The sequence below is a fragment of the Neisseria basseii genome (assembly GCF_962707005.1).
Classification (GTDB): Bacteria; Pseudomonadota; Gammaproteobacteria; order Burkholderiales; family Neisseriaceae; genus Neisseria; species Neisseria bergeri.
Window position 1 is genome coordinate 55,376 of record NZ_CAUIXH010000005.1, and the last position, 54,145, is coordinate 109,520.

Annotated in this window: 62 protein-coding genes, 1 tRNA gene, 4 pseudogenes and 1 CRISPR repeat array (2 of these 68 cut by a window edge); of the genes and pseudogenes, 30 read left to right on the forward strand and 37 right to left on the reverse strand. The window is 52.5% G+C overall.

Features of this window, described 5'->3' with window-relative positions; all coding sequences use genetic code 11:
• Positions 1-56, forward strand: the final stretch of a protein-coding gene (gene mafI, locus Q9I99_RS04135) for a protein MafI (RefSeq protein ID WP_002214231.1). 364 nt of this gene lie to the left of the window's left edge; the window shows 56 of its 420 coding nt (coding positions 365-420); the start codon falls outside the window, past its left edge; its stop codon occupies positions 54-56.
• 179 nt (positions 57-235) lie between these two features.
• On the opposite strand, the gene Q9I99_RS04140 is transcribed toward mafI, so the two are convergent.
• From Q9I99_RS04140 to nspA, 5 genes are all read right to left on the reverse strand, one after another.
• A complete protein-coding gene (locus Q9I99_RS04140; protein ID WP_301668351.1) occupies positions 236-361 on the reverse strand; it encodes a hypothetical protein in 126 nt (41 codons plus the stop codon).
• Between the two features lie 3 nt (positions 362-364).
• The gene (locus Q9I99_RS04145) at positions 365-1,822 is read right to left on the reverse strand and encodes a TrkH family potassium uptake protein (RefSeq protein WP_301668350.1); all 1,458 of its coding nucleotides are present in this window, start codon (positions 1,820-1,822) and stop codon (positions 365-367) included.
• A 14-nt stretch (positions 1,823-1,836) separates the two neighbouring features.
• On the reverse strand, positions 1,837-2,667 hold the full coding sequence (locus Q9I99_RS04150; protein ID WP_301668349.1) for a symmetrical bis(5'-nucleosyl)-tetraphosphatase: 831 nt from the start codon (positions 2,665-2,667) through the stop codon (positions 1,837-1,839).
• Between the two features lie 76 nt (positions 2,668-2,743).
• Positions 2,744-3,133, reverse strand: coding sequence for a RidA family protein (locus tag Q9I99_RS04155; RefSeq protein ID WP_301668348.1), 390 nt, complete (start codon positions 3,131-3,133; stop codon positions 2,744-2,746).
• Between the two features lie 146 nt (positions 3,134-3,279).
• Positions 3,280-3,804 (reverse strand): outer membrane beta-barrel protein NspA, encoded by a 525-nt coding sequence (gene nspA, locus Q9I99_RS04160; protein ID WP_118791930.1) that lies wholly within the window; start codon positions 3,802-3,804, stop codon positions 3,280-3,282.
• 82 nt (positions 3,805-3,886) lie between these two features.
• On the opposite strand from nspA, the gene Q9I99_RS04165 reads away from it, so the two are divergent.
• Positions 3,887-4,258: a hypothetical protein gene (locus Q9I99_RS04165; protein ID WP_304666188.1), complete on the forward strand. Its 372-nt coding sequence runs from the start codon at positions 3,887-3,889 to the stop codon at positions 4,256-4,258.
• Here Q9I99_RS04165 and hemW read toward each other — a convergent pair.
• The 4 genes from hemW to ampD form a co-directional block, all read right to left on the reverse strand.
• Positions 4,253-5,428, reverse strand: a complete 1,176-nt coding sequence (hemW, locus tag Q9I99_RS04170) for a radical SAM family heme chaperone HemW (protein ID WP_301668346.1) — start codon at positions 5,426-5,428, stop codon at positions 4,253-4,255. The two genes, Q9I99_RS04165 and hemW, sit on opposite strands and share 6 nt — an antisense overlap.
• Positions 5,429-5,484: 56 nt before the next feature.
• A complete protein-coding gene (gene ligA, locus Q9I99_RS04175; RefSeq protein WP_301668345.1) occupies positions 5,485-7,968 on the reverse strand; it encodes an NAD-dependent DNA ligase LigA in 2,484 nt (827 codons plus the stop codon).
• Between the two features lie 109 nt (positions 7,969-8,077).
• Complete coding sequence (locus tag Q9I99_RS04180; protein WP_301668344.1) at positions 8,078-9,364, reverse strand: cell division protein ZipA C-terminal FtsZ-binding domain-containing protein; 1,287 nt, start codon at positions 9,362-9,364, stop codon at positions 8,078-8,080.
• Positions 9,365-9,558: 194 nt separating this feature from the next.
• Complete coding sequence (gene ampD / locus Q9I99_RS04185) at positions 9,559-10,131, reverse strand: 1,6-anhydro-N-acetylmuramyl-L-alanine amidase AmpD (RefSeq protein WP_301668343.1); 573 nt, start codon at positions 10,129-10,131, stop codon at positions 9,559-9,561.
• An 84-nt stretch (positions 10,132-10,215) separates the two neighbouring features.
• Here ampD and mltG point away from each other — a divergent pair, with 84 nt between their 5' ends.
• The 14 genes from mltG to accD all read left to right on the forward strand — a co-directional run bounded on the left by mltG (position 10,216) and on the right by accD (position 21,140).
• Entirely contained in the window at positions 10,216-11,211 is a 996-nt protein-coding gene (gene mltG, locus Q9I99_RS04190) for an endolytic transglycosylase MltG (RefSeq protein WP_301668342.1), read from the forward strand.
• A gap of 59 nt (positions 11,212-11,270) precedes the next feature.
• On the forward strand, positions 11,271-11,891 hold the full coding sequence (tmk, locus tag Q9I99_RS04195; RefSeq protein ID WP_301668341.1) for a dTMP kinase: 621 nt from the start codon (positions 11,271-11,273) through the stop codon (positions 11,889-11,891).
• Positions 11,892-12,112: 221 nt separating this feature from the next.
• Positions 12,113-13,393, forward strand: a complete 1,281-nt coding sequence (locus Q9I99_RS04200; RefSeq protein ID WP_301668340.1) for a malic enzyme-like NAD(P)-binding protein — start codon at positions 12,113-12,115, stop codon at positions 13,391-13,393.
• A gap of 16 nt (positions 13,394-13,409) precedes the next feature.
• Positions 13,410-13,754 carry a hypothetical protein gene (locus Q9I99_RS04205; protein WP_301668339.1) on the forward strand — a complete coding sequence of 115 codons (345 nt, stop codon included), beginning with the start codon at positions 13,410-13,412 and terminating at the stop codon, positions 13,752-13,754.
• A gap of 38 nt (positions 13,755-13,792) precedes the next feature.
• Complete coding sequence (gene lpxK, locus Q9I99_RS04210; RefSeq protein WP_301668338.1) at positions 13,793-14,830, forward strand: tetraacyldisaccharide 4'-kinase; 1,038 nt, start codon at positions 13,793-13,795, stop codon at positions 14,828-14,830.
• A 56-nt stretch (positions 14,831-14,886) separates the two neighbouring features.
• Positions 14,887-15,414, forward strand: a complete 528-nt coding sequence (locus Q9I99_RS04215; protein WP_301668337.1) for a hypothetical protein — start codon at positions 14,887-14,889, stop codon at positions 15,412-15,414.
• A 111-nt stretch (positions 15,415-15,525) separates the two neighbouring features.
• Positions 15,526-16,101, forward strand: coding sequence for a DUF2059 domain-containing protein (locus tag Q9I99_RS04220; RefSeq protein WP_301668336.1), 576 nt, complete (start codon positions 15,526-15,528; stop codon positions 16,099-16,101).
• A gap of 221 nt (positions 16,102-16,322) precedes the next feature.
• Complete coding sequence (locus Q9I99_RS04225) at positions 16,323-16,505, forward strand: Trm112 family protein (protein WP_002221286.1); 183 nt, start codon at positions 16,323-16,325, stop codon at positions 16,503-16,505.
• Positions 16,502-17,263, forward strand: coding sequence for a 3-deoxy-manno-octulosonate cytidylyltransferase (kdsB, locus tag Q9I99_RS04230; protein ID WP_301668335.1), 762 nt, complete (start codon positions 16,502-16,504; stop codon positions 17,261-17,263). Before Q9I99_RS04225 ends, kdsB begins: the two co-directional genes overlap by 4 nt.
• Positions 17,264-17,285: 22 nt before the next feature.
• The gene (locus tag Q9I99_RS04235) at positions 17,286-17,801 is read left to right on the forward strand and encodes a 3-deoxy-manno-octulosonate cytidylyltransferase (protein ID WP_301668334.1); all 516 of its coding nucleotides are present in this window, start codon (positions 17,286-17,288) and stop codon (positions 17,799-17,801) included.
• A 156-nt stretch (positions 17,802-17,957) separates the two neighbouring features.
• A tRNA-Ser gene (locus tag Q9I99_RS04240) sits at positions 17,958-18,050 on the forward strand.
• A 493-nt stretch (positions 18,051-18,543) separates the two neighbouring features.
• The gene (locus Q9I99_RS04245) at positions 18,544-19,047 is read left to right on the forward strand and encodes a c-type cytochrome (RefSeq protein ID WP_301668333.1); all 504 of its coding nucleotides are present in this window, start codon (positions 18,544-18,546) and stop codon (positions 19,045-19,047) included.
• A gap of 397 nt (positions 19,048-19,444) precedes the next feature.
• On the forward strand, positions 19,445-20,230 hold the full coding sequence (gene trpA / locus Q9I99_RS04250; RefSeq protein WP_301668332.1) for a tryptophan synthase subunit alpha: 786 nt from the start codon (positions 19,445-19,447) through the stop codon (positions 20,228-20,230).
• Between the two features lie 37 nt (positions 20,231-20,267).
• Complete coding sequence (accD, locus tag Q9I99_RS04255) at positions 20,268-21,140, forward strand: acetyl-CoA carboxylase, carboxyltransferase subunit beta (protein ID WP_301668331.1); 873 nt, start codon at positions 20,268-20,270, stop codon at positions 21,138-21,140.
• 59 nt (positions 21,141-21,199) lie between these two features.
• On the opposite strand, the gene Q9I99_RS04260 is transcribed toward accD, so the two are convergent.
• Complete coding sequence (locus Q9I99_RS04260; protein WP_301668330.1) at positions 21,200-21,811, reverse strand: CNP1-like family protein; 612 nt, start codon at positions 21,809-21,811, stop codon at positions 21,200-21,202.
• 108 nt (positions 21,812-21,919) lie between these two features.
• Between Q9I99_RS04260 and Q9I99_RS04265 the strand changes: the two genes are divergently transcribed.
• From Q9I99_RS04265 to Q9I99_RS04280, 4 genes are read left to right on the forward strand one after another with little or no spacing between them, the layout of a single operon-like run.
• The gene (locus Q9I99_RS04265) at positions 21,920-22,144 is read left to right on the forward strand and encodes a sulfurtransferase TusA family protein (protein ID WP_002238886.1); all 225 of its coding nucleotides are present in this window, start codon (positions 21,920-21,922) and stop codon (positions 22,142-22,144) included.
• Between the two features lie 12 nt (positions 22,145-22,156).
• The gene (locus Q9I99_RS04270; RefSeq protein ID WP_439652319.1) at positions 22,157-22,750 is read left to right on the forward strand and encodes an NMCC_0638 family (lipo)protein; all 594 of its coding nucleotides are present in this window, start codon (positions 22,157-22,159) and stop codon (positions 22,748-22,750) included.
• Between the two features lie 60 nt (positions 22,751-22,810).
• Positions 22,811-23,845 carry a dihydroorotase gene (pyrC, locus tag Q9I99_RS04275; RefSeq protein WP_301668328.1) on the forward strand — a complete coding sequence of 345 codons (1,035 nt, stop codon included), beginning with the start codon at positions 22,811-22,813 and terminating at the stop codon, positions 23,843-23,845.
• A gap of 18 nt (positions 23,846-23,863) precedes the next feature.
• Positions 23,864-24,346: an immunity protein RhsI2 family protein gene (locus Q9I99_RS04280; protein WP_003714722.1), complete on the forward strand. Its 483-nt coding sequence runs from the start codon at positions 23,864-23,866 to the stop codon at positions 24,344-24,346.
• Positions 24,347-24,491: 145 nt separating this feature from the next.
• Here Q9I99_RS04280 and nusB read toward each other — a convergent pair whose 3' ends face one another.
• The 3 genes from nusB to Q9I99_RS04295 form a co-directional block, all read right to left on the reverse strand.
• On the reverse strand, positions 24,492-24,917 hold the full coding sequence (gene nusB / locus Q9I99_RS04285) for a transcription antitermination factor NusB (RefSeq protein WP_002221275.1): 426 nt from the start codon (positions 24,915-24,917) through the stop codon (positions 24,492-24,494).
• Between the two features lie 77 nt (positions 24,918-24,994).
• The gene (gene ribH, locus Q9I99_RS04290; protein WP_002222781.1) at positions 24,995-25,471 is read right to left on the reverse strand and encodes a 6,7-dimethyl-8-ribityllumazine synthase; all 477 of its coding nucleotides are present in this window, start codon (positions 25,469-25,471) and stop codon (positions 24,995-24,997) included.
• A 47-nt stretch (positions 25,472-25,518) separates the two neighbouring features.
• A complete protein-coding gene (locus tag Q9I99_RS04295) occupies positions 25,519-25,842 on the reverse strand; it encodes a DUF2185 domain-containing protein (RefSeq protein ID WP_301668327.1) in 324 nt (107 codons plus the stop codon).
• Positions 25,843-26,008: 166 nt separating this feature from the next.
• Between Q9I99_RS04295 and rnc the strand changes: the two genes are divergently transcribed.
• From rnc to Q9I99_RS04310, 3 genes are all read left to right on the forward strand, one after another.
• Positions 26,009-26,728, forward strand: a complete 720-nt coding sequence (gene rnc / locus Q9I99_RS04300; RefSeq protein ID WP_301668326.1) for a ribonuclease III — start codon at positions 26,009-26,011, stop codon at positions 26,726-26,728.
• A gap of 46 nt (positions 26,729-26,774) precedes the next feature.
• Positions 26,775-27,698 carry a GTPase Era gene (gene era / locus Q9I99_RS04305; protein ID WP_002244050.1) on the forward strand — a complete coding sequence of 308 codons (924 nt, stop codon included), beginning with the start codon at positions 26,775-26,777 and terminating at the stop codon, positions 27,696-27,698.
• Positions 27,699-27,814: 116 nt separating this feature from the next.
• Complete coding sequence (locus tag Q9I99_RS04310) at positions 27,815-28,165, forward strand: hypothetical protein (protein WP_301668401.1); 351 nt, start codon at positions 27,815-27,817, stop codon at positions 28,163-28,165.
• Here Q9I99_RS04310 and Q9I99_RS04315 read toward each other — a convergent pair.
• Positions 28,150-28,554: pseudogene (locus Q9I99_RS04315) on the reverse strand (heme anaerobic degradation radical SAM methyltransferase ChuW/HutW); the annotation flags it as partial. The gene Q9I99_RS04310 and the pseudogene Q9I99_RS04315 overlap by 16 nt on opposite strands.
• Positions 28,555-28,991: 437 nt before the next feature.
• Here Q9I99_RS04315 and cas1c point away from each other — a divergent pair.
• From cas1c to Q9I99_RS04340, 5 genes are all read left to right on the forward strand, one after another.
• Positions 28,992-30,005: a type I-C CRISPR-associated endonuclease Cas1c gene (gene cas1c / locus Q9I99_RS04320; RefSeq protein ID WP_301668325.1), complete on the forward strand. Its 1,014-nt coding sequence runs from the start codon at positions 28,992-28,994 to the stop codon at positions 30,003-30,005.
• A gap of 54 nt (positions 30,006-30,059) precedes the next feature.
• Entirely contained in the window at positions 30,060-30,353 is a 294-nt protein-coding gene (gene cas2 / locus Q9I99_RS04325; protein WP_196428457.1) for a CRISPR-associated endonuclease Cas2, read from the forward strand.
• Positions 30,354-30,542: 189 nt separating this feature from the next.
• Positions 30,543-33,352: direct repeats of the CRISPR family, unit length 32 nt; unit sequence TCAGCCGCCTTCAGGCGGCTGTGTGTTGAAAC.
• Between the two features lie 235 nt (positions 33,353-33,587).
• A complete protein-coding gene (locus tag Q9I99_RS04330) occupies positions 33,588-35,831 on the forward strand; it encodes a transferrin-binding protein-like solute binding protein (protein ID WP_301668324.1) in 2,244 nt (747 codons plus the stop codon).
• Complete coding sequence (locus Q9I99_RS04335) at positions 35,828-38,662, forward strand: lactoferrin/transferrin family TonB-dependent receptor (protein ID WP_301668323.1); 2,835 nt, start codon at positions 35,828-35,830, stop codon at positions 38,660-38,662. The genes Q9I99_RS04330 and Q9I99_RS04335 overlap by 4 nt, the downstream gene beginning before the upstream one ends.
• 5 nt (positions 38,663-38,667) lie before the next feature.
• Positions 38,668-38,793, forward strand: a complete 126-nt coding sequence (locus Q9I99_RS04340) for a hypothetical protein (RefSeq protein WP_301668322.1) — start codon at positions 38,668-38,670, stop codon at positions 38,791-38,793.
• 924 nt (positions 38,794-39,717) lie between these two features.
• Here the strand turns inward: Q9I99_RS04340 and Q9I99_RS04345 are convergent.
• The 12 genes and pseudogenes from Q9I99_RS04345 to Q9I99_RS04400 all read right to left on the reverse strand — a co-directional run.
• Positions 39,718-40,344, reverse strand: a complete 627-nt coding sequence (locus tag Q9I99_RS04345; protein WP_301668321.1) for a phosphoribosylanthranilate isomerase — start codon at positions 40,342-40,344, stop codon at positions 39,718-39,720.
• Positions 40,345-40,402: 58 nt separating this feature from the next.
• Complete coding sequence (gene greB, locus Q9I99_RS04350; RefSeq protein ID WP_002258501.1) at positions 40,403-40,894, reverse strand: transcription elongation factor GreB; 492 nt, start codon at positions 40,892-40,894, stop codon at positions 40,403-40,405.
• A 99-nt stretch (positions 40,895-40,993) separates the two neighbouring features.
• On the reverse strand, positions 40,994-42,538 hold the full coding sequence (gene purF, locus Q9I99_RS04355) for an amidophosphoribosyltransferase (protein WP_301668320.1): 1,545 nt from the start codon (positions 42,536-42,538) through the stop codon (positions 40,994-40,996).
• Between the two features lie 39 nt (positions 42,539-42,577).
• Positions 42,578-42,739, reverse strand: coding sequence for a hypothetical protein (locus tag Q9I99_RS04360; RefSeq protein WP_301668319.1), 162 nt, complete (start codon positions 42,737-42,739; stop codon positions 42,578-42,580).
• 143 nt (positions 42,740-42,882) lie between these two features.
• Entirely contained in the window at positions 42,883-43,053 is a 171-nt protein-coding gene (locus Q9I99_RS04365) for a phage virion morphogenesis protein (protein ID WP_301668318.1), read from the reverse strand.
• A gap of 119 nt (positions 43,054-43,172) precedes the next feature.
• Positions 43,173-43,334: a hypothetical protein gene (locus Q9I99_RS04370; RefSeq protein ID WP_301668317.1), complete on the reverse strand. Its 162-nt coding sequence runs from the start codon at positions 43,332-43,334 to the stop codon at positions 43,173-43,175.
• Between the two features lie 388 nt (positions 43,335-43,722).
• Positions 43,723-44,400, reverse strand: coding sequence for a hypothetical protein (locus Q9I99_RS04375; RefSeq protein ID WP_301668316.1), 678 nt, complete (start codon positions 44,398-44,400; stop codon positions 43,723-43,725).
• Between the two features lie 17 nt (positions 44,401-44,417).
• Positions 44,418-44,999, reverse strand: coding sequence for a phage protease (locus Q9I99_RS04380; protein ID WP_301668315.1), 582 nt, complete (start codon positions 44,997-44,999; stop codon positions 44,418-44,420).
• Positions 44,989-45,303: a Mor transcription activator family protein gene (locus Q9I99_RS04385; protein WP_301668314.1), complete on the reverse strand. Its 315-nt coding sequence runs from the start codon at positions 45,301-45,303 to the stop codon at positions 44,989-44,991. Before Q9I99_RS04385 ends, Q9I99_RS04380 begins: the two co-directional genes overlap by 11 nt.
• A gap of 2 nt (positions 45,304-45,305) precedes the next feature.
• Positions 45,306-45,635: pseudogene (locus tag Q9I99_RS04390) on the reverse strand (host-nuclease inhibitor Gam family protein); the annotation flags it as partial.
• 131 nt (positions 45,636-45,766) lie between these two features.
• Positions 45,767-45,988 carry a helix-turn-helix transcriptional regulator gene (locus tag Q9I99_RS04395; protein WP_204812197.1) on the reverse strand — a complete coding sequence of 74 codons (222 nt, stop codon included), beginning with the start codon at positions 45,986-45,988 and terminating at the stop codon, positions 45,767-45,769.
• 189 nt (positions 45,989-46,177) lie between these two features.
• Positions 46,178-46,564: pseudogene (locus Q9I99_RS04400) on the reverse strand (tyrosine-type recombinase/integrase); the annotation flags it as partial.
• A 325-nt stretch (positions 46,565-46,889) separates the two neighbouring features.
• Here Q9I99_RS04400 and Q9I99_RS04405 point away from each other — a divergent pair.
• Positions 46,890-47,159: a DNA adenine methylase gene (locus Q9I99_RS04405; protein WP_301668400.1), complete on the forward strand. Its 270-nt coding sequence runs from the start codon at positions 46,890-46,892 to the stop codon at positions 47,157-47,159.
• A gap of 120 nt (positions 47,160-47,279) precedes the next feature.
• Here Q9I99_RS04405 and Q9I99_RS04410 read toward each other — a convergent pair whose 3' ends face one another.
• A complete protein-coding gene (locus Q9I99_RS04410) occupies positions 47,280-47,411 on the reverse strand; it encodes a hypothetical protein (protein WP_301668313.1) in 132 nt (43 codons plus the stop codon).
• Positions 47,412-47,497: 86 nt separating this feature from the next.
• Here Q9I99_RS04410 and Q9I99_RS04415 point away from each other — a divergent pair, with 86 nt between their 5' ends.
• Positions 47,498-47,734, forward strand: coding sequence for a CppA family protein (locus Q9I99_RS04415; protein ID WP_301668312.1), 237 nt, complete (start codon positions 47,498-47,500; stop codon positions 47,732-47,734).
• A 135-nt stretch (positions 47,735-47,869) separates the two neighbouring features.
• Here Q9I99_RS04415 and Q9I99_RS04420 read toward each other — a convergent pair whose 3' ends face one another.
• The 10 genes and pseudogenes from Q9I99_RS04420 to rsmA form a co-directional block, all read right to left on the reverse strand.
• On the reverse strand, positions 47,870-48,028 hold the full coding sequence (locus tag Q9I99_RS04420) for a hypothetical protein (protein WP_003708978.1): 159 nt from the start codon (positions 48,026-48,028) through the stop codon (positions 47,870-47,872).
• A 354-nt stretch (positions 48,029-48,382) separates the two neighbouring features.
• The gene (locus Q9I99_RS04425; RefSeq protein WP_301668311.1) at positions 48,383-48,880 is read right to left on the reverse strand and encodes a CvpA family protein; all 498 of its coding nucleotides are present in this window, start codon (positions 48,878-48,880) and stop codon (positions 48,383-48,385) included.
• Positions 48,873-49,916: a cell division protein FtsN gene (gene ftsN, locus Q9I99_RS04430; RefSeq protein WP_301668310.1), complete on the reverse strand. Its 1,044-nt coding sequence runs from the start codon at positions 49,914-49,916 to the stop codon at positions 48,873-48,875. Before ftsN ends, Q9I99_RS04425 begins: the two co-directional genes overlap by 8 nt.
• A 12-nt stretch (positions 49,917-49,928) precedes the next feature.
• Positions 49,929-51,203: a bifunctional tetrahydrofolate synthase/dihydrofolate synthase gene (gene folC, locus Q9I99_RS04435; RefSeq protein ID WP_301668309.1), complete on the reverse strand. Its 1,275-nt coding sequence runs from the start codon at positions 51,201-51,203 to the stop codon at positions 49,929-49,931.
• Positions 51,204-51,233: 30 nt separating this feature from the next.
• On the reverse strand, positions 51,234-51,674 hold the full coding sequence (locus tag Q9I99_RS04440; protein WP_301668308.1) for a protein YgfX: 441 nt from the start codon (positions 51,672-51,674) through the stop codon (positions 51,234-51,236).
• Positions 51,675-51,678: 4 nt separating this feature from the next.
• Positions 51,679-52,038, reverse strand: a complete 360-nt coding sequence (locus tag Q9I99_RS04445) for a hypothetical protein (protein ID WP_301668307.1) — start codon at positions 52,036-52,038, stop codon at positions 51,679-51,681.
• 72 nt (positions 52,039-52,110) lie between these two features.
• Positions 52,111-52,839 (reverse strand): amino acid ABC transporter ATP-binding protein, encoded by a 729-nt coding sequence (locus tag Q9I99_RS04450; RefSeq protein WP_301668306.1) that lies wholly within the window; start codon positions 52,837-52,839, stop codon positions 52,111-52,113.
• Positions 52,840-52,880: 41 nt separating this feature from the next.
• The gene (locus Q9I99_RS04455; protein ID WP_301668305.1) at positions 52,881-53,336 is read right to left on the reverse strand and encodes a hypothetical protein; all 456 of its coding nucleotides are present in this window, start codon (positions 53,334-53,336) and stop codon (positions 52,881-52,883) included.
• Between the two features lie 110 nt (positions 53,337-53,446).
• Positions 53,447-53,967: pseudogene (locus Q9I99_RS11430) on the reverse strand (nucleotidyltransferase family protein).
• Positions 53,968-53,982: 15 nt separating this feature from the next.
• Positions 53,983-54,145: the 3' portion of a 16S rRNA (adenine(1518)-N(6)/adenine(1519)-N(6))-dimethyltransferase RsmA gene (gene rsmA, locus Q9I99_RS04470; RefSeq protein WP_301668304.1), read on the reverse strand. The gene runs 617 nt beyond the window's last position; only the last 163 of its 780 coding nucleotides appear in the window; its start codon lies beyond the right edge, outside the window — the gene reads right to left on this strand; it ends in the stop codon at positions 53,983-53,985.

Sequence of the window (54,145 nt, forward strand, 5' to 3'; positions counted from 1 at the left end):
TTTTGCAATTGCCTAAAAGTATTCATTCGGTGGTGGAGACTGTGATTGAGGAATAAGCATAATTAGCTTATAGTAAATATAATAAAAAAAAATATCTTTCTTTAAGAAATTATTGTTTGTAACAATTTCTTGGAGGGTTGCCGCACCAGATATACAGGCTACGGAAATAAAAAAAATCTTAGGAATTAACATTCTTTTTTGAAATTTTTTTGCAATATACATTGCTTTTTCTTTGTCATCTAATTTTCTCATATCTCTTACTTCTTCCATTCCAAATCCAAATATCCCATTTCAACATACCACTTATTTCTACATGTACAAACTTTCTTGAAATGCCGTCTGAAAAGTTTTCAGACGGCATTTTTTATTTCTTCCAGTAGGCGGGAGTGAAGAGGATGAAGACGGTGAAGATTTCCAGCCTGCCCAAGAGCATGGCGGTAACGCAAATCCATTTCTGTATTACGTCCAAACCGGCGTAATTGCCGGCGGGCCCGACTTCGCCCAGTCCGGGGCCGGAATTGGTAATGCAGGCGATGACGGCGGTAAAGGCGGTGGTAAATTCCATACCGCTCGCCATCAGCAGGAAGCTGAAGAGGACGACGGTCATAAAGTAGATGAAGATGAAGGACATAACGGTCAGCGCGAGGCGGTCGGGTATGGCCTTGCCGCTGATTTTGACGGTGCGGACGGCTTTGGGGTGCAGCAGCACCATCATTTCGCGCAGGCTGAATTTGAACAGGACGAGGGCGCGTATGGTTTTGATGCCGCCGCCGGTCGAGCCGGAGCTGGCGAGGATGTTGGCGAGGAAAAACATCCACAGGGAAATCAGGAGCGGCCATTGTGCGAAGTCGGTGTTGGACAGCCCGTTTGCCAAGCCGATGGAGACGAAGTTGAAGGCGGTGTAGCGCAGGGATTCGGTAAAACCGGCGTAATGGCCGGTGTGCCACAGGTACAGGGCAGCGGCAAGGATGCTGCCGGAGAGCAGCAGCAGCATTGTCCGGCATTCTTCGTCTTTCCAATAGGTTTTGAGGCTGCGGCTGTTGAGGGCGGCGAAATGGCTGGCAAAATTGATGCCGCCGAAAATGGTGAAAACGATGATGACTGCTTCGATGAGGGGGGAGTTGTAATAACCGATGCTGGCATCGTGGGTGGAAAACCCGCCCAGCGAGAGGGTCGCCATTGCGTGACAGACGGCATCGAACCAGCCCATTCCGGCAAAATGCAGGCAGGTTGCCGCGAGGATAGTGATCAGGGTATAGCCGAACCAGAGTTTTTTCGCCACTTGGGAAATGCGCGGCGACATTTTGCTTTCTTTGTCAATGCCGGGGATTTCGGCTTTGAATAATTGCGTGCCGCCTACGCCGAGCATAGGCAGGATGGCGACGGCAAGGACGATGATGCCCATCCCGCCCAGCCAGTTGAGCATATGCCGCCAAAAGTTGACGGAGGGGGCGAGTCCGTCGACGTGGGCGATGACGGTCGCGCCGGTGGTGGTCAGTCCCGACATCGATTCAAAAAATGCGTCGGTAAAGCCCATATTCGGGAAATACAGGTACATCGGCATCGCAGCCATAGCGGCAAACGCCAGCCACAACATCAGGACGAGGGTGAAGCCGTCGCGCGGGCGCAGTTCGCGCCTGAACCGGAGGGTGGCGAACCGGACGATGCACGAGCCGGAAAGGGTAACGGTCGCGGTGGTGGCGAAGGCGGTGTACGCGCCGTCCGAAAAGGCGTAGGAGAGGGCGGCGGGTATCAGCAGGATAAAGGAAAACAGCATACCCAGTCGGGAGAGGACGTGGGCGATGGGCAGGATTTTGTGCATAGTGGGGCGGTCCGTTATTTTGCGAAGCTTTTCCAGTCTATGCCGCCGGCGGCTTGGACTTGGGTAATTTCTTCCGTTTCGAGGTTGACGGCGGTCAGCTGCCCGCCCCACAGCGCGCCGGTGTCCAGCGAGATGACGTTGTCGGCATTCGTGTAGCCCAGCGAGGACCAGTGTCCGAAGATGATGGTGTGGTCGAGGTTTTGCCGGTCGGGGGCTTTGAACCACGGGCGCAGGTAAAGCGGCATTTTTTTCACTGTGGATTTGTAGTCGAAATCCAGTTCGTTTTTAAAGGTCAGGGCGCGCATCCGCGTGAATGCGTTGACGATGAAGCGCAGGCGGGCATAGCCTTCCAAACCTTCGTCCCACGCGGCCGGTTTGTTGCCGTACATTTTGGAGAAGAATTTGACGTATTTTTTGCCGCGCAGTTCGGCTTCGGCTTCTCCGGCGAGCGATTCGGCTTTGGCGATGCGCCATTGTGGCAGGATGCCGGCGTGTACCATCACGCGGCTGCCCTCGCGTATCAAAAGCGGTTGTGCGCGCAGCCAGTCGAGCATTTTTCTGCCGTCGGGGTGTTTGAGTATGGGTTCGATTGTGTCGCTGCGTTTGGGTGCGCCTTCGCCGCAGCCGACGGCGAGCAGGTGCAGGTCGTGGTTGCCGAGGACGATTTGCACGCTGTTTTCGTGCCGGATGCAGAATTGCAGCGTTTCGAGGGATTTCGGGCCGCGGTTGACGATATCACCCGTCAGCCAGAGGGTGTCCGTGCCGTGGTTGAAACCGATTTTGCCGAGCAGCGCGGTCAGTTCGTCGAAACAGCCTTGGATGTCGCCGATTGCGTAATGTGCCATTGCGGGTGTTGTGAAGTGGGAAAGTGTTGCGGTTCGGACGGCACGGTTGGAAATCTTATGCCGTCCGAACGTGGAATTATGCGTTCAAAACGAGGACGGCTTCGGCTTCAACCTGCACGCCTTTGGGCAGCGAGGCAACGCCGATGGCGGCGCGGGCGGGGAACGGCTCGGCGATAAATTCCGCCATCACTTCGTTGAAAACGGCGAAGTTAGCAAGGTCGGTCAGGTAGGCGTTGAGTTTGACGATGTCGGCCAGCGTGCCGCCTGCGGCCTCAGCAACGGCTTGCAGATTTTTAAAGACCTGGCGCGCTTCGGCGCGGAAATCGCCGTTGCCGACGACGGTCATCGTGGCGGGATCGAGGGGGATTTGACCGCTCATGTAAACGGTGTCGCCCGCGCGCACGGCTTGGCTGTACGCGCCGATGGAGGCGGGGGCTTTGTCGGTATGGATGACGGTTTTGGACATTTCGGATTCCTTAAAAAATAGGGCGGCAGAAGCCGCAGCGTTCGGGATTATCGTACAAAACCGTCTGCTTGTGTAGTTTCAGACGGCATGGATGTTGAAAACAAAAACCGCCGAAAGGCTCGGCGGTTTGCGGAATAAGGCGTATATCAGAATTTGACGCGCACGCCGGCGGACAGTTCGCTGGAGCGGACGTTTTTGACAGTGTTGACTTTGCCGACGTAGTTGTAGCGGTAGCCGGCATCCAAATCGACATTCGGGGTAACGGCATAGCTTACGCCCGCCAATACGCCGAGACCGGTGGAGGTTTGGCTGAAGCTGTCGCTGCCGCCCAAGTCGACGGAGGCGCGGTTGAGGCTCAAGCGCGCGCCGAGATACGGTTTGACGGGCGATTGGGTGTCGAAGTCGTAAATGGCGGACGCGCCGATGCTGTAAAGTTTGACATCGGTGGATGCGGCTTTATAGTTTTTGTAGCGCGTGTAATCGACGGCGAAGCGGAGGTCGTTGATGCGGTAGCCTGCGGAGATGCGCGGGCTGAAGCCTTTGGCAGAACCTAAAGAGCTTGAGGCTTTGGCATGTGCGGCATCGGCTTGGACGTAAAAGCCGGATGCGCCTTCTGCCAGTGCGGCGGCCGGGAGGGCGAGGGCAATCAGTGCGGCAAGTGCTTTTTTCATATTTTGGTTCCTTTATGGTTAGGGAGAAAAATTGTTAAGAATCCGTTAAAGAATCCTGCCGTATTATACTGAAATTTTCTTTTTGCATCGTAATATTTTCAATGCCTCAAGATATGCGGCGGCATCCGGCTGCTCTGCCGACGGCAAAGCCGTTAACCCGCGCGTTGCCTTTAAATGGTGGCGGCGGCATCACGCGGTGGACGGGTGGAACTTGCAAACGGTTTGGAAAAAACCGCAAAGGCGCGGCGGCGGTATCTGTCGGATTGTTGCAGGCGCAGGCGTACGGTTTTTTGTGTGCGGCGTTGCCTTAAGCGTCGGACATTTCCGACGGCGGTTGTGCCGTCTGAAACGCCCGGCGGGGGATGCGGCTGTGTTTCCCATCGATAAGCATATTTGCCGGCCGCGTTCGGGGCGGGTTTTGCCCGGGCGGCCGCCGATTTGTTTGCGCTTATAAAAAACACTGCAACAAATCGTTTAAAAACAAGTGTCCTTTTTCGGTCGGGCGGAATACGGCGGGGTCGGTTTCCAGCAGCCCTTTTTGTCTTGCCGTTTCGATTTGCGCCATGATTTTGGCGGCGGGTACGCCTGTGCGCTCCTGCAACATTGCGGCGGGTACGCCGTCGGTCAGGCGCAGGGCGTTCATCATAAACTCGAACGGCAAATCTTCGGCGGCGACGGTTTTGCGTTCGACGGCTTCTCCCGGCCGGTTTTGCATCAGGGCGAGGTAGTCGTTGGGATGGCGGCGGCGGACGGTGCGCTCGATGCGGTCTGGGTAGGAGATTTTGCCGTGCGCGCCCGCGCCTATGCCTAAATAATCGCCGAACTGCCAGTAGTTCAAATTGTGGCGGCACTGCATGGCGGGTTTCGCAAAAGCCGATGTTTCGTAGTGGATAAAACCCACGCCTTCCAGCGCGCCGTGTACCGCGTCTTCGATGTCGAGGGCGGCTTCGTCTTGCGGCAAACCTTTCGGCGGCGTATGACCGAACGGCGTGTTCGGCTCCATCGTCAGATGATACGCGCTGATGTGGGTCGCGCCCGTAGCGATAGCGGTTTGAACGTCATCCAATGCCGTCTGAACGGTTTGGTTCGGCAGGGCATACATCAAGTCGATATTGACTTTATCAAATAATTTCAGGGCAGTAGCTATGGCGGTTAAGGCTTCTTTGCCGTTGTGGACGCGCCCCAGCCTTGAGAGCATATCGTCGTTGAAACTCTGTACGCCAATAGAAAGCCGCGTGATGCCTGCGTCTTTAAATCCTTGAAACTTCTCGATTTCAAACGTACCCGGATTGGCTTCCAACGTAATTTCCGCTTCCGGCTGCAAGCGCAACAGCGAACGCACGCCGCTTAACAAACGGTCAATCGATTCCGCCTGAAACAGGCTGGGTGTACCGCCGCCAAAAAATATCGTTTCCACCGGCCTGCCCCAAATATTGGGCAATTCGAGCTGCAAGTCGGTCAGCAGCGCGTCGATATAGGCGGCTTCGGGCAATCCGTTTTTCAGGCTGTGGGAATTGAAGTCGCAATACGGGCATTTTTTGATGCACCACGGGATGTGGATATAGAGCGACAGGGGCGGCAGGGCGGTGAGTCGGGTGCGGTTTGGAAAGGAAATGGTGTGCATGGTGTGGTTCGGAAAAGTGGGCAATGCCGTCTGAAGGCGGTTCAGACGGCATGGGTTCAGCCGAGCAGGGTAAGCAGTTCGGCTTCGCTGAGGACGGAAACGCCCAAGGCATTGGCTTTTTCCAGCTTGCTGCCCGCGGCTTCTCCGGCGACGACGTAGTCGGTTTTTTTGGACACGCTGCCGGAAACTTTGCCGCCTGCGGCTTCGATTAATGCTTGGGCTTGGTCGCGTTTGAGCGTGGGCAGAGTACCGGTTAACACGAAGGTTTTGCCTGCTACGGCTTTATTGATGCCGTCTGAACCTTGCGCCGCCTCATCTTCAGACGGCATTTGCGCGAAGAAGGTTTTCAGGTTTTCGAGCAGGGCGGCGTTTTGCGCGTTGCCGCGCCACGCCTGCCAGTCGGCAGGGAGGGCTTTGTCGTTTTGCAGCCCTTCTATACTTTGACCGGCGAGTTCCCATAAGGCTTGGGCTTTGTTTTCGCTGATTTTGAAGTCGGGCAGGCGGGCGATCCAGCGTTGCGGTTCGGCATATTGTGCGGCAGGCAGGCTGACGGCTTGGGCTTGCGGGGCAACGCCTGCGGCGAGCAGCTCGTCTATCATCGCCTGCTGTTCGGCTTGGGCGAAGAAGTGGGCGATGGAACGCGCCACTACCGTGCCGATGTCGGGCAGGCAGGCGAGGACGGGTTCGGGAGCGCGGCGGACACGTTCCAATGTGCCGAATGCCTGCGCCAGCGTTTTGGCGGTGCGTTCGCCGACGTGGCGGATGCCGAGCGCGAACAGGAAGCGGGCGAGTTCGGGCGTTTTGCCGGATTCTATGCCTGCGAGGATGTTTTCCGCCCACTTGGTCGGTTGTTTTTTATGTTTGCCCGACGCGCCGACCGAACTGTCTTCAGACGGCATTTGATCCGATTCGGCAACGGTTTTGTCCGCCGTTTCCTTCATTTTTTGCAGGGTCGGGATGTCGAGGCGGTAGAGGTCGGCGAAGTGGCGGACGAGGTCTTGCGCGACAAGCTGTTCGATTTGTTTTTCACCCAAGCCGTCGATGTCCATCGCTTTGCGCGAGGCGAAGTGGATTAAGCCTTGCGCGCGTTGTGCCTGACACAGCATGCCGCCGCTGCATCGGGCGACGGCTTCGCCTTCTTCGCGTTCGATTTCGCTGCGGCAGATGGGGCAGTGGGTCGGCAGGCGGTAGGGCTTGTAGAGCGGGACGGATTGGGTTTGGTTTGCAGCCGGTGCTTCGGCAAACAGGTCGTCTTGTTGGTATTTGATGCCGTCTGAAACGGCAACGGCGGTTTCCTGCATCGGGCGGCGTTCGAAAATTACGCGCACGACTTCGGGAATTACGTCTCCGGCGCGGCGCACGACGACGGTATCGCCGATGCGCACGTCTTTTCGGGACACTTCGTCCTGATTGTGCAGGGTGGCGTTGGTAACGGTTACGCCGCCGACGAATACGGGTTGCAGGCGGGCGACGGGGGTAACCGCGCCGGTGCGCCCGATTTGCACGTCAATCGCTTCGACGACGGTCAGGGCTTCTTCGGCAGGGAATTTGTGGGCAATCGCCCAGCGCGGCGCGCGGGAGATGAAGCCGAGTTCGCGCTGTTGCGCCAAGCTGTTGACTTTGACCACCATGCCGTCGATTTCGTAGGGCAGTTCGGGGCGTTTTTGCTGCATTTGTTCGTAAAACGCCAATACTTCGTCGATATTTTTGAAACAGCCGAAATTGCCATTGGGCAGGCTGAAGCCGAGCTCTTGGAAATAGGCGAGTTCTTGGATGTGTTCTTCCGCAATCAAACCGCCTTGCTGGCGGGCGACGGAGTAGGGGAAAAAGTGCAGTTTGCGTTGCGCAGTGATGCGCGAATCGAGTTGGCGCAGGCTGCCGGCGGCGGCGTTGCGCGGGTTGGCAAAGGGTTTTTGCCCGTTTTCGGCTTGTCTTTTATTGAGGGCGGCAAAATCGGCTTTTTGCATCAGCACTTCGCCGCGCACTTCGATGAGTTCTGGCAGATTTTCGCCGTGCAGCCGCAAGGGGATGTTGGCGACGGTTTTGACGTTTTGGGTAACGTCTTCGCCCGTCGTGCCGTCGCCGCGTGTTGCTGCTTGAATCAATACGCCGTCGCGGTAGAGCAGGCTGATGGCGAGGCCGTCGAATTTGGGTTCGATAACGTATTCGGGATTGCCGCCGTCTAAACCGTCGCGCACGCGTTGGTCGAAAGCGTACATTTCGGCATGGTCGAACACGCCGTTTTCATCTTGCGGGGAGAAGGCGTTGGTCAGCGACAGCATCGGCACTTCGTGGCGCACTTCGGCAAATCCAGCCAAAGGCTCGCCGCCGACGCGCTGGGTCGGGCTGTCGGGCAGTTTGAGCTCGGGATGGTTTAACTCCAACGCTTCGAGTTCGCGGAATAATTTGTCGTATTCGGCATCGGGTACGCTGGGCGCGTCGAGGGTGTAGTATTCGTAGGCGTAGCAGTTGAGGAGGTCGGTGAGGCGGCGGATGTGTTGTGCGGTCGGATTCATGGCGGATAGGTTTTCAGACGGCATTTTTAAAGATGCCGTCTGAACGGGAAACAGGTTGGAAATGGTCGGATTTTACCTGAAAACAAAAGGCGGATACACCGTTGCCGATGTATCCGCCTTTGTGTTTGCGGAGTTATGAGAACAGGCGCAATGCGGTTTTTCCTCCAGGCTGGATACCAACTTTGAGCATTTCCTCCTGACGCGCCAAAACGTAGGTGCGTACGTCTTTGAGCCATTGGGTCGAAACTTCTTCCATTTTGTCGTTGACCAGATTCAGGTTCAACTGGCCGGACAGGCGTACCGCCAAATCCATAAAGAGGTCGTCGAAGGTTTTTTCGCCTGCCGGGGAGTGCGGAATGTCGAGCAGCATACTGAAGCCTTTGTAGGACTGGTTGTCCAAAAGGGCATTGGTAAACGGCTCGTTGTTGAGCGTGCAGATGGAGAACATCGTCGAACCGGATTCGTCGGCGTAGTGGAACGCGCCGTCGTCTTCCAAGACGAAACCCACGCCCGTTACGGCGGAACGCAGTTCTACGCCGCTGATGCTGGTCGGGGAAACCAAATGGATGGCGATGGTCTGGTCGACGCGCGCGCAGAATGCGTCCAGTGCGGAAGCCACTTCGATAAAGGCGGCAAGGTCGGTGTGCAGCGTCTGACCGCCCATGCTTTGTGCGAATGCGTCCACCTGGCGGTTGAATGCGGAGAGTTCTTCCTGCGAGGCAAGTCCGTTGCGGCTGACTGCCTGAATACCCACGATAAATGCCTGATAGAGGATGCCCGGGATGGGTTCGGCAATCTGGAAATGGTCGTCCATGGTGCAGCCGACAATCTGGTAGCGGCAGCGGTTGGAAAGGCGCGGCAGTGCGTGCAGTTCTTTGGCTTCGGTCAGCGCGATATAGGAGATGAAATCGAAGCGCACGTCAAACCACGGCAGTTCGACTTTTGACAATTCTTGGAGCGTAATCAGCGGTTTTGCCGGCGTTTGCGGAACGGGAACGGGTTTTGCCGGCGCGTCGGCAGGTTTCGGTGCGGAATGTCCGGTTTGGGGTTCGGAAACGGTGTGGGCGGAGTTGCCGATAATGCCGCTTTCTTCCAAGACGGTTTCGATTTCGGTTTTGAACGGGGAGGCTTTTGTCTGTTTCTGCTTGGCAATGTAGACGGCATCCTGTTCTTGCAGGTTGCGCATGGCGGGGTCTTGGGGTTTTGCCGTTTTTTTGACCGCCGGTTGGGGTTTCGGCATCATGACTGTCCCGCCGGACGGTTTGCCGTCGCGGACGTGGCTGGTTTTGCTGTTGAGCAGGGCATCTTTGTCGGAGTGTCCGAACTGGTCGCGTACTTTTTTGCGGTATTGGTTTTCCTGATACATGTTGTAGGCGACAACGGCGAGGACGACGGCTAGAAACAGTACGATGTAAATCATGGCAATCACTTGTTAAATTTCGGGATGCAGGATACGCAAAGTGCGGCACTGCGGTTAAATCGGGCTTGCGTTTTCGGCATTGTGCCTGAACGGTCTGTCATAATGTTTGAATTATAACGAAAATCGAAGTGTCTGGCAGCAGTGTGTCGAAATAAAGGGGGATTTTCTGCAACACTGTATGAAATATGCGGTCTTCAGACGGCATTTCTGTCCACGGGAAACCCTTTCTCACGTATCCGCCGCCAGTCGAAAAAATGGCCGGGGTCGGTTTTGCGGCCGGGTGCGATGTCTTGGTGTCCTGTTACCGCCGTGATTGGGTAGCGGCGGCAGAGTGCTTCCAACAATGTTTCGAGCGAACGGTATTGTGCTTCGGCAAAAGGTTCGAAATCGCAGCCTTCCAGTTCGATGCCGATTGAAAATGCGTTGCATTTTTCCCTGCCGCCGAATGAAGATACGCCGGCGTGGTATGCCATATTGTCGCAGGAAACGAACTGTACCGTTTCTCCGTCGCGTTTGATTAAGAAATGGCTGGATACGCGCAAAGTGTGTATCAATCCGAAAAACGGGTGGTCGTTCGGGTCTAGGCGGTTGGCAAACAGCTTTTCCACCGCATCCGTGCCGTATTCGAACGGCGGCAGCGAGATATTGTGCAATACGACAAGGGAAACCTCTTCTTTGGACTCCCTTGGGCCGAAATTCGGCGACGGAATGTGGCGCACGCTTTGCAGCCAACCGTCCTGCCAGGGTGCCGTAGCGGGAGTGTCCATGATGTCCTTCCTGTCTTATGGGGTAATTTGGGTTATACTGTCGCCCGAATTTTAAGACGTATTCCGAATGCTGGGAATCCTACCATGTTGAAAAAATTGTTGAAATGGTCTGCCGTTTTTTTGACCGTGTCGGCAGCCGTTTTCGCCGCGCTGCTTTTTGTCCCTAAAGACAACGGCAGGGCATACCGAATCAAAATTGCCAAAAATCAGGGTATTTCGTCGGTCGGCAGGAAACTTGCCGAAGACCGCATCGTATACAGCAGGCACGTATTGATGGCGGCAGCCTATGCCTTGGGCGTGCATAACAGGTTGCACACAGGTACGTACAGGCTTCCTTCGGAAGTGTCGGCTTGGGATATTTTGCAGAAAATGCGCGGCGGTAGGCCGGATTTGGTTACCGTACAGATTATCGAAGGGTCGCGTTTTTCGCATATGAGAAAAGTCATCGACGCAACGTCCGATATCGGACACGACACCAAAGGCTGGAGCAATGAAAAACTGATGGCGGAAGTTGCGCCCGATGCCTTCAGCGGCAATCCTGAAGGGCAGTTTTTCCCCGACAGCTACGAAATCGATGCGGGCGGCAGCGATTTGCAGATTTACCAAACCGCCTACAAGGCGATGCAACGCCGTCTGAACGAGGCATGGGCAGGCAGGCAGGACGGGCTGCCTTATAAAAACCCTTATGAAATGCTGATTATGGCGAGCCTGGTCGAAAAGGAAACAGGGCATGAAGCCGACCGCGACCATGTCGCTTCCGTCTTCGTCAACCGCCTGAAAATCGGTATGCGCCTGCAAACCGACCCGTCCGTGATTTACGGCATGGGTGACGCATACAAGGGCAAAATCCGTAAAGCCGACCTGCGCCGCGACACGCCGTACAACACCTACACGCGCGGCGGTCTGCCGCCAACCCCGATTGCGCTGCCCGGCAAGGCGGCACTCGATGCCGCCGCCCATCCGTCCGGTGAAAAATACCTGTATTTCGTGTCCAAAATGGACGGCACGGGCTTGAGCCAGTTCAGCCATGATTTGACCGAACACAACGCCGCTGTCCGCAAATATATTTTGAAAAAATAAACCATGCCGTCTGAAAAGTTTGTGTTTTCAGACGGCATATCCTTGTCGGGAAAACCAATATGAAACCGCAATTCATCACTTTGGACGGCATAGACGGCGCCGGCAAATCCACCAACCTTGCCGTCATCAAAGCATGGTTTGAACGGAGGGGGCTGCCTGTGCTGTTTACGCGCGAGCCGGGCGGAACGCCGGTCGGTGAGGCCTTGCGCGAAATCCTGCTCAACCCTGAAACCAAAGCCGGTTTGCGTACGGAAACACTGATGATGTTCGCCGCCAGAATGCAGCATATTGAAGACGTGATATTGCCCGCGCTTTCAGACGGCATCCATGTCGTGTCCGACCGTTTTACCGATGCGACCTTTGCCTATCAGGGCGGAGGACGGGGGATGCCGTCTGAAGACATTGAAATTTTGGAACATTGGGTGCAGGGCGGTTTGCGCCCCGATTTGACCCTGCTGTTGGATGTGCCGCTCGAAGTGTCGATGGCGCGTATCGGACAGTCGCGCGAGAAAGACCGGTTCGAGCAGGAACAGGCGGATTTCTTTATGCGTGTGCGCAGCGTTTATCTGAACCGTGCCGCCGCCTGTCCCGAACGGTACGCCATTATCGACAGTAACCGCAGCTTGGATGAAGTCAGAAACAACATAGAAAAAGTGTTGGACGGACATTTCGGCTGTTGATGCGGCAAATATTGAAACAAGCGCATCCGCCCGCGCCGAAAATCAAACGGCAGTGCCGCAGGTGAAAATGGCGGTATGCGCCAAACTTTCGGCATGATAGAATTACGCTCGGTTACAAGGCAGGATGCGTCGGCAATATTAACGAACCGCCCGTAACATGATGACCCGAAAGCGTTTCGGACAGTCCGATTCAAATCTTTTTCTCGCAACAGGATTGACACATGGAAAACTCATTGAAAGAAGCCGCCCTCAAGTTCCACGAATTACCCGTTCCGGGTAAAATCTCCGTTACCCCGACCAAATCTCTGGCAACCGACAAAGATTTGGCGTTGGCGTACTCTCCTGGCGTAGCCGCTCCTTGTATGGAAATCCATGCCGATCCGCAAAATGCCTACAAATACACCGCCAAAGGCAACTTGGTCGCCGTCATTTCCAACGGTACGGCCGTTTTGGGCTTGGGCGACATCGGCGCGCTGGCGGGCAAACCCGTGATGGAAGGCAAAGGCGTATTGTTCAAAAAATTCGCCGGTGTGGATGTGTTCGATATCGAAATCGATGAAAAAGACCCGCAAAAACTCGTGGACATCATCGCCGCTTTAGAGCCGACCTTCGGCGGCATCAACCTCGAAGACATCAAAGCACCCGAGTGTTTCTACATCGAACGCGAATTACGCAAACGCTGCAAAATCCCCGTATTCCACGACGACCAGCACGGCACCGCCATCATTACCGCCGCCGCCGTATTGAACGCCCTGCGTTTTACCGGTCGCAAAATCGAAGAAGCGACCTTGGTATGTTCCGGTGCGGGCGCGGCAGCGATTGCCTGTCTGAACCAACTGCTGGATTTGGGCTTGAAACGCGAAAACGTAACCGTTTGCGACTCCAAAGGCGTGATTTACCAAACCCGCGAAGACAAAGATCGCATGGACGAATCCAAAAAATTCTACGCCGTTGAAGACAATGGCCAGCGCGTACTTGCCGATGCTGTCAAAGGTAAAGACATCTTCTTGGGTCTCTCCGGTGCAAACCTGCTGACTCCTGAAATGTTGAACACCATGAACGAAAAACCCATCGTGTTCGCTATGGCCAACCCGAATCCGGAAATCCTGCCGCCGCTGGCGAAAGAAACCCGTCCGGACGTGGTTATCGGCACCGGCCGTTCAGACTTTCCGAACCAAGTCAACAATGTATTGTGCTTCCCGTTCATCTTCCGCGGTGCGTTGGATGTCGGCGCGACGACCATCAACGAAGAAATGAAACGCGCCTGCGTGTATGCTTTGGCAGATTTGGCAATGGAAGAAGTAACCGAAGAAGTGGTTGCCGCTTACGGTAAGAAATTCGAATTCGGCGCGGAATACCTGATTCCGACCCCGTTCGACTCCCGCCTGCTGCCTCGCGTTGCTACTGCTGCCGCCAAAGCAGCGATGGAAAGCGGCGTGGCAACCCGTCCGATTGCAGACTTGGAAGCCTACGCCGCCAAGCTGGGCGAATGGAAGCTGTAAGCCGTTTGTGGTTAAAATGCCGTCTGAACTGTTTTCAGGCGGTATTTTGCTGTCCGACGATTTGAAACCTGTCCCAAAAAGGAAAAATATGGAACCCGTCCGTTACAACATCAACAACACGCCTGAAATCCAAAACGACAACGCCCCCGTCATGACGACAGGACAATGGGTGTTGACGATGATTGTTTTCATGATTCCTTTGGTCAACATCATTATGCTTTTTGTTTGGGCGTTCGGCAGAGGCAACCCCAACCGTGCCAATTTCTGTAAAGCGCTGTTGCTTATTTACCTTGTTGGTTCGCTTATCGGTTTGATTTTCATATTGCTTATAAGTGGGTCTGCATCGGGTACGCATTATTAATGCACCGGCTGATTCTGCTTCGAAGATTTGTATCGAATATGCCGAATTGTTTCAAATTTCATACCCTTATCGAACGACATTGGCAAAAACCTTATCCGGTTTTGTCTTTTCTGCTTAAGCCGCTCTCCGGGCTGTTTGCCAAAATTGCGGCAAAACGGCGGGCGGATTTTTTATCGGGAAAACGGCAAAGCGAAAAGCTGTCCGTGCCTGTGGTCGTGGTCGGCAATATTCACGCGGGTGGGACGGGGAAAACGCCGATTGTTGCCGCGCTGGTGTCGGGTTTGCAGGAAAAGGGCGTCAAGGTCGGCATCATCAGCCGAGGCTACGGGCGCAAGAGCAAGGCGGTTCATGTATTGAATGCCGAGAGCCGAGCGGAAGATGCGGGCGATGAGCCTTTGCTGCTGTTCCGCAAAACCGGTGCGCCGACGGCTGTGGGCAGCAGCCGTGCAGAGGCAGGCAGGGCGTTGCTGGCGGCGCATCCCGACATCGGGCTGATTGTGGCGGACGACGGTTTGCAGCATTACGCCCTGCGGCGGGATGTGGAAATTGCGGTGTTTCCGGCGGCGGATACGGGGCGTACGGATTTGGACTTGCTGCCCAACGGCAATTTGCGCGAACCTTTGTCGAGATTGGAAAGCGTGGATGCGGTGGTGGTCGGCGGCAGGGCGGCGGATGGTTTTATGCCATCTGAACATTTGTTCGGCAGCCGTATTGAGGTGGGTGCGGTTTACCGTTTGAACCGTCCGTCTGAAAAACTGGATATTTCGACATTGTCAGGGAAGCGCGTCGCAGCGGTTGCCGGTATCGCCAGACCGCAGCGTTTCTTCGATACTCTGATACACATGGGCATCCGCCTTGACCAAACGGTTGCTCTGCCCGACCATGCCGATATTTCCAATCGGGATTTGCCGCCTGCCGATGTGGTGCTGGTAACTGAAAAAGATGCGGTCAAATTTTCAGACGGCATTTGCACCGATAATGTTTGGGTGCTGCCGGTTTGTGCGATAATCGAACCTGATTTGGCGGCGTTTGTGTTGGCACGTTTGAAAAAAAACAAGATGCCGTCTGAAAGCTAAGTGTTTTATCCTGTGTACCCTTATTTTGATTTTTGGAGAAAAAAATGAAAAAAATAATGATGTTATGTGCTGTTGTCTTGTCTGTTTCGGCGTGTGTCAGCACCGAATTGTCATCGGCAAACAAGCCATATAATCCGTCGAGTGATGCGCGCATCCGCCTGTACGGACAAAACGGCAGACCCACTGTTTTAACCATCGATCCCAAAGGCAAAGCGGAAAAAGTCGTCGTAGGCGGCGGTATGGGACAGAGCATGGCATCCCTTTTCCATCTGAAAGGGAATGAAAGCATCGGTATGCCTGAATCTGAATTCAGTAAAAATCCTTCACAATTCAACAATATCGGTTCAAACGCATTTTTCAAAGAGTTTATCGTTCCGGCAAATGTGGAAATTGCTTTGAAAAATACGATTAACGCGCCCGCCCATGTCATGAAAAATGCACAGGGAAACACGGTTTATCAACAATATCTCAGCTGTGATGCCGGTACTTTGACGTTTAAACCCGAAGCAGGCAAGGATTATGAAGCCGTTCCTGCACCGTCAACCCATCAATGCGGTATCCAATTGATTGAGTTGCAGAAATAATGGTTTGATTGTGGAAAATATGCCCATACTCGACCGCGCATCAGGCGTTGTCTTGTGTTGCGCGGTGATTGAGGTTTTAAAAACGAAATTTCCAGTCCGGAGGAGTCTTTGATGAAACTGAAAACCTTACTGCTTGCCGCCGCATTCGTATGCACCAATGCTTTTGCCGCCCCGCCCAGCGACGCGTCGCTGGAGCGTTGGCTGGATACGCAGAATTTTGACCGGGATATAGAAAAAAATATGATTGAGGGCTTTAATGCCGGATTTAAACCGTATGCGGACAAAGCCCTTGCCGAAATGCCGGAAGAGAAAAAAGATCAGGCGGCAAAAGCCTTTAACCGCTATCGTGAGAATGTTTTGAAAGATTTGATCACGCCTGAGGTGAAACAGGCTTTCCGCAATACTTTATTGAAGAATGCCCGTGAGATATACACGCAAGAAGAAATTGACGGCATGATTGCCTTTTACGGTTCGCCCGTCGGTCAGGCTGTCGTTGCCAAAAGTCCGTATTTAATCAATAAATCGATGAGTGAAATAGCGGTATCTTGGACTGCATTATCAGGGAAAATCGCGCGACATCATCTGCCCGAGTTTACGGAAGAGTTGCGGCGCATCATCTGCGGCGGTAAAAATCCCGATGCAGGCTGCAAGCAGGCCGGACAGGTTGGGAAAAGGCATCAGAAATAAATGATAGCCGTCTGAAGTATTGCAGAGGGCATCCGATTGATTAAACCATTATAGTGGATTAACAAAAACCAGTACGGCGTTGCCTCGCCTTAGCTCAAAGAGAACGATTCTCTAAGGTGCTGAAGCACCAAGTGAATCGGTTCCGTACTATTTGTACTGTCTGCGGCTTCGTCGCCTTGTCCTGATTTTTGTTAATCCACTATAAACTCGAAAGAGACCCTATGGAAAAAAAATTCTTAGACATCCTCGTCTGTCCCGTTACCAAAGGCAGGCTGGAATATCATCAGGACAAACAGGAATTGTGGAGCCGTCAGGCGAAGCTGGCGTATCCGATTAAAGACGGCATTCCCTATATGCTGGAAAACGAAGCGCGAGCGTTGAGCGAAGAGGAACTCAAAGCATGACCGAATTTGTCGTATTGATTCCGGCGCGGCTGGATTCATCGCGCTTGCCCGGAAAAGCCTTGGCGGACATCCACGGCAAACCGATGGTCGTGCGCGTTGCCGAACAGGCGGCAAAAAGCAAAGCGGCGCGCGTCGTTGTTGCCACTGACCATCCTGATATTCAGACGGCCTGTCAGGCGCACGGCGTCGAAGTCGTCATGACTTCAAACCGGCACGAAAGCGGCACGACTCGCCTTGCCGAAGCCTCCGCCGCGCTGAAGCTGCCGCAACATTTGGTTGTTGTCAACGTACAGGGCGACGAGCCGCTGATTGCCCCCGAACTCATCGACCGCACCGCCGAAGTTTTAGTGGAAAACAACGTGCAAATGGCGACCGCGGCGCACGAATTGCACGATTTCGACGAATTGATAAATCCCAACGCCGTCAAAGTCGTCCTCGACAAAAACCGCAACGCCATCTACTTCAGCCGCGCCCCGATTCCCTATCCGCGCGATGCAATGCGTGCCGGAAAACGCGAAATGCCGTCTGAAACCGCCGTCCTGCGCCATATCGGCATTTACGCCTACCGCGCCGGTTTTCTGCAACGTTACGCTGAAATGAGCGTCTCGCCGCTGGAAACCATCGAATCGCTGGAACAACTGCGCGTCCTGTGGCACGGCTACCCCATCGCCGTCGAAACCGCCAAAGAAGCCCCTGCCGCCGGCGTGGATACGCAGGAAGATTTGGACAGGGTCCGCGCTGTATTTCAGACGGCATAACACATTCGCAAAGGAAAACAATATGCAGCAGCAAGCCGGACAATGGCAGCACCTGAGCCGTGAAGAACAGAAAATCCTTGCCGAAGTATGGGGTCTTGTGCAAAACGACGATCAGGAGGTTCACTATGAAATGCTCAAATTGAATGCACCTGATGAAGCCAGCGGCGAATTTTGGTTCAGAATGGCAGAAACACTCAGCACCCTGCCGCCCAACCGTTCCCTCGACCTTAGAATGAACGGCGGCAGGCTGGCGACCGCCGTATCTATCCTATCGGTGATGATTGAGGACAATCCCGACATACCGCAGCTTTGGGCGCAAAAAATTACCGCCCTCAACTATTTGGCACACGGACACAAAGCCCGTGCCGACGGTTTGGCGCAACAGCCCGACAAAGCGGCAGAAGCCAACGAGGAGGAATACCTGACCAAAGTCCTGTCGCAAAACCTGCTGTCAACATTGGATGCCGCACTTGCACGTTTTCCTGAAGACGCGTGGTTTCAGGAAGCTAAGCAAGATGCCCAAAAGCATTTTGCTTGAGGACGTGGCGGTCAGGAATATTTCCATTCAGGAAGAAAAGAAGTGCCTGATTGGGTATAATCAGGGTAAATCTTATTTTATTTCAAAAGATTAATATTTGCTTTCTGTTTTTCCTTGACGGTGTCGGGAAAGTTGATTATAGTTACGGCTTCCTTAGGAGTAATGGCTGAGAGGCTGAAGGCACTTCCCTGCTAAGGAAGCATGTGGGGTCAACCTGCATCGAGGGTTCGAATCCCTCTTACTCCGCCATAGAATACAAACGCCCCGAAACGGGGCGTTATTTTTTGCGTAAAAACTGAGCATACATTAAGAATCATTGAATTATATTCATTTTGTTTTGTGTAATTTACGCCATAAATGTAAGCCTGTAAAAACTTTTATCAATAAGTCATTATGATAATGTGTGGTAATTTTGAATGGCAACTTACCATAATGACTAAAGTTATTATTCCTAATACGGCGGATTGGGTTAAAAATGCAAAGTTGAAAGACGGGCTTGATAAATTTTCAGATGGGATAACTTCGTTTAAGGTATTTAGATATATGAATTATAATTATAAAACAATGAGATATATTTGTGAAAGTGTTTGATTATGGTTATCAGCCATATTTTTTGCACAAAATATGACTTATGCTAAAAACTCTAATTATAAAGAACTAGATTATTGGAATCATATGTTAGAATTCCCCAACCGTTTGGATAAAGCGGCAATCTAAAGATAAAACTCAAGAAAGACACAATATGAACAAACTACTGATTACTTTAATGATGGCGGCAGGTTTGGCAGCTTGTTCGCAAGAAAGCAAACAAGAGGCGCAAGAGGCGGCTCCAGCCGTTGCTTCTGAAGTTCAGACCGAGGCATCTTCGGTTCAGACGGCCGCACAGGAGGCTGCTCCGTCTGCAGAAGCGGCTTCAGCCGAAGCCAAACCTGAGGAGAAGGTGGAGGCACCTGCGGCGGAAGCTAAACCGGAAGCAAAAGCAGAAACTTCCGTTGCTGTCGATGGTCAGAAAGTATTTGAAGCCAGCTGTAAAATGTGTCATGGCGGCACTATTCCCGGAGCACCTGCAGTGGGTAAAAAAGACGATTGGGCACCACGTATCGCAAAAGGCAAGGAAACCTTGCACAAACATGCAATCGAAGGTTTTAATGCGATGCCTGCCAAGGGCGGCAATGTCGGTTTGAGTGATGATGAAGTGAAGGCCGCAGTCGATTACATGGCCAATCAGTCTGGCGCAACATTCTGAATTGTTTACAATATCTACGATATTGTGATAAAGCCTGTTCGGATATTTGATGAAACCGGATTCCATGCAATATATGGAATCCGGTTTTTTTAATTTCAAACTAAGCTATTTAAGGGTGCGGCAGTCTATATGCATGGTTGCGCATTCAAGATTTTTTACGGCTGGTCAATCAGCCCAATACCTTTCTCCTTTTGCGGATTGCTCTGATGGTTTGTTTGGTATTGGTTTATAAAAACCGTCAGTTGGAAAACGGCCCGTTTCCGGTGAGAAGGTTACGGCAATCTGTCGCACAATCGGAGTGGTATGCCTATTCGCCTATCTGCGCGTCAGATGTTATACTTAAAAAGGTTTATCGATTGTTTACCGGAGCCTCGCCGGTATTGGGAGTGTAAGAGAAATGAGTAGAATCCAACAGACTTTTGCCGCATTGGGTAATAAGAAGGCATTGATTCCTTATATTACGGTTGGAGACCCGGACATTGGGGCGACTTTGGCAATAATGCACAGTATGGTGGAAAATGGTGCGGATATTTTAGAGTTGGGTGTGCCTTTTTCTGACCCGATGGCAGATGGTCCGACTATTCAGCGTGCGGTAGGGCGGGCGTTGGCAAACGGGGTTTCGCTGCGTGATGTCTTGGATGTTGTCAGAAGGTTTCGTGAAACCGATACTCAAACGCCGGTTGTTTTGATGGGGTATTTGAATCCCATACATAAGATGGGTTATCGGGAGTTTGCTCAGGAAGCCGCAAAGGCGGGGGTGGATGGTGTGTTGACAGTGGATTCCCCCATCGAAACCATCGATTCTTTATATCGCGAGCTGAAAGGCAACGGGGTTGACTGTATTTTCCTGATTGCACCTACAACGACTGAAGGGCGCATTAAGACCATTGCACAATTTGCAGGTGGTTTCGTCTATTATGTATCGCTCAAAGGGGTAACGGGTGCGGCAAGTTTGGATACGGATGAAGTTTCGAGTAGAATAGAGTATTTGCGTCAGTATATTGATATTCCCATCGGTGTCGGTTTCGGTATCAGCAATGCAGAAAGTGCACGCAAAATCGGTCGGGTTGCCGACGCAGTTATTGTTGGCAGCCGGATTGTGAAAGAAATCGAAAACAATACAGGCAACGAGGCTGCCGCCGTCGGTGCTTTGGTAAAAGAGTTGAAGGATGCCGTGCGCTGACGGCGGTTCCTCATCCTGAATATTTTAGGAGTTGTCCATGAGCTGGTTAGATAAAATCCTGCCACCCAAAATCAAGAATCGTGGGAAAGACGGTTCTTCCAATGTTCCCGAGGGTCTATGGCACAAATGCCCGTCTTGTTCGGCAACCGTTTATTCTACCGAGTTGCAGCAGAACAATCAGGTTTGTCCGAAATGCAACCACCACAATCCGTTGTCGGCACGACAACGCCTGAATCTGCTTTTGGATGAGGATGGCAGAGAGGAGGTTGCCGGAAATGTCAAACCGACAGATCCTTTGAAGTTTAAAGACAGCAAAAAATATCCGGATCGTTTGAGTGCGGCACGCAAGCTGACCGGGGAAGATGATGCTTTGGTGGTAATGAAAGGCAAGATGAACGGTCTGCCCGTTGTGGTTGCTGCGTTTGAATTTCGCTTTATCGGCGGTTCGATGGGTTCGGTTGTGGGCGAACGATTCGTACAAGGTATCCGTCGGGCGGTTGCCGACAATTGTCCGTTCGTCTGTGTGGCGGCTTCCGGCGGTGCGCGTATGCAGGAGGGTGTGAACTCATTGATGCAGATGACGAAAACCAGTGCCGCGCTGCACCTGTTGACGGAAAAACGCCTGCCGTTTATATCGGTATTGACTGATCCGACCATGGGTGGCGTATCCGCCAGCTTTGCATTTTTGGGCGATGTCGTGCTTGCCGAACCGAACGCGTTGATCGGTTTTGCCGGCCCGCGCGTGATTGAGCAGACGGTGCGCGAAACGCTGCCGGAAGGCTTCCAACGCGCCGAGTTTCTGCTGGAAAAAGGCGCGATCGACCAGATTGTCGACCGCCGCGATATGAAGCGGCGAATCAGCAGTTTGATTACGTTGTTGCTCCGTCAGGACAAAGTTGCCGCCGCCTGATGGCTGATGAATCGAATGCCGTCTGAAACCGATGTTTCAGACGGCATTTTTGTGTCTGGTTATTTGTCGTGCGGCTTCATCGACGGGGCATAGCGTCCGGCACGTTCTTTCAGGCGTTGTACCAAACCTTGCGTGTCGGCGGGTACGCCGCCCTCGCAGAATGCCTGATATAGGACGGCGCGCAGTGCGTCGTTGCGGCTTAATGCACCGCCTATCGGTTTCCATTCGGCGTTTCGGGGCTGTATCCAGCGGCGGTTGACCGTGTCCCCGTAGCCGAACATTTTGTAGGAGGAAAGTTTGCCGTTACCGAACCCGATGGAGGAGCGGGCGCAGAATATGCCTTCGGCAGTCAGGTTGTCGTAGCCTTTGTCGGAACGGATATTGAGAATGTAGCGGATGCTGCCGTCGGGCGCGGGCATAATTTGCAGGCTGTCGAGCAGGATTTTCGGCTGTTTGCCGTAATTTTCATCCACATAAATGTCGAACCAGCCGTCCGAGTGCGTATCGGGCAGCGGCGGCAGTTCGGCGGTATGTTCTTTAAATTCGCGGGCGGCGGCTTCTTCGGGCGTTTCGCGGTAGCGGGTGTTGATCGGCGTGTCTTTTTGGCTGAAGCTGGTGGCAAGGGACGTGCTGGCAGTCAGGGTCAGAATCAGAAGGATGGCGCGGCGCATAGATTTCTCCAAGTTGAAAACGGCTTTATTTTATGGGTTGGCAAAGGGGGCTGCAAGCAACTGGGGTATAATCTCCCCCCGATTCCCATTTTTTAAACGGTACAAACGATGAACAGCGAAACTTTAGACGTAACCGGATTGAAATGTCCCCTGCCGATTTTGCGTGCCAAAAAGGCTTTGGCGCAAATGCAGCAGGGCGACGTGTTGACCGTTCTGGCAACCGACGGCGGCGCGCCCGGGGATTTTGAGGCTTTTTGCCGCCAAACCGGTCATGTGCTGCTGGATGCTTCGGAGCAGGACGGCGTATTCAGGTTGGTCGTCCAACACAAATAAATGCCGTCTGAAATGCAGATAATTCGCCCGATTGTGTTGTTTGTAACTTTTATTTTTGCTGCATGCAGTGCCAAAAATCAACCTTCCGATGAAGATCGACAAAGCTTTGCGCGCATTGCCGTCGATTTGTTCCGGAATGCCTGCGTCCTGACTCAAGGCAGTTTCGAACCAGTTTCCAAGTTTGCCGCTGTCGGACATTTTGTCCCTGTCGGAAAGGAAGACCTGTCCCGTCTGCCGCCCGCTGTTGCAGAACCCGATGTACAGGTGTTGTGGACGCTTGAACGCGATGGCGGCATTTATTATTTGAGCCTGACGCGCGATAGTTGCAGTGTGAAAGCCGAGCGGGCAGACAGTGCCGCACTTTTGGAACATTTTGACGGACTTGTCCGACAGCCGCCGAAAAATACCAATATAGAATTGAGGGCGCAACAGGCAGTACAGGCACCGTTTGAAACCAGGCAAATCAGCTATGCCTGGCGGGAATCGGTCAGCTCCGAAGAAACCGTATTGACTGCACAAACCGCCGATTCCCCGGATTTACCCGTACAGGCAGTTTTGAACCTGACGTATCGTTCCCACAACGGGAAACCCCTAATTCTCCCCTGACTTCAGACGGCATAAAGTTGGCATGCCGTCTGGAAACCAAAAATCTAAAAAGGAACAACCATGCAAACCCTGACCATCATCCGCCCCGACGATATGCACCTGCACCTGCGCGACGGCGACGCGCTCAAAGCCGTTGCCCCTTATACCGCCCGCCAAATGGGGCGCGCCGTCATTATGCCCAACCTCAAACCGCCCGTCGTCAGCGTAGCCGACGCGCTTGCCTACAAAGCGCGCATTATGGCGGCATTGCCCGAAGGCAGCGCGTTTGAGCCGCTGATGACGCTTTATTTGACCGACAACGCCACGCCCGAACTTGTACGTGAAGCCAAAGCCGCCGGCATCGTCGCCTTCAAACTCTACCCCGCCGGCGCGACGACCAATTCCGATTCCGGCGTAACCGACCTGTTCAAACTCATCCCCGTTTTGGAAGAAATGGCGAAACAGGGCATCCTGTTCCTCGTTCACGGCGAAGTAACCGACCCCGAAATCGATATTTTCGATCGCGAAGCCGCCTTTATCGAGCGCGTGATGAAACCCGTTTTGGCGCAAGTGCCGAATCTTAAAGTCGTGTTCGAACACATCACCACCGCCGAAGCCGCCCGCCTTGTTTTGGAAGCGGGCGACAACGTTGCCGCCTCCGTGACCCCGCAACACCTTCTGCTCAACCGCAACGACCTTTTGGTTGGCGGCGTGCGCCCCCATCATTTCTGTCTGCCCGTCCTCAAACGCGAAACCCACCGTCAGGCATTGGTCGCCGCCGTTACCGGCGAGAAGGCGCACAAATTCTTCCTCGGCACAGATTCCGCGCCGCACGCCAAGTCCGCCAAAGAAAACGCCTGCGGTTGCGCCGGTATGTTCAGCGCGATGACCGCCGTCGAGCTTTACGCCGAAGTATTTGAAAAAGCAGGCGCGTTGGACAAACTCGAAGCCTTCGCCTCAAAAAACGGCGCAAGGTTCTACGGCATTCCCGAAAATACCGACACGATTACCCTTATCAAACAAAGCCAAACCGTTCCCGCAAGTGTTCCCTACGGCGACGGCGAACTTGTCCCGATGCGCGCGGGCGGCGAAATCGGCTGGACGGTGCAGTTTTGAAAAAATTGGAGATATAAAATGAGCTATTTAAATTTAGATGATGATATGTATTTGGTTTATGATTTTAAGCAAGATATGACAAACAGAAGAACGAAGGAATATATTGAAAATACAAGATTACTGTCATTGAATGACGAAAGTATCTTTGGCATCAAAAAAGACAAAGGATTGTTTGCGTCGGATGAATGGTGGGCTAATATTGATTCCGGACAGATTATCACCAGAAGCGTTTCCGGAGTAATATCGTCAATATATGAGGCAGGAATGGAAAGAAGAAACATACCGAATAGTTTTAGTTTTATAGATGGTAAAGGCATCGTAAGGAATGAAAGTATGTATATGATGAATAAATCCGACAGACATTTATTTTGTGAAGGGAAAAAAATTGCTATTTTTTACGCGTATGACGAATTAAAAATATCAAAACAAAAAAAAGGAGACGTAATTGATTTGGAAAACAACTATGTTGAGCAAGTCATTGAAATGGCAATTTCAAAATAATCAGATGCCGCCGGTGCCCAAGCCTACCAACTGGCCGATGCCGTCAAAAACCAAACCGGCCAACATTGATTGAACGGTCAAGCAAAATGCCGTCTGAAAGGTTTTTCAGACGGCATTTGCGTATTTCTGATTTTAATCCGACATATCAACGGCGTTTGGGCTCGTCGGGGCGGATTTGGGCAGCGAGTTTGTCGAGGATGCCGTTGACGAATTTGTGCCCGTCCGTGCCGCCGAAGGTTTTGGTAACTTCGATGGCTTCGTTGATAATGACGGGGTAGGGCGTTTCGGGCATGGCGGATAGCTCGTGGCAGGCGGTCAGCAGGACGGCGCGTTCGATGGGGTTGAGGTCTTTTTCGTCCCTGTCGAGCAGCGGGCGGATTTTTTGGATGTAGTCCGCTGCGTTGGTTTGCGTGCCGAAGAAAAGTTTGTTGAACAATTCTTCGTCTGCCTTGGCAAAGTCGGGCATTTCGCGGATGTTTTTAGCAATCTCGGGCGCGGCGGTGCGGTTGATAAGGGATTGGTAAACGGCTTGTACGGCAAGCTCGCGGGAACGGCGGCGGGCTGTTTTCATGATTTTTCCTTGAAACGGTTGGGCGGCACGGTATGCCGTCTGAAACGGAAAGGGTGTATTGGTGTACGCCCTGTTTGTTATTCTTCGTCTTCAAACTGTTCTTCGAGCAGAAGGTTGACGAGGTTGGCGCATTCTACGGCGACTTTGGCGGCATCCGAGGCTTTTTCTTCAATCCGTTCGATTGCCTGTGCGTCGTTTTCGGTGGTCAGGACGGCATTGGCAATCGGGATGTTGTAGTCGAGTGCGACGCGGCTGACGCCTGCTCCGGATTCGTTGGAAACCAGCTCGAAATGGTAGGTTTCGCCACGGATGACGACGCCGATGGCAATCAGTGCGTCAAATTTTTCGGAAGAAGCAAAGTTCATCAGCGCGATGGGGATTTCAAGTGCGCCGGGTACGGTGGCGACGGTAATGTTTTCGTCTGCCACGCCCAATTCTTGGAGGGTGCGGCAGCAGACTTTGAGCATTTCGCTGCCGATTTCGTTGGTGAAGCGTGCCTGTACGATGCCGATACGGAGGTGTTTTCCGTCAAGGTTGGGGGCGATGGTGTTCATTGGGGGTCCTTTGGTATTCGGAGGTTTCGGAATGCCGTCTGAAGGTTTCAGTCTTGCGGCTGCCAGTCGGCAACGGTTTGGAATGTGCCGTCTTCTGCCAATTCCCACGCGCTTCCTTCGGGTTGTGAGAGCAGTGCGGTGGTTTCAGGGTTGGTTTTGGTGATGTCGGCGAGGCTGACGATGCTGAAGTTGTCGGGGTCGTCGGTGTATTCGTCGGTTTCGTCGCCGCTGAAGAAACGCCAGCCGCTGTCATTTTCGAAAACGGGGGCTTCGCGGTAGAGGAAGCCGACAGACTGGTTTTGTTTGGCGACGGTGTTGGTGGCGATACAGCGGTCGAGTGCCGAGGAAAGTGCTTGTGCAAATGTGTTCATTGCGGGAATACGTTGGGGGAAAACTTACGGATTTTACCACGATTCGTGCGTTGTCGGCAGACGGCGGCGGTTTGGTGGTACAATGTGCGCCGTTTGCAGCCTTAAGGTGTTTCTGTATTTTTGGAGTATGGAAACGCATTCAGGCTGTTTTTTGCGGAAGACGGTAATGAAAGACGATGTTTTGAAACAGCAGGCGCACGCGGCGATACAGAAGAGACTGGGCTACGCGTTCCGCGATATTTCGCTTTTGCGGCAGGCTTTGACCCACAGGAGCCATCATGCGAAGCACAACGAGCGGTTCGAGTTTGTCGGCGATTCGATTTTGAATTATACGGTGGCGCGGATGCTGTTTGACGCGTTTCCAAAGTTGACCGAGGGCGAGTTGTCGCGGTTGCGGGCGAGTCTGGTCAATGAGGGCGTGCTGGCGGAAATGGCGGCGGAAATGAATGTCGGCGACGGCCTGTACTTGGGGGCGGGCGAGTTGAAGAGCGGCGGCTTCAGACGGCCTTCGATACTGGCGGACGCGATGGAGGCGATGTTTGCCGCCGTCAGCTTCGATGCGGATTTCAACACGGCGGAAAAGGTGGTGCGCCATCTGTTTGCAGAACGCGTCCGGCGCGCCGATTTCCAAAATCAGGCAAAAGACGGCAAAACTGCTTTGCAGGAAGCGTTACAGGCGCGCCGTTTTGCCTTGCCGAAATACCGCATCGAAGAGCAAATCGGTTATGCCAACGACAGTATGTTTGTCATTTCCTGCGATTTGGGCGAACTGGGTTTCGTGTGCCGTGCCAAAGGAACGAGCCGCAAGGCGGCGGAACAGGAGGCGGCGAAAGAGGCGTTGAAATGGCTGGAAGAGAAGCTGCCGCTGAAGAAGAAAAAGAAATGAGGCGGCGCGTGAATATGCCGTCTGAAATATGGATATGAAAGCGAATATGGATATTGAAACCTTCCTTGCAGGGGAACGCGCCGCCGGCGGATACCGTTGCGGCTTCGTAGCGATTGTCGGCCGTCCGAACGTGGGCAAATCAACGCTGATGAATCATCTCATCGGTCAGAAAATCAGTATTACCAGCAAAAAGGCGCAGACGACGCGCAACCGCGTAACGGGGATTTATACCGACGATACCGCGCAGTTCGTGTTTGTCGATACGCCCGGCTTTCAAACCGACCACCGCAACGCGCTCAACGACAGGCTGAATCAAAATGTTACCGAGGCACTCGGCGGTGTGGATGTCGTGGTTTTCGTCGTGGAAGCGATGCGCTTTACCGATGCCGACCGTGTCGTGTTGAAACAACTGCCCAAGCACACACCGGTTATTTTAGTGGTCAACAAAATCGACAAGGACAAGGCGAAAGACCGTTACGCGCTGGAGGCGTTTGTTGCCCAAGTGCGCGCCGAATTTGAATTTGCGGCGGCGGAGGCGGTCAGCGCGAAACACGGATTGCGGATTGCCAACCTGTTGGAGCTGATTAAGCCGTATCTGCCCGAAAGCGTGCCGATGTATCCCGAAGATATGGTTACGGACAAATCGGCGCGTTTTTTAGCGATGGAAATCGTGCGTGAAAAATTGTTCCGCTATTTGGGCGAGGAGCTGCCTTATGCGATGAACGTCGAAGTGGAGCAGTTTGAAGAGGAAGACGGTTTGAACCGCATCTACATCGCGGTTTTGGTCGATAAGGAAAGCCAAAAGGCGATTTTAATCGGTAAAGGCGGGGAGCGTTTGAAGAAAATTTCCACCGAAGCGCGGTTGGATATGGAAAAACTGTTTGATACCAAAGTATTTTTGAAGGTATGGGTTAAAGTCAAATCCGGTTGGGCGGACGACATCCGCTTCCTGCGCGAGCTGGGTTTGTAGTTTTTCTTGCCGAACTTTACGCAAATGCCGTCCGAACAGGTTTCAGACGGCATTTTGTTTGGCAGTTCAAAGGATGACGTTGCGCCAGTCGCTTTCAAAATAGCTGACGTGATGTTTTGCCGGCGGAAGATTTCGGGTACAACGGCAACAATGCCGCCTACACCGCTTCAGACGGCATACAAGCCCAGAGCGGCGCACATTATCCCGCCTTGCCCTCGAAAGAGGGCGTAGAAGCTGCGAAAAATATTGGAAAATACCGTCTGAAGTATGTTCAGACGGCATTTGCGTATTGGGACGGGTTCGGCCGGTTACGGAAAATATCTGTTTTGACGGCGTGTCCCGGCCGGCAATCAAAACGGTGGCGGCAAGTCCTTCCTGTCCATATGGTCGCGCGGGATTTCATCGACGGCTGTGCAGGGTGCAGCTGCCGCCGCGCCTCCGTCCCAAGCGTCGGCAGATGGCGGTAACACGCGCGTATCAGGCGCACCAAATCTCCGGTCGGCAAAGCGGTGGGCGTACCGCCGCCGAAATAGACGGCACGGATTTTGCCGCTTCTTTGACGGATTCCGGCTTCCTGTTCCGGCTCCGCAATGATTTTGTCGGTGCAAACCCGACTATAGCCGTCTTTTCAAGCATTGCGGCAGAAGCCGCAGAATACGCGGTGGTTGGCGCAAAACGGAATATGCGGATAAGCTGAAGCATCTTCCCGCAAAACCGTTTCCGCCTGTTCCGGCCAAAGCTGCTGCCAACGCACGGAGGGCACGGGCAATCCGCCCCATATCGGTATCAACGTCCGGCGTTCGGGAAAAGCATCCGGTACGGCTTGGCTGACACCCGGCTTCATCCCTCTATTCATATCTATTTTAATTAAATAAAAATTTATTGCATTTTTAAATAAATACAGTAGATTAATTTCTGATTTATATCAATTAAATGAAAATTTTGTTGTAAGATAAACATTACGTTTGACGGGGTAGGGGCGGATACGGTTGCCAATCGGGTGGTCAATCCGGAATAGAAAATATAAACCGCCGTTATTTCTGTTCATACAAGGACAGGAATAAGGCAAACCGCACTTCCTATATGTTCCGTATTTTGATGTCTTGAAAGATGTTTTGCCTATAATGGGATTTTGTTGTCCTTTAGATTTTCTTAAAATGCAGTTCTAAGGTGCTTTCCTTATCGGTTTCAATAAAATATTATCAGTTGTCGGTGCTTTCAGCATTGCATCGGCAGATTTCACCCGTCCCAAACCGCCTGTTCAAAAATGCAATAAAAATGAAGGAGTACCTTATGCGCAAACTGCAAAACACGCTGTATATCACCACGCAAGGCAGCTATCTGCATAAGGAGCGGGAAACGCTGGTGGTGGAGCAGGAACGTAAGAAGGTGGCGCAATTGCCGGTGCATTCCATCGGGCATATTTTTTGTTTCGGCAACGTGCTGGTGTCGCCGTTTTTGCTGGGGTTTTGCGGCGAGAATAATGTGAATCTGGCATTTTTTACCGAAAACGGACGTTTCTTGGGGCGGTTGCAGGGGCGGCAAAGCGGCAATGTGCTGCTGCGTCGGGCGCAGTATCGGATGTCGGAGCAAAATCCCGTGCCGATTGCGCGCAATATCATCGCGGCAAAGATTCAGGCAGGCAGACGGGTGCTTCAGCGGCAGGTTCGCAACCACGGCGACAATGCGGATATTCAGACGGCAGTTGCCGCGCTGAATTTCTCTTTGCAGCAGTTGAAACGGGCAGACAGTTTGGATTTGATACGCGGGATCGAAGGAGATGCGGCGGAGCGTTATTTCGGCGTGTTCGGGCAGCTGGTTAAGGCAGAAAGCGGGTTTGCTTTTGACGGAAGAAACCGTCGCCCGCCAAGAGACAGTGTCAATGCGCTGCTTTCTTTTCTATACAGTATTTTGGGCAAGGACATCAGCGGTGCGTTGCAAGGCGTGGGGCTGGATCCGCAGGTGGGTTTTCTGCACGCCGACCGACCCGGGCGCGACAGCCTGGCACAGGATATTTTGGAAGAGTTCCGCGCGTGGTGGGCGGACAGGCTGGTACTGTCGCTGATTAACCGCGGGCAAATCAAGCCGCAGGATTTTGTCGTCGGGGCAAGCGGGGCGGTGAGCTTAAAAGCCGATGCGCGTAAACTTTTGTTCCAGTCTTTGCAGGCGAAAAAGCAGGAAAAAATCACCCATCCGTTTTTGGGTGAAGAAGTAGAAATCGGTTTGCTGCCTTATATTCAGGCTATGCTTTTGGCGCGGCATCTGCGCGGAGATTTGGCGGCATATCCGCCGTTTTTGATGAGGTAGCCGGGTATGCCGTCTGAACGCAACCGGCTTCAGACGGCATGGAGGGATAAGAAAATGCTGATGTTGATAACTTATGATATTTCGCTGGAAAATGCCGAAGGGCAGGCAAGGCTGCGGCGCGTAGCGAAACTGTGCCAAGACTACGGCGTGCGCGTGCAGTATTCCGTGTTCGAATGCGACATCTCACCCGACCAATGGGTAGTTTTAAAAGACAAACTTTTAAAAACCTACAACCCCGAAACAGACAGCCTGCGCTTTTACCACTTGGGCAGCAAATGGCGGCGCAAAGTGGAACATCACGGCGCAAAACCGGCGGTCGATATATTCAAGGATACGCTGATCGTGTGAATCGCCAACCTGTTGTTCCCATAAAAATGCGGCAGGGTTGGCGAATTTGGATTATTCTTTAACAATCAGGATATTGCAAATGTGGATATGGCGGATAAGGCTGTGCTATACTCATGCTTGTGCTTTTTTCGGGAGTTTGGCGAAGTCGGGGCTGCAAAGCCTGATGTAGTAAGGTTTTCGGAAGGAGCATCAGCCGCCTTCAGGCGGCTGTGTGTTGAAACCATGCTCCTTGCCGCCTATTCCAGCAGCGATATAATCAGCCGCCTTCAGGCGGCTGTGTGTTGAAACTCTTTCACTAGTGAGTTAATCGACCCGCCGTAAATCAGCCGCCTTCAGGCGGCTGTGTGTTGAAACGTTTTGGAGGTCATCTATCATTTTTTGATAGGCTTCAGCCGCCTTCAGGCGGCTGTGTGTTGAAACCCATCAAGCCCAATGTAGGAGGCATCTTGCGCATTCAGCCGCCTTCAGGCGGCTGTGTGTTGAAACATCGTAAACGGCAATCTGTTTTTTGCCAAACAGTCAGCCGCCTTCAGGCGGCTGTGTGTTGAAACTCCCTTATCATCCATATCAAGGCCGCCCGTTTTCTCAGCCGCCTTCAGGCGGCTGTGTGTTGAAACATACGCTCCAAAAATACTTAAAACAACAGAAATGTCAGCCGCCTTCAGGCGGCTGTGTGTTGAAACTTTAAAAATGCGTCAGCAGTATAAAGAAGAAATGTCAGCCGCCTTCAGGCGGCTGTGTGTTGAAACCACTCCAGTATCCGCCAGCGCCGCGCAAGCCGAGTCAGCCGCCTTCAGGCGGCTGTGTGTTGAAACCCCCGCAGCGGATGTGGTGTGTGAGCAAGATGATCAGCCGCCTTCAGGCGGCTGTGTGTTGAAACTCAGTCAGTCCTATATCGCGCTGACCACCCTTAGTCAGCCGCCTTCAGGCGGCTGTGTGTTGAAACAAAGCTCGTTGACAAAATGGAAAAGGCGAAAACTCAGCCGCCTTCAGGCGGCTGTGTGTTGAAACTGATGTTGCTGTAATTGATTTTTAAGGTTAATCAGTCAGCCGCCTTCAGGCGGCTGTGTGTTGAAACCCCAACAGAAAAGAAAACGGGCGGGCGAGATAGGTCAGCCGCCTTCAGGCGGCTGTGTGTTGAAACCAGTAAGCTGCGCCGCTTGAGTTTGCGAAACAGCGTCAGCCGCCTTCAGGCGGCTGTGTGTTGAAACAAACTCATTGCCGCCTCCCATTTTTGCGCTGTTTCAGCCGCCTTCAGGCGGCTGTGTGTTGAAACATGATTTGCGCCATGAGGGTGCGACAAGGTTGGTCAGCCGCCTTCAGGCGGCTGTGTGTTGAAACTCGGAACCCCAAATGCCGTTATCCAAAAGCAAGATCAGCCGCCTTCAGGCGGCTGTGTGTTGAAACAACAAACTTTTTACGTCTTACGACGACGTTTTACTCAGCCGCCTTCAGGCGGCTGTGTGTTGAAACCTTTCGGAAAAAATATAGGCACCTACGCGGACAATCAGCCGCCTTCAGGCGGCTGTGTGTTGAAACTTTGTCTGCTGACCCGTCATTACCAGTTTTGGTTTCAGCCGCCTTCAGGCGGCTGTGTGTTGAAACAAAAAAATGAGGCGGTACGTTTGGAAAAGGAGAATCAGCCGCCTTCAGGCGGCTGTGTGTTGAAACTCGCACAATATTTGCGTGATAGCTTAGGGCAAGATCAGCCGCCTTCAGGCGGCTGTGTGTTGAAACACCTCCCAAAGAAGCGGAGCGCGGTTTTTTAGACTCAGCCGCCTTCAGGCGGCTGTGTGTTGAAACCCCGAATACGCCGAACAACGCGCCGCAAACGCAAATCAGCCGCCTTCAGGCGGCTGTGTGTTGAAACCCCGAATACGCCGAACAACGCGCCGCAAACGCAAATCAGCCGCCTTCAGGCGGCTGTGTGTTGAAACTATCTGAATACCGCTTTTTTCGTCTTTATACGGATCAGCCGCCTTCAGGCGGCTGTGTGTTGAAACTATTTTTTAAAGAAAATGCAACACAATACAGGGCGTCAGCCGCCTTCAGGCGGCTGTGTGTTGAAACTTGAGTCATTTCAGGCCCCGCATATTCACGAGCAGTCAGCCGCCTTCAGGCGGCTGTGTGTTGAAACAGGCGATGATTTCGACCTTCGCAAAGTTCGGAAAGTCAGCCGCCTTCAGGCGGCTGTGTGTTGAAACTATTTTTTAAAGAAAATGCAACACAATACAGGGCGTCAGCCGCCTTCAGGCGGCTGTGTGTTGAAACTTTGGAAAAACACTGCATTCCTACCCTGTATCCCTCAGCCGCCTTCAGGCGGCTGTGTGTTGAAACTTTGGAAAAACACTGCATTCCTACCCTGTATCCCTCAGCCGCCTTCAGGCGGCTGTGTGTTGAAACTATATAAGCGGCGGTGGTACTGTTCTCAATATTCTTCAGCCGCCTTCAGGCGGCTGTGTGTTGAAACCCTTGCCTTATGGCTGTTGTTAACATCAAGAGATCAGCCGCCTTCAGGCGGCTGTGTGTTGAAACTCCACTGCTCTACAAGGTAGTCAATGGCTTTGTTCAGCCGCCTTCAGGCGGCTGTGTGTTGAAACAAAAGAAGTGGCAGCAAAACAGGTTGGCAGAACCATCAGCCGCCTTCAGGCGGCTGTGTGTTGAAACGTTTGCGCCCGCCGCCCCGGTATTTCCTGACGGGTCAGCCGCCTTCAGGCGGCTGTGTGTTGAAACCGCCAACAGATTGTCGGCAGCGGCAAGGGCTGCGTCAGCCGCCTTCAGGCGGCTGTGTGTTGAAACCAAGTAGTACAACGTCCGTTGGTCGTCGTCCGACTTCAGCCGCCTTCGGGCGGCTGTGTGTTGAAACCTGCTGCGTGTAGCCGTAGTCTTTCAAGGCGCGGCTCAGCCGCCTTCAGGCGGCTGTGTGTTGAAACCCCGACATTCTCGCTTGCGACAGGCTGCCCGAACTCAGCCGCCTTCAGGCGGCTGTGTGTTGAAACGGCGCGGACGACATCCGCTTCCTGCGCGAACTGGGTTTGTAAACCCTTTAAAGGACAATCTGATTCCCCGACAGCTTCAAATCCTGTCGGGGCTGACGCAAAAATGCCGTCTGAACTTGGTTTCAGACGGCATTTTGTTTTAATCGGGAATATCTTTGTTAAAAAATGGGTTGATATTATCTGCATATATTAATATAATGATAATTATTATTAATCAAATAGGGGAAAAGTAGGGATGCGTAAACTGAATTATTTCAGCATTGCCTTGCTGCCGTTGATGCTGGCAGCCTGTGGCGGCAATTTCGGCGTGCAGTCTGTTGCCAAACCAACGCCGACCGCGCAAATCCCGTCAGATTCCAAACCGTCCAAACCTGAGGACGTTCCCACTCCGCCTCCTGCCAAACCCTCTATAGAAACCACGCCGGTCAATCAACCCGCCGTCGGTGCGGCAATGCGGCTGTTGAGGCGGAATATCGCAACTTCTGATAAGGATGGCAATGATTTTCCAAATAGCAAACAAGCAGAAGAAAAGCTGTCGTTTAAAGAAGGTGATGTTCTGTTTTTATACGGTTCAAAAAAAGATAAACTTCAGTGGCTTAAGGATAAAATTCATCAACGCAATCCTAATGTAGAAATTAGGACATCAGAAAATGAAAATAAAAAATATGGTTATGAATTTGTGGATGCCGGTTATGTATATACTAAAAACGGAACAGATGAAATTGAGTGGACTTCAAATCGCAAGCAGTTTACCTACCGGTTTGGTCATGACGGTTTTGTATATTATTCCGGAGAACATCCTTCCCAATCTTTACCGAGCGCGGGAACGGTGCAATATTCCGGTAACTGGCAATATATGACCGATGCCATACGTCATCGAACAGGAAAAGCAGGAGATCCTAGTGAAGATTTGGGTTATATCGTTTATTACGGTCAAAATGTCGGAGCAACTTCTTATGCTGCGACTGCCGACGACCGGGAGGGAAAACATCCTGCCGAATATACGGTTGATTTCGATAAGAAAACTTTGACGGGTAAATTAATTAAAAATCAGTATGTGCAAAAGAAAACCGATGAAAAGAAACCACTGACCATTTACAACATTACTGCAACATTGGACGGCAACCGCTTTACCGGCAGTGCCAGGGTCAATCCTGATTTAGCGAAAAACCATGCCAAGAAGGAGCATTTGTTTTTCCATGCCGATGCCGATCAGCGGCTTGAGGGCGGTTTTTTCGGCGATAAGGGGGAAGAGCTTGCCGGACGGTTTATCAGCAACGACAACAGCGTATTCGGCGTATTCGCAGGCAAACAAAAAACAGACGCATCAGGCACAAATCCTGCTATGCCGTCTGAAAAACACACCAAAATCTTGGATTCTCTAAAAATTTCCGTTGACGAGGCGACTGATAAAAATGCCCGCCAGTTTGCCATTTCCTCTATGCCCGATCTTGGTCATCCCGACAAACTTCTTGTCGAAGGGCGTGAAATTCCTTTGGTAAACCAAGAACAAACCATCGTTCTTGCCGACGGTAGGAAAATGACCGTCCGTGCTTGTTGCGATTTTCTGACCTATGTGAAACTCGGACGGATAAAAACCGACCGCCCGGCAAGTAAACCAAAGGCGGAAGATAAAGGGAAGGATGAAGAGGATACAGGCGTTGATAACGGCGAAGAAGGCACGGAAGATGAAGCCGCAGAAGGCAGCGAAGGAGGCGAAGACGAAATCGGCGATGAAGAAGGAAGTGCGGAAGACGAAGCCGCAGAAAACGAAGGCAGCGAAGAAGACGAAGCCGCAGAAAACGAAGGCAGCGAAGAAGACGAAGGTGAAGAAGCTGAAGACCCCGAAGAAGAATCGCCGGAAGAAGGCGGCGGTTCAGACGGCATCCCGCCCGCTTCGGAAGCCCCTAAAGGCAGGGACATCGACCTTTTCCTGAAGGGTATCCGCACGGCAGAAACGAATATTCCGCAAATTGGAAAAGCACGCTATACCGGCACTTGGGAAGCGCGTATCAGCAAACCCATTCAATGGGACAATCATGCGGATAAAAAAGCGGCAAAAGCAGAATTTGACGTTGATTTCGGCGGGAAATCGATTTCTGGAACGCTGACGGAGAAAAACGGTGTAGAAGCTGCTTTCTATATTGAAAAAGGTGTGATTGATGGCAACGGTTTCCACGCGACAGCGCGCACTCGGGATAACGGCATCAATCTTTCGGGAAATGGTTCGACTAATCCTCAAAGTTTCAAAGCCTACAATCTTCTTGTAACGGGCGGCTTTTACGGCCCGCAGGCGGAGGAATTGGGCGGTACTATTTTCAATAATGATGGGAAATCTCTTGGTATAACTGAAGATACTGAAAATGAAGTTGAAGCTGAAGCTGAAGCTGGTGTTGACGAACAGTTAAAACCTGAAGTTAAACCTCAATTCGGCGTGGTATTCGGTGCGAAGAAAGATAATAAAGAGGTGGAAAAATGAATAAGAAACACAGTTTTCCGCTTACCCTGACCGCCTTGGCCATTGCAGCCGCTTTCCCATCATATGCGGCAAACCCCGAAACGGCGGCATCTGATGCGGCGCAAAGTCAATCATTGAAGGAGATTACCGTCCGTGCCGCCAAAGTGGGACGGCGATCGAAAGAGGCGACCGGTTTGGGCAAAATCGTCAAAACGTCGGAAACGTTGAACAAAGAACAGGTACTCGGTATCCGCGACCTGACGCGCTACGATCCGGGCGTGGCCGTCGTCGAACAAGGTAACGGCGCGAGCGGCGGTTATTCGATACGGGGCGTGGATAAAAACCGTGTGGCGGTTTCAGTCGACGGTGTTGCCCAAATACAGGCGTTTACCGTGCAGGGTGCATTGAGCGGATACGGCGGACGCGGCGGCAGCGGTGCAATCAACGAAATCGAATATGAAAACGTCGGTACGGTAGAAATCGACAAAGGTGCCGGTTCTTCCGATCACGGCAGCGGTGCGCTCGGCGGAGCAGTCTCCCTCCGCACCAAAGAGGCGGCAGACCTGATTTCAGACGGCAAAAGTTGGGGGATACAGGCAAAAACCGCCTACGGCAGTAAAAACCGCCAATTTATGAAGTCGCTCGGCGCGGGTTTCAGTAAGGACGGTTGGGAAGGGCTGTTAATCCGAACCGAACGCCAAGGGCGGGAAACGCGCCCGCACGGCGATATTGCGGACGGGGTGGAATACGGCATAGACCGTTTGGACGCGTTCCGCCAGACATACGATATTCAGAGTCCGAATAAAAAGGCGGAATATTTCCTGGCGGAGGGCGAGAGTGAGCTCAAGCCTGTGGCAAAATTGGCGGGCAACGGGAAATATTTGAAAAACCAGCTCAACCGCTGGGTGGAAGAACGCCGTTCAAAAGGTCAGGCTTTAAACAGTGAAGAAGAAGCGATGGTGCGGGAGGCGCAGGCGCGCCACGAAAACCTGTCCGCCCAATCGTACACAGGCGGCGGCAGGATATTGCCCGATCCGATGGATTACCGCAGCGGTTCGTGGCTTGCCAAGCTGGGCTACCGCTTCGGCGGCAGGCATTATGTCGGCGGCGTGTTTGAGGATACCAAACAGCGTTACGACATCCGCGATATGACGGAAAAACAGTATTACGGTACGGACGAGGCGAAAAAGTTTAGCGACAAGAGCGGGGTGTACGACGGCAACGATTTCCGCGACGGCTTGTATTTTGTGCCGAATATAGAAGCGTGGGATAAAAACAAAGAAAAATGGGTCAAGGGCATAGGTTTGAAATATTCCCGCACCAAATTTATAGACGAACATCACCGCCGCCGCCGTATGGGTTTGCTGTACCGTTATGAAAACGAAGCGTATTCTGACAATTGGGCGGACAAGGCGGTGTTGTCGTTTGACAAACAGGGCGTGGCAACCGACAACAACACGCTGAAGCTGAATTGCGCCGTGTATCCTGCCGTGGACAAATCCTGCCGCGCGTCGGCAGACAAGCCGTATTCCTACGACAGCAGCGACCGTTTCCACTACCGCGAACAGCACAATGTTTTGAATGCCTCGTTTGAGAAGTCGCTGAAAAACAAATGGACGAAACACCATCTGACTTTGGGCTTCGGTTACGATGCTTCCAAAGCGATCTCCCGCCCCGAACAGCTTTCCCACAATGCGGCAAGGATTTCGGAATACTCGGATTACACCGATAAGGGAGACAAGTATCTTTTGGGTAAGCCCGAAGTTGTCGAAGGGTCGGTCTGCGGCTACATCGAAACCCTGCGTTCCCGCAAATGCGTGCCAAGAAAAATCAACGGCAGCAATATCCACATTTCTTTGAACGACCGTTTTTCAATCGGTAAATATTTTGATTTCAGCTTGGGCGGCAGGTATGACCGGCAAAACTTCACCACGTCGGAAGAACTCGTCCGCAGCGGGCGGTATGTTGACCGTTCGTGGAACAGCGGCATCGTGTTCAAACCGAACCGGCATTTTTCCGTGTCTTACCGCGCCTCCAGCGGCTTCAGAACGCCCTCCTTCCAAGAGCTTTTCGGGATAGACATTTATCACGATTATCCGAAAGGCTGGCAGCGTCCCGCCCTGAAATCGGAAAAGGCAGCCAACCGAGAAATCGGTTTGCAGTGGAAGGGCGATTTCGGCTTTTTGGAAATCAGCAGCTTCCGCAACCGCTATACCGATATGATTGCCGTTGCCGATCAAAAAACCAAATTGCCGGATTCAACAGGACGATTGACAGAGATTGATATACGCGATTATTACAATGCCCAAAATATGTCGCTCCAAGGCATTAATATATTGGGAAAAATCGACTGGAACGGCGTGTACGGCAAACTGCCCGAAGGTTTGTACACGACTTTGGCGTACAACCGTATCAAACCGAAATCGGTATCCAACCGGCCGGACTTGTCTCTCCGCAGCTATGCTTTGGATGCGGTACAGCCGTCGCGTTATGTTTTGGGGTTCGGATACGACCAGCCCGAGGGGAAATGGGGCGCAAACATTATGCTGACCTATTCCAAAGGGAAAAACCCTGACGAGCTTGCTTATCTGGCAGGCGATCAAAAACGATATTCGGCAGGAAGGGTTACGTCTTCTTGGAAAACGGCAGACGTTTCCGCCTATCTGAATCTGAAAAAACGGCTGACCTTGAGGGCGGCTATCTACAATATCGGCAACTACCGCTACGTTACTTGGGAATCCTTGCGCCAGACTGCGGAAAGCACGGCAAACCGACGCAGCGAAGACAGTAACTATGGAAGGTATGCCGCACCGGGTAGGAACTTCAGCCTCGCGCTTGAAATGAAGTTTTAAAGGAAATGCCGTCTGAAAGCTTGATCTGCACCCCAAAAGTCGGACTAAACCGCCAACTGATTAAGGTGCAGGTTTTTTTGATTCAATATAAAAAGATTTCCGCCGTCATTCCCGCGAAGGCGGGAATCTAGACATTCAATGCTAAGGCAATTTATCGGGAATGACTGAAACTCAAAAAACCGGATTCCCACTTTCGTGGGAATGACGTGGTGCAGGTTTCCGTACGGATGAATTCGTCATTCCCGCGAAGGCGGGAATCTAGACATTCAATGCTAAGGCAATTTATCGGGAATGACTGAAACTCAAAAAGCTGGATTCCCACTTTCGTGGGAATGACGGGATGCAGGTTTCCGTATGGATGGATTCGTCATTCCCGCGCAGGCGGGAATCTAGACATTCAATGCTAAGGCAATTTATCGGGAATGACTGAAACTCAAAAAACTGGATTCCCACTTTCGTGGGAATGACGAATTTCAGGTTGCTGTTTTTGGTTTTCTGTTTTTGTGAAAATAACAGGATTTTAGCTTGTGGGTATTTACCGGAAAAAACAGAAATCGCTCCGCCGTCATTCCCGCGCAGGCGGGAATCTAGACATTCAATGCTAAGGCAATTTATCGGAAATGACTGAAACTCAAAAAACTGGATTCCCACTTTCGTGGGAATGACGCGATTAGAGTTTCAAAATTTATTCTAAATAGCTGAAACTCAACGCACTGGATTCCCGCCTGCGCGGGAATGACGAAGTGGAAGTTACCCGAAACTTAAAACAAGCGAAACCGAACGAACCGGATTCTCGCTTGCGCGGGAATGACGGGATTAAGTTTTCAAAATTCATCAGAAATTACTGATTTAATAACATAAATTTTTTAGATTATAGTGGATTAACAAAAATCAGGACAAGGCGACGAAGCCGCAGACAGTACAAATAGTACGGAACCGATTCACTTGGTGCTTCAGCACCTTAGAGAATCGTTCTCTTTGAGCTAAGGCGAGGCAACGCCGTACTGGTTTTTGTTAATCCACTATAAGTCATTCCGGCGGCAATTTTTGTTGCTTTAACGGGATAGGCGGTTGGCGGTTGCGATAAAGGTGGCAACTTTGGCGGGGTCTTTTTTGCCTTTAGACGCTTCCACGCCGCCGGATACATCGACCGCTTCCGCTCCGGTGATGCGGACGGCTTCGCCGACGTTTTCAGGGGTCAGCCCGCCGGCAAGCACCCACGGTTTGCCCGAATATTCCGCCAACAGCGTCCAGTCGAAGCGGTGTCCGGTGCCGCCATATTCCGAAGGATGGTAGGCATCGAACAGCAGTGCCTGAGCGTTGGGAAAACGGTGGGTGGCGTTTTGGATGTCTGATGCCGTCTGAACACGAATGGCTTTGATATAGGGGCGGTGGAACTGGCGGCAGAATGTGTCGTCTTCGTCGCCGTGGAATTGGATGATGTGTATCGGCACTTCGGCAAGGATGCGGCGGATGTTTTGCGCACTTTCATTGACGAAAAGGGCGACAATGCTGACAAACGGCGGTAGTGCGGCGGTGATTTTTTTGGCGCGGGCAATATCGACGGCCCGGCTGCTGCCTTGGAAAAAGACCAGTCCGACGGCATCCGCACCTGCCGCTGCGGCGGCTGCTGCGTCTTCCGGTGTGGTGATGCCGCAGATTTTGGTGCGGATTTTCCTCATTCGGTATTCCTTTATTTGGGAAACGGCGCGTTTGCACCATTTCAGACGGCATTCCCGATCAGTCGATTTTGATGTATTCGACAGAAAGGATTTCAATTTCCTCACGGCCTTCCGGCGTGTTTAAAACCACTTCGTCGCCTTCGCGCGCTTTAATCAGGCAACGCGCCAACGGCGAAATCCAAGAAATTTTGTTTTGCGCGGTATCGATTTCGTCGATGCCGACGATTTTGACGGTTTGCTCGCGCCCGTCGCCGCGCAACAGACCGACGGTCGCGCCGAAAAACACTTGGTCGGTCGCTTCGCGCAATTCGGGATCGACGACGACGGCAGCCTCCAAACGTTTGGTCAGGAAACGGATGCGGCGGTCGATTTCGCGCATACGGCGTTTGCCGTAAAGATAGTCGCCGTTTTCGCTGCGGTCGCCGTTGCCTGCCGCCCAGTTGACGATTTGTACGATTTCGGGGCGTTCTTTGTTGACCAGCCGGTAAAGTTCGTCTTTCAATGCCTGCCAGCCGGCGGGCGTAATGTAGTTTTTGGTTTCGGTACTCATATTGCGTGCGGATAAAGCGGGAAATGTGATGCCGATATGGGAAATGCCGTCTGAAAACCCGGCGTTCGGATTTCAGACGGCATCGCGGTTTGGGAAGCCTTATTCTTCGTCGCCCGCATCGCTGATGCTGATGCTGTGTTCCATCCTGCTCGGGTGGATTTTCAGACCGCCGCAGCCGGATTTCTCGGCAGACAGGCGGTCGAGGTAGGCATCATCGATGTCGCCTGTCTGATAAATGCCGTTGAAACAGGACGAATCGAAGGATTCGATTTTCGGATTGAGTGCTTTGACGACGGCTTCCAAATCGCCCAAGTCTTGAAACACGATGCCGTCCGCGCCGATTTCGGCGGCGATTTCCGCCGCGCTGCGCCCATTGGCAATCAACTCTTCGCGCGTGGGCATATCGATGCCGTATACGTTGGGATAGCGCACTTCGGGCGCAGCGGAGGCGATATAGACTTTGCGCGCGCCAGCCGCGCGTACCATTTCGACGATTTCGCGGCTGGTCGTACCGCGTACGATGGAGTCGTCCACCAGCAACACGCTTTTGCCTTCAAATTCGGTTTCCATCGGGCTGAGTTTTTGGCGCACGGATTTTTTGCGCGTCGACTGACCGGGCATGATAAAGGTGCGGCCGATATAGCGGTTTTTAATCAACCCTTCGCGGTAAGGCTTTTTGAGGTGGACGGCAAGTTCCATCGCACTGGGGCGGCTGGTGTCGGGAATGGGCATCACGACGTCGATGTCGTCCACGGGTAGCTCGCGTTTGATTTTTTCCGCCAGCGACACGCCCATGTCCATGCGCGACTGGTAAACGGACACGCCGTCAATCACGGAGTCGGGACGGGCAAAATAGACGTATTCAAAAAGGCAGGGGCTGAGTTTGGCGCAGTCGCTGCATTGGCGGGCAATCATTGTGCCGTCAAAGCCGACAAATACCGCTTCGCCCGGCCGGATATCGCGTTCCAAATCGTAGGCAAGCGCGTTGAAGGCGACGGATTCGGAGGCGACTGCATAGGATTTTCTGCCGGTTTCGTCGGTTTGCGAACCCAATGCCAGCGGACGGATGCCGTAAGGATCGCGGAAGGCGACCATGCCGTAGCCCGCAATCATGGCAACCACGCCGTATGCGCCGCGCACCAGGCGGTGGACTTCGGCAACGGCGTTGAAAATATTGTCGGCATTGAGCCGGTGCGGGTCGGCGTTTTTAGAGACTTCGCGGCGCAATTCGTGCGCGAATACGTTGAGCAAGACTTCGGAATCGGAGCCGGTGTTGATGTGGCGCAGGTGTTTGTTGCACACGTTTTCATACAGTTCGGCCGTGTTGGTGAGGTTGCCGTTGTGCGCCAAAACGATGCCGAACGGCGAGCTGACGTAGAAAGGCTGCGCCTCCGCGCTGCTGCCGGCGTTGCCCGCCGTGGGATAACGGACGTGGGCGATGCCGGCATTGCCGGTCAAATCGCGCATATTGCGTGTACGGAACACTTCGCGCACCATACCTTTGCCTTTGTGCATATGGAACGTGCCGCCTTCCGCCGTTGCAATGCCCGCCGCATCCTGCCCCCTGTGCTGCAACATCTGCAAACCGTCGTACAGAAGCTGGTTCACGGGTTCATGACTGACCAAACCTAATACGCCGCACATATCGTCTTCTCCGATTCGAGGTTTAAGGGTAAAACGGAATTATAAAGCAAACGGCGGCTTTTTGCCCGAATTGTTGACAATGCCCGATGATGGGCGGGCAGGCGCGGTATGGCGGATAAAGCCGGGCCAGTTATGCGGGCGGCGTGTGCGGCAGGGAAAATATTTCCCGCAAAAATGCCGTCTGAAGGCTTCAGACGGCATTTTGAAACCCAGTGAGATAAATATAAGGGGTCTGTGAGATAAATGGGATTAAGTTGGATGAGGATGGATGAAGGGGGATGGGAAATTTGTAACAACGTTGCACTGGGTGCAACAAAACGGGGCGGGCGAATTTGCCCGCTTTTTTATTTCCGGACACCCCGTGCCAAAGCATCGAGGGCGACATCCAGCAGGCGGGATTCGGCACCGGCCTGAAGCGTATCGCCTTTGCTCATCGGCAGGTAGGGACGGGCGGGGATTTTGACCTGTTTGACCCTGCGGAATCCGTCGCCGACTTTGAATACAACCCTTGCCAAGCGGCAAAACGGCGTTTTAGGTCGGTCAGGGGTCGGTCAGAAACGGTTTTGTGCGGATGAAGGGCGGCAGGCGGCCAGCTTATGCGCCTACAGGCGCATAAACGGGCGGGCTCCGGGGATTAAAGGGGATGGTTGGCCGTGGCCTTTTCCAGCAGTTCGGATGAGAAAAGCAGGGTGTTGTACAGCTGCTCGGTGTGTTTATCAGAATTTTCGGCAAATGAAGCAATGGCGGCCAGCAGGTCGGCCACGCGCCCGATTTGCTGATAGGCGGCTTCGTTCAAGATATAAACGCCGCTGCGGTCAAGAAAACAGCGCGGGGTATCGGATTCGGAGAAAGAGGGCGAAATCGCCTATTGATTGACTTTTGTCATGATGTTTACCTTTCTGTGTGGCTGGATGCCGCCTTTCCGTTTCCACACGGTGGGGCGGCGGGCAAAGGGCAGAGGGTGGAAAACCGATACACAGAATCGGCAAGGCTTGCGCCTTCCTCTACCCCCGCCTGCCATTGAAAGGTAAAACAGGGGAATGCAGATAGAAAAACCGCTGGGCATTCGGGCTATCGGGTAGCTCTGATGCTCTGGGCGGCTTCTGCCTGTGTGAATCAGCTTTCCACAGCTGGCCGCTGAATTGGCAGTGGCATGGGGATAATGCCGCCGCGGGTGGGGTTTGTCAAGCGGTTTGTTCCGTGGCTGCCATTTGCTGGATTTCGCCCAATTCGGCATTAACGGCGGCAATCTGCCCGAATTCGGCCAGTTGCGCGGCCAATTCCGCCCGCTTGGCTTCCAGTTCGGCCAATTCCGCTTCCAGCGCGGCGATGGTTTCGCGCCGCTCGGCCACAGTGGGCAGGTCGGCATTGCCCCATTTGTCGCCAATCTGCGCCTTGATGGCCGCCATCATGGTGTTGTAAACCGTATCGGGCATAAAACAGCAAATCATGCGGCGGAAAATATAATGCTCGTTGCGGAAATCATTTAGGGCTGAAACGTTGGTATAAATGCCGTCCAGCAGCCAATGGCGCATCCATAAGCCGTTAATGGCCTGCTTATCGTGCAAAGGCTTGTTATCCAGCGTATACAGGCTCCAAGTGTTTACACCGCCGCTTTCCCTGCGTGGTGCTTCCAATAACTCCCTGCCGATTTCGGCAAGGTATTTTTCGCCTTCAATCCGAATACTTTTTTTCAGGTATTCGCCGAAGTCGTCCAAATTAACGGGCATATCCAGCAGCCGCTTGATTTCGTCCTTCCGTTTGCCGATTTCGGCAAGGGTGTTTTCGTATTCGGTGCGTACTTTCCGCAATTCCCCTGAAATAGAGGCAAGGGCGGATTGTAGGATTTTCGGTTTTTGCATGATGGTTTCCTTTCGGATCAATAATCGGTTTGCCTGATGCAGGCGATAACTGCGTTGTAATAGCTGGTTTCTGGGTGTTCCAGCATATAGGCGCGGGCTAATGCGTCCAGTCTGTAGGATTCGTTCGGATATTCGGGTTCTGAAAAGCAAATCTCCTGTTCGAAGGTAACAAAGCATTCGCTGTTTTCCGCAAAATTCAGGGCTTCCATGCCCTTCACGGCGGGGCTGTTCAGAAAGGCGATATGGTTCAGTCTGATTCCGCCGTATTTCATTCTGTCGAAACCTGCGGAAACGTGCCGATAAATGCCGCGCCGAATCAAATTAACCAGCTCGGCGGTGGCGTAGGCCAGTGCGTATAGTTTGCCGTCGGTAAATTCCAATTTACTAACTATGCCTAAAGGCTCCGGCGGTGTTTTGCATTGCGCGGGATGGCCGATATACAGCGGGGCGGGGTTCGGGTTGTTTTCTCCTTTCGGTCGTCGGTTGAATTCGTCGGCCACGTCTTGCAGCAGTTCGTTTGTAAAATGGTGCATTCTGCCGTTTGAATCCCTGTGGTTGCCGATGCGGGAAAGCTGGAAACGTTTCAATTCAAGATTCATCTTTCAATATTCCGTAAATCAATTGCAGGGAAACGCCGTATTTGGCGGCCAGTTCGGCGCGCGTGTAATTACCCGTGGCAAAGTCGGCACGGATGGCTAACCGCCGCTCTTCCGCAGTACATAAAACGCCTTTTTTGAAATACACAGTCATACCGCCGAACTCTTCGGCTATGCCGTCTGAAACGGCCAATGCGGCAGCGGCTATTGTGCCGCTTTGAACGCCGCGCCGTTTCAGCACTTCGGTTACCTTTTCGGCAATATGGGTTAATACTTCGTCAATACCGATGGTTTGCCTTTTCTTCATGCCTAAGCTCCTGTTTCAATAATCAGTTTTTCCATGCCGTCCACAATTTGCAGGTCGTCTATCGGCGTTTTAATGGCTCCCGTTTCCTTTAGCAGGGCGGTTTTGTCCAATTCCTCTTTCACGCGAATAAAGCGGGTCAGGCGGCGGCGTTTCAGGGCGGAAAGGATGGCCGAAATATCGCCCGTAATTTCTACTTTTGCGGGTTGTTTGCGCCATTTGATGCAGCCTGTGCCGATGGCCGCGCTCTTGCCCTTGCCGCCCGTCAATTCTTCGCGGTGTTTGGCGGCATAGGCTTCAATGTCGGCTTTCAGGCGGCCTATTTCGCCGTTGTCGGCGGCGGCTTCCTGTTAGTGTTTGGCCTGTAGGGCGGCAATCTTGGCTTGCAGCTTGGCGGCCTTGTCGGCGCGGCGGCGTTCCAGTTTGCCAAACTGGGCAAAGGCGGCTTGCAGTTCGGCTAGGGTTTTCATGCGGGTTTCCTTTCGGTTTGGCGGCTCTCGGCCAGTTGTTTGATATAGTCGTTTACTTCGCTTTCCAGCCAGCCCGTGGCATTGGCGGAAACTTTGAACGGCTGCGGAAATGCGGGGTCGTAAAGGCGGTGTTTCGGGTTGGTTTTGTACCAAACCGCCGATAACGAAAGCCCCGTTTTTCGGGCTACTTCTTTCGCCCTTAATACGGCTTCTTGCATGGTCTATCTCCTGATACTGGGTACACGCTATTGCATGGCGTTGGATGGCATTAAACAGCTTCGGCGGTTGAAAAGTCTTTTAAACGGGTTTAAAAAAACAGTTTAAAAATTTCCGTTTTTTGTAATGCTGTTGCACAAACAACAGACGCAAAAAAGCCCGCCAAATGGCGGGATGGTTTTCAGGTAGCCTCATTGCTGGCGGCGGGCTTGCTCATAGTGGCCGCGCAGATAGTCGGCATACCATTGCATCATTTCCGTTCTTTCGCTCAAGTATTCTGCCCGATTGTAGGCGGCGCGGATGCGGTTTTCTTCAACGTGGGCTAGCTGCCGTTCTATCGCATCATGGTTATACCCCTGTTCGTTCAATATACTGCTTGCCAAGCTGCGGAAGCCGTGCGGGGTGGCAATGCCTTTGTAGCCCATGCCGTTGATGATTTTGCCGAAGGTGTTTTCACTGATATAGCCGCCTGTGGCGGTGCGGCTGGGAAACAGAAAGTCGCTATGCCCCGTGATGGTGTGCAGTTCGGCCAGAAGTTTCATTGTCCAATCGGCAAGCGGTACAAGATGGGCGCGGGGGCGAAACCTATAACGAAGATCGTTGGATTGAACGTGGCCGCCAAGCAATGAGGCAGACCGTTGAAGGTATGTTTGAGCTTGGTCGTGTCCTAATTGTGTTGAAAGAACACATGACTTGGGAAAAGTTCGCAGACGTCTGCGAAGTTTTTGGGATGAGTGTCATGTTCGATTACTTCCTGTTTGCTCATTTTTTGCTCTCCAAAATGCACGCCAGCGTGCATTTTCAAATTCGGTTAACTCGTTGGTCGGTCTCTTCCAACTTGCCTTTTAGATATTCGGTCTTCGGCACGAGCAGCGCAACAGCTCACGCAAGCCACCCGCCGTTTTGCCACCGTATTGGGACTGTGAGACGATGTACGGCAAAGGCATTTTTGCCAAAGCCGACTTTGAACGGCTGGCCGAACAGCTGCGCCACATCAAAGGGCGCTTCCTGCTGTCGATTAACGACGTGCCGGCCATTAGGGAGATCTTCACCGGCTTCCAGTTTAAAGAGGTCAGCCTGCGCTACAGCATCAATAAGGAGGTTACTACTGAGGCTGACGAACTGTTGATTGCCAACTACCCCATCAACACGGAGCAGGCAGAGTCGGCTTGATGTAAAAAATCCCACCAAGTAAGGTGGGATTTGTAACGTTGTTGCACAGGGTGCAATAATATCAGGACTGATTTATCGCGCCGAAGTGGGGATATTTATCGCGCGCGTCTTCAGCATTTTTTACGCGGTTTCCGCCGCCGCGCGGGGCTTGAAGCGGAACACTTCCGCCGCCGTGTGAGCATCGCCCAAACCGCCTGCCGCCGTCGGCACTACCCCTATCAGGGCGGGCGGTACGCGGCGCACCGTGGGCATATTGCAGAGCGAAATCTTGAATCAACTAGCCAAACGATAAGCCAACGACACAAACGAACCCAAAGCAGGGGATGGGGGATGAGCCGATGATTACCGAGAACGAACGCGACAGGCGAACAGCCGCATGGCTGATAGAGATCTACGGGGCAGAAGCCGTAGCGGAAGCAGAAACCCGCATTGCGGGCGCGAGAAAGCCCTATCCGAGCAATATCGCTAAAGTATTGGGGGCTAGCCTACCCGAAGCCCTAAAACGCACAGAAAACGCCGCAGCGCGCCAAAAACTGGCATCAATGCGGCGGATGTTGGAAAGTAAGAGGGGCTAGACAACTTGATTTTTGTATAATCTTGCCCTACTATTCAAACAAGGCATTGCCTTGTGAGTGCAAAGGCGTTGGAACTAAGTTTACCCAAGGTTGCACTTACTCAAATTTAAAGCCCCTGCTTGTTAGCGGGTGCTTTTATAAAATATAAAAGATAAAAGTTAATATAGCACCTAGCAATAATGCACCTAGTATTTTTAATTTACTTTTTGTATCTTTCTCTTGCCACGGTTTTTCATCAAAAAGTTCACTAAAAAAATCAAAGACAGTGTGCCAAATAGCTTTCCATAGTTCCATTTTGTTTCTTCAATAAAATAATTCAAAAAATCCCTACGCAGAATTTGCGTAGGGATAAATTTTACAATCCCATTAGGGCGATTGTAACAGGTGAGCGCCAACGAGCGGCAGCAGTATTTGTACACGCGCGAGTGGCAAAATTCCTGTAAATACTTTCAAACCATTTAGATAGCAATTTGCCTAATTGTTTTTTTCCAATTTTTCCAATCAGAATTTGAACAGGAAAACGTTTGTAGAGTAATTTTTGAGTAACTTCATTGGACGGTTGCGTTTTTAATGTTTAAAACCCCGTTTTTGGCGATGTCCTCTGAAATTAGAATCGGCTTGATGCCGTCTGAAACGCCAGCAGGGCAATCAATCGTCTTCCGGAGTTTCCGCCGTGCCGCCGCTATGGTTCAACACGGCTTCGGAAAGCGATACAAAAAACGGCAGTGTGTAAGATTGCCGCCATTCTTCGGTATCGGGCAGGTCGGTTTTTGAAGCAAGCATGACCAGCAGGGTAACAATCAAAACGCCTTCCAATGCACCGAATACGCCGCCCAAAATGCGGTTGGCAAAGCCCAAACCGACCGCCGAAACTGCGCCGGTCAGCAGCGAACGGAGCATTTTCTGGATCAGACAGGCAATGACGAACAGGGAAATGAACGACAGAGCCAATGCAAACAGGCGGGGTTGGAACGAGGCAAAGGCGAGGTCGGCGAAGGGTGCGGCAAAGAGTTTGGCGAAAAAAAAGGAAATCACCCATGCCGCCATTGAGCCTGCCTCCGCAATCACGCCGCGCATCGCGGATAGCACGATGCAGGCGGCGATGACGGCGGAGACGAGGAGGTCGGCAACGGGGAGGCTATTCATTCGTTACCTGGCCGGCGATGCCGTGCACGCGCAGTTTGTTCAAATCGCGTTCGGCATCCCTTGCGTTTTTATAGTTGCTTGATTTGACGCGGTAAACTTTGCCGTTGTCGGTCATGATTTCGGTAATGGTCGAATCGATACCCGCCGCCTTCATTTTGCGCTGGAGGCTCAAGGCGCGTTCTTTTTCGGCATAACCTGCCTGAATGGCGGCTTTTTTACCGGATTTTTCGGATTTTTCTTTTTCGGCGGTTTTGGTCTTGTCCGCTTTGTCGCTTTTTTGTGCCGTTTCGTGTTTTTTGCCGTCCGAATGGTCTTTTTCGGCTGTTTTTTTGCCTTCAGCCTTGTCGGCTTTTTTCGCTTCTTTTACCGCGCTGTCGGATTTTGCCGTATCCGGTTTGGTTTTTTCGGCGGCAGTTTTTGGTTTGTCGGCAACTTTTTCGGCGGTTTTGGTTTCTTTGGCTTTGGGCTTGGCTTCGGCAGTGCGTTCCGCTTTTTGCGGTTTTGTTTCGGCAGTGCGTTTCGGTTTTTCAACCGCTACCGTATCCGTACTGTCGGCAGTTGCCGGCACTTTTTCGGCAGCGCGTTGTTTTGCCTGCTTCGGTGCGGTTTGGGCAGTTTCTGCCTGTTGCAGTTTCTCGGATGCTTCCAAACCTTTGATGTTGCTGTCTTCGAGGCGGTCGTTAATCAACACCAGCGGCGCGCCTACGTTTTCAGGCTCGCTGATTTCGCTGTCGGCGGCAGAAGGCTTGTCTTCGCCTGCCAAGTCCTGCGGTTTGTCGGCGGCGGTTTCCCCGTTTTCGGCGGCGGATTTCAAAGTCGGGGTTTGTGCCGAACTTGCCGCTTTGTTTTCTACGCTGCTTGTTCCGCCGGCAGTCTGTTCGGCAGGATCATTTTCGGCAGGGCCGGAACTGAGGGCGGCCGCCAGCAGGATGCAGGAGGCGGCAACCAGGCAGCTTGCCGTTACGAGGCGGCGGCGGTTGCGCCGTTTGAGCTGTTCGTAACCGGTCAGGACTTCGTTTTGTTTGTTTTCGGACATGGAAGATTCCTTTTACAGTACCGACATCACGTCGGCAACGGTATGAAATGAGCCGAATACGACGATTCTGTCGTTTTCGCCCGCTTTTGAGGCTGCCGCACGGTACGCGTCGCGGACGGCGGCGAATGTCTGTATGTTTTCGATGTGGTGTTGTTCCAATTTGGCTTTCAGTGCATCCGCAGTCATGCCGCGCGGCACGTCCAAAGGCGCGATATACCATTCGTCAAACTGGTCTTTAACGGTTTCCAACACGCCGTCTATGTCTTTGTCGGACAACATGCTGAACACGGCGGTGCGCTTTTGCGCGTAGGCAAGGTTGATCAGGCTGCGGCGCAGGGCGCGGGCGGCGTGGGGGTTGTGTCCGACATCCAATACGGTCAGCGGCCGGCCGGGCAGGACTTGGAAGCGTCCGGGATTTTCAACCAGCAGCAATCCGCGTTTGATTGCACCGATGTCCACCGGCAGTCTGTCGTCGAGGCATTCCAACACGGTCAGCGCGCAGGCGGCGTTGGAGAGCTGGTATGCGCCGCGCAATGCAGGGAAGGGCAGGGCATTGCGGTTGCGTGCGGGGCCGTCTGAATGCTGCGGCCGGAAGCGGTAGTTCCATTGGATGTTTTCCATCGCGTGAAACTCGAAATCGCGCTGCACCATCAGCAGTTTCGCGCCTATGGCTTCGGCGTGTGCGACCAACGATTCGGGCGCGGGGTTTTGACCGCAGATTGCGGGTTTGCCGCTGCGGAACACGCCTGCTTTTTCAAAGCCGACCTGCTCGACTGTATCGCCCAAAAATGCCTGATGGTCCAAATCCACGCTGGTAACCACCGCGCAATCGCAGTCGAACACGTTGACTGCGTCCAAGCGTCCGCCCAAGCCGACTTCCAATATCATCACGTCAACCTGTTCGTGCATAAAGATGTCGACAGCCGCCAAGGCATTGAATTCAAAATAAGTCAGTGATATTTCGCCGCGCGCGGCTTCGATGCGCTCGAAAGAGGCAATAATCGTATCGTCCGAAACGGGTTCGGCGTTGACGGCGATGCGTTCGTTGTAACGCAATAAATGCGGGCTGGTCAGCGTACCGACTTTGAAGCCTGCCTGTTTGTAAATCTGTGTCAGATAGGCGCAGACCGAACCTTTGCCGTTTGTTCCCGCGACGACGACGACGGGACATTGAGGCTCGAGTTTCATGCGTTTTTTCACTTCGCCTACGCGCTCCAAACCCATGTCGATCAAACCGCTGCTGTGGGCGGTTTCCAAATGCGAGAGCCAGTCTTGTAGTGTTTTCATGAGTGTTTCGTTTTCAAATGCCGTCTGAAATCAGTCTGATGTATCGGTTTCGGCGGTTTTTTTCGGCTGCCGCCAAAGCACCCAGACTTTCAGCCGCCGGTAGGATTCTTTGTCCGTCATGTCGGGCATGATGCATTGGCGGACGGTTTTGCCGCCGATGTCCCATTGTAAGAATAAGGCATAAGGCGTAACCATACTGCTGCCCGCCAGTGCCGCCGCTGTTTTGTCTTTGCCGGATACGATTTCCGCCCGCCCGTCTCGGTCGATAATGACGGAGGTTACGGCATGGCGGTTTTTCAGGTTTGTAATCCGCAGCGAGTGGATGAAACTTGCAAGCAGTGCCGACAGGCCTAACCACATCATCCAGCCGTAAAACCAAGTCAGGCAGACGGCAAGGGAGGCGGCGTGGAGCGATATGGTCAGGATGTTCAGAATGCGGGACGGCTTCAATGCCGTCTGAAAGGCGCGCATGGCGTTACATCATATTGTCGAACACGGGCGTGATGTTCAAATCCGCTTCTTCCATGTCTAAAACCATATCGTGGATTTCGATGTCGAAAAATTCCCAAAACGCCTTCAGCCCCATATCTTGCGGCCATTTGTCTTTATCGATGTCCCAACCTGCCAGCTCCGCTTCAAAAATCTGGCGGTAGCGTTCGTCGAAGTAGGAAACGACGGCTTCCGGTTCGTCGAACTGCGGAACGAGGAAGACGGAACAGTTGGCACGAAGCTGCTCTATGGTTAGGTCGGGCATATTTTCGTCGGTGCTTTTGAGCCATTCCAAAAAGTGCGCGGTCGGCTTGAGGACGACGGCGGTGCGGTCAACAAAATACATGGTTTTCTTTCTCAATCATCTTGCGGTGTCGGGCTATGCCGTCTGAACGTTCGGTTTTCAGACGGTATGGCATCAGTGGGTCATGACCTGTTGCAGGAACTGCTTGGCGCGTTCGTGTTTCGGGTTGGTGAAAAACGCTTCCGGCGTTTCGTCTTCGAGGATTTTCCCTTTATCGACAAAAAGCACCCGGTCGGCAACTTCGCGGGCAAAACCCATTTCGTGGGTTACGCACATCATGGTCATGCCGCTTTCTGCCAAGTCTTTCATGACTTTTAATACCTCGCCGACCATTTCGGGGTCGAGTGCGGAGGTCGGTTCGTCAAACAACATCACGCGCGGTTCCATCGCCAACCCGCGCGCAATCGCCACGCGTTGCTGCTGGCCGCCGGAAAGTTGGGACGGGAAGGCGTCTTTTTTGTGTGCCAGTCCGACGCGTTCCAAAAGTTCCATCGCTTTTTTCTCCGCCTGTTCCGCATTTTGACCTTTAACCTTCATCGGTGCGAGGGTGATGTTTTCCAATACGGTCAGGTGGGGGTAGAGGTTGAAGCCTTGGAATACGAAGCCGACTTCTTCGCGGATTTTGTTCAAATCGGTTTTGGGGTCGGCAACGTTGACACCGTCCACCCAAATCTCGCCGCTTTCAATGCTTTCGAGCTGGTTGACGGTGCGGATGAGTGTGGATTTGCCGCTGCCCGAAGGCCCGCAGACGACGACCACTTCGCCTTTTTTGATTTCCAAGTTCACGCCGTTGATGACGTGCAGGTCTTTGAAATGTTTGTGTACGTTTTTGAATTTAATCATAGTGTCCATTCTTTTCAGGCAGTCTGAATCTGTCTGACTGATTAAGGGTAAAACTTATTCAAATCGGCAACCAATTTGGTTAACTCTTCCTGATTCGGCTTATTCATGCTCCGATAAACTTTGACGTAGCCTTTGTCGTTTTTCATATTCACGACATAGATGACGAAACGTGTGCCGTTGAATCCTTTTTCCGCATCGCAGGTGTAGTACGTCACACCCCTGCTTTCCGCTTTTTCCAGTACGCAGTCGTTTTTGCGGTAGCCTTGCTCCTTCGCTATCCAATCCCGCTCAAATGAAGCCCTGTACGCGTCCGGCACGCGGACTTGGTCGACCAATAAATCATGATCGGGATTTTGGGAATAACCGTAATGGAAAATGGCATTTGAACCGTTTAATTGCGCCTCCAGCATTTGATAACGCCGGTTTTGGAAAAACGCATCGTTCGGGTTCATGCAGGCAGTTAAAAGAAAAGTCAGGAGTGCGGCTGTGTATTTCATGGTTTGTTCACTCGGGCGGTTAAAAGAAAAGTCAGGGGTACGGTTGTGTATTTTATGGTTTATGCTTTTATAAACAGTTATAAACGGTTTCAATGCGGCTTGCCGGTAATTCAACGCACGAAATTCCGTTTGCACATCATATGGTTTTCAATATTGGCTTTGGCATCTTTTTCATCCCAAACCTGCAATTCCCACGGATAGTAGAAATTGCTGCTGTTTTTGAAATAAATGTGTATGCCGATATAGCCGCCCGCATCGCGCAAATATCAGTTTTTCAAGCCGTGTTCTGTTTTCCAGTCGTCAAGTTTTTCCAAAATTCCGACAACTGTTTCAGACGGCCAAATCAGCCGCGCGCCAGATAGCGGCTGATTTTATCATGTATGCTTTCTGCGGTTTTCACGCGGTAGAAAAAGTCTATGCCGCGCGTGTCGGCAAAGGCTAAATAATCGTTAACCGCTTCGTGCAAATTAAGGCGGTAAGACAAAATATGTTCGGTCGGAACGTTTTTGAGCGTGTGGCTCAAATTGATTTTCCGCACTTTGCCGGTTTCAAAATAATCCTGCGAATATTGTGCATGCAGGCGGTTGATTTCGCGGATTAAACGTTCGGTTTTTTGCAGGTTGCCTTCCATTTCCGCCACCTCTTTTCAGACGGCCTTGCCCGTCAAATAATTGCTCAACGCCACGTATTTTTCCGGCGCGATATGTTCGGCGCGGTCTTGCGGATTGATGCCGACTGTCTGCAAATCATCGTCGTCGGCAAGTTCTTTCAGGTTGTTGCGTATGGTTTTGCGACGTTGGTGGAAGGCG

What these genes read in the sequence shown, in the direction of transcription:
- Q9I99_RS04265 (WP_002238886.1), top strand. Translation starts at nt 21,920, where the DNA reads ATGAACAGCGAAACTTTAGACGTAACCGGATTGAAATGTCCCCTGCCG.
- Q9I99_RS04330 (WP_301668324.1), top strand. Translation starts at nt 33,588, where the DNA reads ATGCGTAAACTGAATTATTTCAGCATTGCCTTGCTGCCGTTGATGCTG.
- pyrC (WP_301668328.1), top strand. Translation starts at nt 22,811, where the DNA reads ATGCAAACCCTGACCATCATCCGCCCCGACGATATGCACCTGCACCTG.
- ampD (WP_301668343.1), bottom strand. Translation starts at nt 10,131, where the DNA reads ATGGACACTCCCGCTACGGCACCCTGGCAGGACGGTTGGCTGCAAAGC.
- Q9I99_RS04270 (WP_439652319.1), top strand. Translation starts at nt 22,157, where the DNA reads ATGCAGATAATTCGCCCGATTGTGTTGTTTGTAACTTTTATTTTTGCT.
- cas1c (WP_301668325.1), top strand. Translation starts at nt 28,992, where the DNA reads ATGCGCAAACTGCAAAACACGCTGTATATCACCACGCAAGGCAGCTAT.
- kdsB (WP_301668335.1), top strand. Translation starts at nt 16,502, where the DNA reads ATGACCGAATTTGTCGTATTGATTCCGGCGCGGCTGGATTCATCGCGC.
- Q9I99_RS04215 (WP_301668337.1), top strand. Translation starts at nt 14,887, where the DNA reads ATGATGTTATGTGCTGTTGTCTTGTCTGTTTCGGCGTGTGTCAGCACC.
- Q9I99_RS04180 (WP_301668344.1), bottom strand. Translation starts at nt 9,364, where the DNA reads ATGATTTACATCGTACTGTTTCTAGCCGTCGTCCTCGCCGTTGTCGCC.
- Q9I99_RS04440 (WP_301668308.1), bottom strand. Translation starts at nt 51,674, where the DNA reads ATGCGCGCCTTTCAGACGGCATTGAAGCCGTCCCGCATTCTGAACATC.
- Q9I99_RS04145 (WP_301668350.1), bottom strand. Translation starts at nt 1,822, where the DNA reads ATGCACAAAATCCTGCCCATCGCCCACGTCCTCTCCCGACTGGGTATG.
- ligA (WP_301668345.1), bottom strand. Translation starts at nt 7,968, where the DNA reads ATGCCGTCTGAAAACCTATCCGCCATGAATCCGACCGCACAACACATC.
- accD (WP_301668331.1), top strand. Translation starts at nt 20,268, where the DNA reads ATGAGCTGGTTAGATAAAATCCTGCCACCCAAAATCAAGAATCGTGGG.
- Q9I99_RS04345 (WP_301668321.1), bottom strand. Translation starts at nt 40,344, where the DNA reads ATGAGGAAAATCCGCACCAAAATCTGCGGCATCACCACACCGGAAGAC.
- Q9I99_RS04375 (WP_301668316.1), bottom strand. Translation starts at nt 44,400, where the DNA reads ATGCAAAAACCGAAAATCCTACAATCCGCCCTTGCCTCTATTTCAGGG.
- Q9I99_RS04420 (WP_003708978.1), bottom strand. Translation starts at nt 48,028, where the DNA reads ATGGAACTATGGAAAGCTATTTGGCACACTGTCTTTGATTTTTTTAGT.
- hemW (WP_301668346.1), bottom strand. Translation starts at nt 5,428, where the DNA reads ATGCACACCATTTCCTTTCCAAACCGCACCCGACTCACCGCCCTGCCG.
- rnc (WP_301668326.1), top strand. Translation starts at nt 26,009, where the DNA reads ATGAAAGACGATGTTTTGAAACAGCAGGCGCACGCGGCGATACAGAAG.
- Q9I99_RS04360 (WP_301668319.1), bottom strand. Translation starts at nt 42,739, where the DNA reads ATGCCGTCTGAAGCCTTCAGACGGCATTTTTGCGGGAAATATTTTCCC.
- Q9I99_RS04235 (WP_301668334.1), top strand. Translation starts at nt 17,286, where the DNA reads ATGCAGCAGCAAGCCGGACAATGGCAGCACCTGAGCCGTGAAGAACAG.
- Q9I99_RS04385 (WP_301668314.1), bottom strand. Translation starts at nt 45,303, where the DNA reads ATGAAGAAAAGGCAAACCATCGGTATTGACGAAGTATTAACCCATATT.
- mltG (WP_301668342.1), top strand. Translation starts at nt 10,216, where the DNA reads ATGTTGAAAAAATTGTTGAAATGGTCTGCCGTTTTTTTGACCGTGTCG.
- Q9I99_RS04205 (WP_301668339.1), top strand. Translation starts at nt 13,410, where the DNA reads ATGCCGTCTGAACTGTTTTCAGGCGGTATTTTGCTGTCCGACGATTTG.
- Q9I99_RS04200 (WP_301668340.1), top strand. Translation starts at nt 12,113, where the DNA reads ATGGAAAACTCATTGAAAGAAGCCGCCCTCAAGTTCCACGAATTACCC.
- trpA (WP_301668332.1), top strand. Translation starts at nt 19,445, where the DNA reads ATGAGTAGAATCCAACAGACTTTTGCCGCATTGGGTAATAAGAAGGCA.
- cas2 (WP_196428457.1), top strand. Translation starts at nt 30,060, where the DNA reads ATGCTGATGTTGATAACTTATGATATTTCGCTGGAAAATGCCGAAGGG.
- Q9I99_RS04220 (WP_301668336.1), top strand. Translation starts at nt 15,526, where the DNA reads ATGAAACTGAAAACCTTACTGCTTGCCGCCGCATTCGTATGCACCAAT.
- Q9I99_RS04415 (WP_301668312.1), top strand. Translation starts at nt 47,498, where the DNA reads ATGATTACCGAGAACGAACGCGACAGGCGAACAGCCGCATGGCTGATA.
- Q9I99_RS04280 (WP_003714722.1), top strand. Translation starts at nt 23,864, where the DNA reads ATGAGCTATTTAAATTTAGATGATGATATGTATTTGGTTTATGATTTT.
- Q9I99_RS04425 (WP_301668311.1), bottom strand. Translation starts at nt 48,880, where the DNA reads ATGAATAGCCTCCCCGTTGCCGACCTCCTCGTCTCCGCCGTCATCGCC.
- folC (WP_301668309.1), bottom strand. Translation starts at nt 51,203, where the DNA reads ATGAAAACACTACAAGACTGGCTCTCGCATTTGGAAACCGCCCACAGC.
- Q9I99_RS04295 (WP_301668327.1), bottom strand. Translation starts at nt 25,842, where the DNA reads ATGAACACATTTGCACAAGCACTTTCCTCGGCACTCGACCGCTGTATC.
- Q9I99_RS04225 (WP_002221286.1), top strand. Translation starts at nt 16,323, where the DNA reads ATGGAAAAAAAATTCTTAGACATCCTCGTCTGTCCCGTTACCAAAGGC.
- Q9I99_RS04410 (WP_301668313.1), bottom strand. Translation starts at nt 47,411, where the DNA reads ATGCCCACGGTGCGCCGCGTACCGCCCGCCCTGATAGGGGTAGTGCCG.
- tmk (WP_301668341.1), top strand. Translation starts at nt 11,271, where the DNA reads ATGAAACCGCAATTCATCACTTTGGACGGCATAGACGGCGCCGGCAAA.
- Q9I99_RS04335 (WP_301668323.1), top strand. Translation starts at nt 35,828, where the DNA reads ATGAATAAGAAACACAGTTTTCCGCTTACCCTGACCGCCTTGGCCATT.
- nusB (WP_002221275.1), bottom strand. Translation starts at nt 24,917, where the DNA reads ATGAAAACAGCCCGCCGCCGTTCCCGCGAGCTTGCCGTACAAGCCGTT.
- ftsN (WP_301668310.1), bottom strand. Translation starts at nt 49,916, where the DNA reads ATGTCCGAAAACAAACAAAACGAAGTCCTGACCGGTTACGAACAGCTC.
- ribH (WP_002222781.1), bottom strand. Translation starts at nt 25,471, where the DNA reads ATGAACACCATCGCCCCCAACCTTGACGGAAAACACCTCCGTATCGGC.
- Q9I99_RS04140 (WP_301668351.1), bottom strand. Translation starts at nt 361, where the DNA reads ATGCCGTCTGAAAACTTTTCAGACGGCATTTCAAGAAAGTTTGTACAT.
- Q9I99_RS04155 (WP_301668348.1), bottom strand. Translation starts at nt 3,133, where the DNA reads ATGTCCAAAACCGTCATCCATACCGACAAAGCCCCCGCCTCCATCGGC.
- Q9I99_RS04340 (WP_301668322.1), top strand. Translation starts at nt 38,668, where the DNA reads ATGCCGTCTGAAAGCTTGATCTGCACCCCAAAAGTCGGACTAAACCGC.
- Q9I99_RS04260 (WP_301668330.1), bottom strand. Translation starts at nt 21,811, where the DNA reads ATGCGCCGCGCCATCCTTCTGATTCTGACCCTGACTGCCAGCACGTCC.
- era (WP_002244050.1), top strand. Translation starts at nt 26,775, where the DNA reads ATGGATATTGAAACCTTCCTTGCAGGGGAACGCGCCGCCGGCGGATAC.
- greB (WP_002258501.1), bottom strand. Translation starts at nt 40,894, where the DNA reads ATGAGTACCGAAACCAAAAACTACATTACGCCCGCCGGCTGGCAGGCA.
- purF (WP_301668320.1), bottom strand. Translation starts at nt 42,538, where the DNA reads ATGTGCGGCGTATTAGGTTTGGTCAGTCATGAACCCGTGAACCAGCTT.
- Q9I99_RS04395 (WP_204812197.1), bottom strand. Translation starts at nt 45,988, where the DNA reads ATGCAAGAAGCCGTATTAAGGGCGAAAGAAGTAGCCCGAAAAACGGGG.
- Q9I99_RS04245 (WP_301668333.1), top strand. Translation starts at nt 18,544, where the DNA reads ATGAACAAACTACTGATTACTTTAATGATGGCGGCAGGTTTGGCAGCT.
- lpxK (WP_301668338.1), top strand. Translation starts at nt 13,793, where the DNA reads ATGCCGAATTGTTTCAAATTTCATACCCTTATCGAACGACATTGGCAA.
- nspA (WP_118791930.1), bottom strand. Translation starts at nt 3,804, where the DNA reads ATGAAAAAAGCACTTGCCGCACTGATTGCCCTCGCCCTCCCGGCCGCC.
- Q9I99_RS04380 (WP_301668315.1), bottom strand. Translation starts at nt 44,999, where the DNA reads ATGAATCTTGAATTGAAACGTTTCCAGCTTTCCCGCATCGGCAACCAC.
- Q9I99_RS04445 (WP_301668307.1), bottom strand. Translation starts at nt 52,038, where the DNA reads ATGTATTTTGTTGACCGCACCGCCGTCGTCCTCAAGCCGACCGCGCAC.
- Q9I99_RS04150 (WP_301668349.1), bottom strand. Translation starts at nt 2,667, where the DNA reads ATGGCACATTACGCAATCGGCGACATCCAAGGCTGTTTCGACGAACTG.
- Q9I99_RS04450 (WP_301668306.1), bottom strand. Translation starts at nt 52,839, where the DNA reads ATGATTAAATTCAAAAACGTACACAAACATTTCAAAGACCTGCACGTC.
- Q9I99_RS04455 (WP_301668305.1), bottom strand. Translation starts at nt 53,336, where the DNA reads ATGAAATACACAGCCGCACTCCTGACTTTTCTTTTAACTGCCTGCATG.